Origin of the sequence: Roseococcus pinisoli, from assembly GCF_018413645.1 — a bacterium.
GTDB classification, from domain to species: Bacteria; Pseudomonadota; Alphaproteobacteria; order Acetobacterales; family Acetobacteraceae; genus Roseococcus; species Roseococcus pinisoli.
This window is the reverse complement of record NZ_JAHCDA010000003.1, coordinates 1-56407: the sequence shown is the minus strand read 5'-3', so window position 1 is coordinate 56407 and position 56407 is coordinate 1. Positions and strand designations below refer to the sequence as shown.

The following is a 56407-nucleotide window of genomic DNA, read 5'->3' as shown; positions in this document are numbered from 1 at the left end:
GCATCTTAGCCACGAAGCCTGGGGCATCACCGGTTAGGTGAGACCCATCTTCTAATTTTTGCCCGTCATCCTCGGCAGCACTCGGCCTAATCCCGGATGATCTGTAGACGAGGCGCAGGAGCTGCTCTCCGATACCCTGCCGCGTCCAAGACGGGACAAGGTTGCAATTTGAGATATACAGCTCGCCTGGGCCGTGCCCGCTTTCAATAAAGCGGAAGATTAGGCTTCCGATTCGTTGCCCCTCGCAGGTGAATGCCCGGGCTTCGTAGCATTCCTCGTCGTAGAGGAGTTCGACTTTACGGCCGTCGTGGCAGGTGTAGCTCTCTTGCAAGGTCGTCCCCTGGTCCCTTTCGGGCCCCTATTGCCAGTATAGCCAGGGCGTATAGCCGGCCTCGGTGAGGGGGATGATGGAGCGATACCGATAGGGCTCAGGTATAGCCGGAGGTATAGCCGCCGCTACAAGTGGTTTCCGGGGTATAGCCCAGGAGAGCCTCAATCACGCTGTAAGTCGCAGAAAATAAGGGATGGCGGAGGGGATGGGATTCGAACCCACGAAAGGGATTATCTCCCTTTAACGGTTTAGCAAACCGCCGCCTTCGGCCACTCGGCCACCCCTCCGCAGGGCTTGAAGTTCACACGACGTATGCGAGTGGGTTGATACAGGGGGCGCCTCCTCACGTCAAACGCCCCCTGCCGATTCTTAGCTCAGCGCGACTTCGAAGCCCTTCGCCGTCGCCGGGCGGGCCATCATCCGCGCGTACCAGGCCGCGACATTGGGGAGATCGTCGAAGGGCACCTCGTGCCGCTCGTGCCGCCAAGCCCAGCCCAGGATCGCGAAGTCGGCGATGCTGGGCTCGCCTTCCGTCGCCACGAAATCGCGCCCGGCCAGGCGGCGGTCCAGCACGCCATAGAGACGCTTCGTCTCCTTGTGGTAGCGGTTGAAGCCATAGTCGCGCGCCGGCCCCTCGGGCTGCATCAGGAAGTGGTGCACCTGGCCGGGCATGGGGCCGAAGCCGCCCATCTGCCACATCAGCCACTCCATCACCTGGACCCGCGCGCGCAGGTCCCTCGGCAGGAACTTCCCGGTCTTCTCGGCGAGGTAGTAGAGGATCGCGCCGCTTTCGAAGACGGTGATCATCTTCCCGTCAGGCCCGTCCGGATCCTTGATGGCCGGGATACGGTTGTTGGGCGAGAAGGCGAGGAAGCTCGGCTCGAACTGCTCGTCCTTGCTGATGTTCACGGTTTTCACCGTATAGGGGAGGCCCATTTCCTCGAGCGCCACGCTGATCTTCCGGCCGTTGGGCGTGTTCCAGGTGTGCAGTTCAATCGTCATGGACGTGCCTTTTCGCGAGAAATCGTTTGCCCCACCTTATGACCGGAACGCTTCGCCCGGAAAGCGGGCGCCTGAAGGACGATACGCCCATGACGACACCTGCCGGCCCCTCCGACGACATGATCGCGCGCCTGCGCTACGAGGCGGCGAGCCGATCGGTCGTCGTCGCCTATCTGCTCTGGTTCTTCCTGGGCTATGGCGGCGTGCACCGGATGTACCTGCAGCGCTGGATCTCGGGCCTGCTGATGCTGATGCTCTTCGGCGTCTCGATGCTGCTGACGGTGATCCTGGTGGGCTATCTGGGCCTCGGCCTCATCATCCTGTGGTGGCTGCTCGACGCGCTGCTCATCCCGGGAATGACGGAACGCCACAACGCCCGGCTGATCGACCGCCTCACGCGTTGAATTGTCCCCATCCTGCGATATTTCGGTCATCGTATGTGGGCTAGGTGTGGCCGAACCTACTGGAGGACTTGAACATGTCGGACGTGAAGATCGAAATCGAAGGCGACAGCGATGCCGCCGTGGCCCTGGCGCTGCTGCGCATGATCGCCGTCGCCGAAGGCAAGGAGGAGGAGGGCGATCGCGGCTGGTACCTCGAGACCTATGCCGCCTGCCTCGCCGTCGTGCGCGATGCCGACGTCCTCGAGCTGGATGACGAGGACGACGAGGAAGAGGACGAGGACGAGGCCGACGAAGGCGAGGACGTCCCCGCCAAGGGCTGACCTTCCGTGGGGCGGGGACGGCGCGATGCCGTCCCCTTCCCGTCTCAGCCCAGCCGCTTCTTGAGCACGTCGTTGACCAGGGCCGGATTGCCCTTGCCGGCCATGGCCTTCATCGTCTGGCCGACGAAGAAGCCGAACAGGCCGACCTTGCCGCCCTGATACTGCGCGATCTTGTCGGCATTGGCCGCAAGGACCGCATCCACCGCCGCCTCGATCGCGCCCGTATCCGTCACCTGGCGCAGGCCGCGCTTCTCGACGATCGACGCCGGCGACTCATCGGCCTCCAGCATCGCCTCAAAGACGTCCTTGGCCAGCTTGCCGGACAGCGTGCCGTCGGCGATCAGGTCCAGCAGCCCGCCGAGATTCTCGGCGCTCACCGGGCTGTCGGAGATGTCGCGCTTCAGGCGGTTGAGGGCGGCGAAGTAGTCGCCCGTCACCCAATTGGCCGCGACCTTCGCGTCGCGCCCCTTGGCCACGATCTCGAAGAAGGCCGCGGTCTCCTTCTCGATCGTCAGCACATGCGCATCGTAGGGCGAGAGGCCGAGACCGACGTAGCGGGCGCGCCGGGCATCGGGCAACTCGGGCAGATTGGCCTTGAGCTCATCCACCCAGGACTGCTCCAGCACCAGCGGGGGCAGGTCGGGATCGGGGAAGTAGCGGTAGTCATGCGCATCCTCCTTCGACCGCATGGAGCGCGTGGTGCCGCGCGCCGTGTCGAAGAGCCGCGTCTCCTGCTCCACCGTGCCGCCTGATTCCCAGACCTCGATCTGGCGCCGCGCCTCGGCCTCCACCGCCTGCATGACGAAGCGGACCGAGTTCACGTTCTTGATCTCGCAGCGCGTGCGGAACTCCTCGCCCGACTTGCGGACGGAGACATTCACGTCGGCCCGCATGGAGCCCTCGTCCATGTTGCCGTCGCAGGTGCCGAGGTAGCGCACGATCTGCCGCAGCTTGGAGAGGTAGGCGCCGGCCTCCTCCGGGCTGCGCATGTCGGGCTCGCTCACGATCTCCATGAGCGCGACGCCGCTGCGGTTCAGGTCGATGAAGGACTTGCTGGGATGCTGGTCGTGCACCGACTTGCCCGCATCCTGCTCGAGGTGCAGGCGCGTGACGCCGATGTTCTTCGTGCTGCCGTCGCCCAGCGTGATCTCGATCACGCCGGTCCCGATGATGGGGTGGGCGAACTGGCTGATCTGATAGCCCTGCGGCAGGTCGGCGTAGAAGTAGTTCTTCCGGTCGAAGCGGGACCAGAGGTTGACCTGCGCGTTGAGGCCGAGGCCCGTGCGCACGGCCTGCGCCACGCATTCGGCGTTGATCACCGGCAGCATGCCGGGGAAGCCCGCATCCACGAAGCTCACCTGGCTGTTCGGCTCGGCCCCGAAGGCCGTGGCCGCGCCGGAGAAGAGCTTGGATTCGGACAGCACCTGCGCATGGACCTCGAGGCCCACGACGACTTCCCAGGGGCCCGTATCCCCCTCCAACGTGTAGCTCATGCCATCACCTGCGGCGTTGCGGTGAAATTCGCGGCCCGCTCCAGCGCGCCGCCGACGGCGAAGACCGTCTCCTCGTCGAAGGGCTTGCCGATGACCTGCAGGCCGAGCGGCAGCCCCTGCCCGTCCAGCCCCGCCGGCACCGAGAGGCCCGGAAGCCCGGCGAGATTCGCCGTCACGGTGAAGACGTCGTTGAGGTACATGGTGACCGGATCGTCCTGCCGCTCATCCATCGCGAAGGCCGAGGTCGGCGTGGCGGGCGTCAGGATGGCGTCCACCTTCGCCCAGGCCTCGGCGAAGTCGCGCGCGATGAGGGCGCGGACCTTCTGCGCCTTCAGGTAATAGGCGTCGTAGTAGCCGGCGCTCAGCACATAGGTGCCGATCATGATGCGCCGCCGCACCTCGGCGCCGAAGCCGGCCGCGCGCGTCCGCTCGTAAAGGTCGCGCAGGTCCGAATCGCGCTCCGCGGTGCGCGCGCCGAAGCGCACGCCGTCGTAGCGCGCGAGGTTGGAGGAGGCCTCGGCCGGCGCCACCACGTAATAGGTCGGCAGCGCGTATTTCGCGTGCGGCAGGCTGATCGGCACGATCTCCGCGCCGGCATCCTTCAGCCAGGCGAAGCCCTGCTGCCACAGCGCCTCGATCTCCGGCGCCAGGCCCGGCAGGGTGTATTCCGCCGGCACGCCGATGCGCAGGCCCTTCACGCCGCGCGCGCAGGCGGCGGCGAAGTCGGGCACCGCCACGTTCGCGCTCGTGCTGTCCTTCGGGTCGAAGCCCGCCATACTGCGCAGCAGGATGGCGCAGTCCTCGACATTGCGGGCCACGGGGCCCGCCTGATCGAGCGAGCTCGCATAGGCCACGATGCCCCAGCGCGAGCAGCGGCCGTAGGTCGGCTTGATGCCGGCGATGCCGCAGAAGGCCGCGGGCTGGCGGATGGAGCCGCCCGTGTCCGTCGCCGTCGCGCCCATGGCCAGCCGCGCCGCCACCGCCGCCGCCGAGCCGCCCGAGGAACCGCCCGGCACCAGCCGCTTCGTGGGGTCGTTGGCGCGCGACCAGGGGTTCTCCACCGGCCCGAAGGCGCTGGTGGTATTGGCCGAACCCATGGCGAATTCGTCCAGGTTCAGCTTGCCCAGGAAGACGGCGCCGTCGCGCTTGAGGTTGCCGCTGACGGTGCTCTCATAGGGCGGCACGAAGTCGCCCAGGATCCGACTGGCCGCCGTCGTCCGCGTCCCCGCCGTGCAGAAGAGGTCCTTGATGCCGAGGGGAATGCCCTCCAGCGCCCCGGCCTCGCCCTTCGCGCGACGCGCGTCGGAGGCGCGGGCCTCCGCCAGCGCCTGCTCGCCCGTCACGGTGATATAGGCGTTCAGCCGCGGGTTATGGGCCTCGATGGCCTTCACATAGGCTTCCGTCAGCTCGACGGCGCTGATCTCGCGCTTCTCCAGCGCGCGCAGGCCGCCGGCGATCGTGTAATCGGTCGGGCGCATCATTCCACCACCTTCGGCACGCCGAAATACTCGCCCTCGCGGTCGGGCGCGTTGCGCAGGACGGCGTCGGCCTGGCCGCCATCGGTCACGGCATCCTGCCGCCAGGGCAGCGCCACGGGCACCGGCGAGCCGCCGGCCATGGGCTCGACGCCGTCGGTGTCGACGGTCTGCAATTGCTCGATCCAGCCCAGGATGCCGTTGAGTTCGGTCTGGAGTTTTTCGACTTCGGTCTCATCGAGGCGCAGGCGGGCCAGATTGGCGACGCGGCGCACCGTCGCGGCATCGAGCGACATTACGATCCACTTCCGTTCTTGAAGGGGCCGGACCATAAGGCCGCGCATGCCTCTCTTCAACATGGCCGATCTGCGTGCCGCCCTGCCCCGCCACGCACGGGTGGTCGGGCTCGACCCCGGGAGCAAGATCATCGGGGTCGCGCTCAGCGACGTGACGCTGATGCTGGCCAGCCCCTATGGCAGCCTGAAGCGCGGAAAGCTGAAGGCGAACGCGGCCGAGATCATGGCCATCTGCGCCAAGGAGGGCGCCGGCGGGCTGCTGGTGGGCCTGCCGCTCTCCATGGACGGCTCGCGCGGCCCGGCCGCCCAGGCCGCCAGCGACTGGGCCCTGGCGCTGAGCGAGGCGACCGGCCTGCCGGTGGCCATGTGGGACGAGCGGATGTCCAGCGCCGCCGTGAACCGCGCCATGATCGAGGAGGCCGACCTGACGCGGAAGCGCCGGGCCGCCGCCGTCGACGCCGCTGCCGCGGCCTATACCCTCCAGGCGGCCCTGGACGCCTCGGCCCGGGGGTGATCCCGGCCGGCGCCTCCCCGGGCTGCCGGCAATCCTGTTCTGCGAAGACACGGGTTGGACGCTCGCCGAGGTCGCGGCTATCGTCCGCCCCCGTCACCTGGCCGAGCGACGATGTCCTTTTCCTATCCCATTCTCCCCACCGGCCATCTCCTCGCGATCGAGGGGCTGGAAGCGCCGCACATCTCCGCGCTGCTGGATCTGGCCGAAAGCTATGCGCTGCTGAATCGCCAGGGGAAGACCCAGCGCGACCTGCTGCGCGGCCGGACGCTGATCAACCTCTTCTTCGAGGACAGCACCCGCACCCGCACCAGCTTCGAGCTGGCCGGCAAGCGGCTGGGCGCCGACGTCATCAACATGTCGGTCTCCAACAGCAGCGTGAACAAGGGCGAGACGCTGCTCGACACCGCCTCCACCCTGAACGCCATGCACACCGACCTGCTGGTGATCCGCCACTCGCAGTCCGGCGCGCCGGCCCTGCTGAGCCAGAAGGTGGACGCCGCGGTCATCAATGCGGGCGACGGCCTGCATGAGCACCCCACCCAGGCCCTGCTGGATGCGCTCACCATCCGCCGCCACAAGGGCCGGCTGGACAGCCTCGTCGTCGCCATCTGCGGCGACGTGCTGCATTCCCGCGTGGCCCGCAGCAACATCCACCTGCTCTCGGCCATGGGCGCGCGGGTGCGCGTGGTCGGCCCGCCGACGCTCATCCCCGCCGAATGCGGCCGCCTGGGCGTCGAGGTCTTCCACGACATGCGCGCGGGACTCGACGGCGCGGACGTCGTCATGATGCTGCGCCTGCAGAAGGAGCGCATGAGCGGCGGCCTCGTACCCTCGCCGCGCGAATACTTCCGCTTCTACGGCCTGGACGCGGCCAAGCTGGCCAGCGCCAAGCCCGACGCCATCGTCATGCATCCCGGCCCCATGAACCGCGGCGTCGAGATCGACAGCGCCGTCGCCGACGATCCCGAGCGGAGCGTCATCGGCGAGCAGGTGGAGATGGGCGTCGCCGTCCGCATGGCCGTGCTGGACGTCCTCTCGCGCGACCTGCGGCGCAACGCCTGATGCCGCGCCTCGCGGCTTCCGGCGAGGAAACGGCGCTGCGCGACCTCGTGCGTGCCGCCTACGCGCATTACGTCCCGCGCCTGGGCCGCGAGCCCGCGCCGATGACGGACGACTACGCGGCCCGCATCGCCGCCGGCCAGGCCTGGGTCGAGGAGGCCGACGGCGTGCCCGTCGCCGTCCTCGTCCTGGAGGACCATGAGGACAGCCTGCTGATCGACAACATCGCCGTCGCCGAGGCCGCGCGCGGCCTGGGACTCGGCCGGGCCCTGATGGATTTCGCCGAAGCCGAGGCGCGCCGGCGCCATCACCGCCGGATCTACCTCTATACGAACGAGAAAATGGTCGAGAACATCGCGATCTACACCCGGCTGGGCTATGCCGAGACGCACCGGGCCGAACAAGGCGGGCACCGCCGCGTCTTCATGGAGAAGCACCTGTGAAGCCGATCCTCATCACCAATGCCCGCCTGCTCGACCCCGCCTCGGGCCTCGACACGACGGGCTCCCTCCTGATCCAGGACGGGCGGATCGCGAGCCTCAAGGGCGCGCCGGCCGAGGGCGCCGATACCTTCGACGCCGCCGGCGCCTGCCTCAGCCCGGGCCTCGTGGACATGCGGGCCAGCATCGGCGAGCCCGGCGGCGAGCATCGCGAGACCATCGCCTCCGCCGCCCAGGCCGCGGCGGCCGGCGGGATCACGACCGTGGCCGTGCTGCCCGACACGCAGCCCGCGCTGGATGACCCCGCGCTCGTCGAATTCGTCATCCGCCGCGGTGAGGCGACGGGCAGCCTCACCCTCCTGCCCTTCGCCGCCGCGACCAAGCGCTGCGAGGGCAAGGACCTCTCCGAGTTCGGCCTGCTGCGCGAGGCCGGCGCCGTCGGCTTCAGCGACGGCAGCCATGCCATCGCCAATGCGCGCACCATGCGCCTCGCCCTTTCCTATGCCCGCAACTTCGGCGCCATGGTGGTGCAGCACCCGGAGGAGCCGAGCCTGGCCGGCAACGGCGCCGCCACCGAGGGCGAGCTGGCCACGCGCCTCGGCCTGCCCGCCATCCCGGCCGCGGCGGAGGCCATCCTGGTCGCGCGCGACATCGCGCTGGCCCGGCTCACCTCGGGCCATGTGCATTTCGGCCATGTCAGCACGGCCGCCGCGCTCGACCTCATCCGCGCCGCCAAGGCGGAGGGGCTCAAGGTCACCTGCGACACGGCGCCCCCCTATTTCGACCTGAACGAGACGGCGATCGGCGACTACCGCACCTATGCCAAGCTCTCCCCGCCCCTGCGGCGCGACGAGGACCGGCTGGCGGTGGTCGCGGCGCTGGCGGACGGCACGATCGACGCCATCGCCTCCGACCATCAGCCGCGCGACGCCGACGACAAGCGCCTGCCCTTCGCCCAGGCCGAGGCCGGCGGCGTGGGCCTGGCGACGCTGCTCGGCATCACCCTGGCCCGCGTGCATGGCGAGGACCTGAAGCTGCTCGAGGCCCTGGCCCTGCTGACCCACAAGCCCGCGAAGCTGCTCGGCCTCGAGGCCGGGCGGCTGGCCGAGGGCGCGCCCGCCGATCTCTGCCTCTTCTGGCTCGACCGCGGTTGGCAGGTGAAGGCCGGCGCCCTGGCCGGCAAGGCGCAGAACTCGCCCTTCGACGGCCGCGCGCTGGAAGGCAAGGTCATGGCGACCTTCAAGGCCGGCCGCCGGGTCTTCGCCGCCTGATGGAAGCGACGCTCGCGATCTTCCTGGCGGCGCTGCTGGGCTCCATCCCCTTCGGACTGCTCCTGACCCGGGCTGCCGGGCTGGGCGATATCCGCAGCATCGGCTCAGGCAATATCGGCGCGACCAATGTGCTGCGGACCGGCAACAAGAAGCTGGCGGCGGCGACGCTGCTGCTGGACATGCTGAAGGGCGCCGCCGCCGTCTGGCTGGTCGCCTGGATCGCCCCGACCTACGCGCCCTGGGCGGCCGTCGCGGCCGTGCTTGGCCATTGCTACACGCCCTGGCTCGGCTTCCAGGGCGGCAAGGGCATGGCGACCGCGCTCGGCGTGATGCTGGGCCTGGCCTGGCCGATCTTCGTGGTCTCGAGCCTGACCTGGCTGGCGGTCGCGAAGCTCTCCAAGCGGTCCTCCGCCGGCTCGCTCTCGGCCATCGTCATTGCCCCGCTGGCCGCCCTGATCTTCGCCACGCCGCAGGCGGCGCTGGGACTGCTGCTGCTCGGTGCGGTCGTCGTCTGGCGGCATAAAGGCAATATCCAGCGTCTGCTCGCCGGCACCGAGCCGCGCATCGGCCAGGGCAAGTAGGCCTTGGACGCCCTCGCCCGGCTGCGCCTCGCGCGGACCGAGGGCGTGGGCCGGGTCATGCATCGCCGCCTCCTTTCCCGGCACGGCAGCCCCGAGGCCGCGCTGGAGGCCCTCGGCAGCCGGGCCTGGCCCCGAGACGCCGCCCTGCGGGAGCTGGCGGGGCTGGAGGCCCTGGGGTCACGGCTCCTCTTCCTCGGCGCGCCGGATTACCCGCCGCTTCTCGCCCTGCTGGAGGATGCCCCGCTGGTCCTGGCCGCGCGCGGGGACCTCGCCGCCTTCAACCGGCGCAGCGTGGCCGTGGTCGGCGCCCGCAACGCCAGCGGCATGGGCCGCCGTTTCGCGGAGGATCTCGCGGATGGGCTGGCGGTGCGCGACGTCTGCATCGTCTCGGGCCTGGCCCGCGGCATCGACGCCGCCGCCCATCTCGGCGCCCTCCGCTCCGGCACCACCATCGCGGCGGTCGCCGGCGGTCTCGACCGCCCCTATCCGCGCGAGAACGCGGAGCTCCAGGAGCGCATCGCCGCCGAGGGCGGCCTGGTGCTGAGCGAGGCGCCGCTCGGCACCGCGCCGCTCCCGCGGCATTTCCCCCGCCGGAACCGCATTGTCGCCGGCCTGTCGCTGGGGGTGGTGGTGATCGAGGCCGCGCTGCAATCGGGCACGCTGATCACCGCGCGCCTGGCGGCCGAGGCGGGGCGCGAGCTCTTCGCCGTGCCGGGCCATCCGCTGGATCCCCGCTCGCGCGGCTCCAACGATCTCATCCGCCGGGGCGCCCGGCTGGCGGAGACGGTGGAGGACATCCTGCTCCACCTGCCGGAAGCACCCGCGGAAACCTCCCTTTTCCGGGCCTCCCAACTGGCCGATCTGCCGGAGGAACCCGCCCAGGACGCCCCAGCCCCCTCCGGAGAGGCCGCACAAGTCCTTGATATGATGGGTTCTACTCCCATACCGGTTGACGAGTTGGGGCGGCGCTGCCAGCTATCGGCCCCGAGGCTCTCGGCCCTGCTCCTGGAACTGGAGATGGCCGGACGCGTCGAGACCCTGCCTGGCAACCGGGTGGCACTGGTCTGAGTTACGTGCGAAATCAATTCTCTGGAGCGTCTTCCGTGCGCCGTTGCCACGAAGGCGGTAAGGACAGAACCTGAAGTGACGAACATCGTCGTCGTCGAAAGCCCCGCGAAGGCGAAAACCATCGAGAAGTATCTCGGTGCCGACTTCAAGGTTCTCGCCTCCTTCGGCCATGTGCGCGATCTCCCCGCGAAGGACGGCTCCGTCCGTCCGGACGAGGACTTCGCCATGGACTGGGAGTCCGACGACCGCGGGCAGAAGCAGGTCAAGGCGATCACCCAGGCGCTGCGCGGCGCCAAGCACCTCTATCTCGCAACCGACCCGGATCGCGAGGGCGAGGCCATCTCCTGGCACGTGAAGGACATGCTGGCGAAGGCCGGCGCGCTGAAGGGCGTCGACGTCCAGCGCATCACCTTCAACGAGATCACCAAGCGCGCGGTGCAATACGCCATCGCCCATCCGCGCGAGCTCGACCTGCCGCTGATCGAGGCCTACCTGGCCCGCCGCGCGCTCGACTATCTCGTGGGCTTCACCCTCTCCCCGGTGCTCTGGCGCAAGCTGCCCGGCAGCAAGAGCGCGGGCCGCGTGCAGAGCGTCGCGCTGCGGCTGATCTGCGAACGCGAATCGGAGATCGAGCGCTTCATCGCCCGCGAGTACTGGACCATCCAGGGGCGGTTCATGACCCCGGCCGGTGCCCCCTTCTCCGCCCGGCTGACCCATCACGAAGGCCGCAAGCTCGAGCAGTTCGACCTGCCGAACGAGGCGCTGGCCATGGCGGCCAAGCGCGCCGTCGAGGCCGCGGAGTTCAGCGTCGGCTCGGTCGAGAAGCGCCGCGTCAAGCGCAACCCGCCCGCCCCCTTCCAGACCAGCACCCTGCAGCAGGAGGCCAGCCGCAAGCTGGGCTTCGGTGCCCAGGCGACGATGCGCACAGCGCAGGGCCTCTATGAGGGCGTGGCCATCGGTGGGGAGACCGTCGGCCTCATCACCTATATGCGAACGGACGGCGTGCAGATGGCCCGCGAGGCCGTCGCCGAGCTGCGCAACCACATCAAGTCGGAGTTCGGCGAGGACTACATCCCCGGCGCGCCCCGCGAATATTCCAGCCGGGCGAAGAACGCCCAGGAGGCGCACGAGGCGATCCGGCCCACCGACGTCTCCCGCACGCCGGAGAAGGTCGCGCGCTACCTCAACGACCAGCAGCGCAAGCTCTACGAGCTGATCTGGAAGCGCGCCGTCGCCAGCCAGATGCAGTCGGCCGAGCTGGACCAGACCAGCGTCGAGCTGGTGGAGCCCTCGGGCAAGACCAAGCTGCGCGCCACCGGCAGCGTCATCGCCTTCGACGGCTTCCTCAAGCTCTACCGCGAGGACCAGGACGACGCGCCTGACGATGCCGACGAGGACAGCCGCATCCTGCCCCCCATGCGCGAGCGGGATCCGCTGAAGCGCCAGGGCGTGGAGGCCGCGCAGCACTTCACCCAGCCGCCGCCGCGCTATTCCGAGGCCTCGCTGGTCAAGAAGATGGAGGAGCTCGGCATCGGGCGGCCCTCCACCTATGCCTCCGTGCTGCAGGTCCTGCAGGACCGCGAATACGTGAAGCTCGACAAGCGGCGCTTCACGCCGGAGGACCGCGGGCGGCTGGTGACGGCCTTCCTCGTCGCCTTCTTCGAGAAGTACGTGGACACCGGCTTCACCGCCGGCCTCGAGGAGCAGCTCGACGACATCTCGGGCGGCCGGGCGGAGTGGCGCGAGGTCATGCGGCAGTTCTGGAACGATTTCCGCGACGCGATCGACGCGACCAAGGATCTCAAGATCAGCGATGTCATCGATCGCCTCGATGACGAGCTGGGCTCGCACTTCTTCCCCAAGGCCGATGACGGCAGCGATCCGCGCCTCTGCCCTGCCTGCGGCGCCGGCCGGCTCGGCCTGCGCCTCGGGCGGACGGGAGCCTTCATCGGCTGCTCGAACTACCCCGAATGCCGTTTCACCCGCCCGCTCGCGGTGCCGGGCGCCGAGGGCGAGGGCGGCGGCGCGCTGGCCGACGGCGTGCGCGTGCTGGGCACCGACCCTGAAACCGGGCTGGAGGTCACGCTGCGGCGCGGCCCCTACGGCATCTACGCCCAGCTCGGCGAGGGCGGCACGGATGCCAAGGGCAAGCCCACCAAGCCCAAGCGCGCCAGCCTGACGCGCGGGATGGACCCCGAGGTCATGATGCTGGAGGCGGCGCTGGCGCTGCTCTCCATGCCCCGCGTGGTGGGCTTGCATCCGGAGACGGGTGAGGAGATCACCTCCAACCTCGGCCGCTTCGGCCCCTATCTGAAGATGGGCGCGCTCAGCAAGTCGCTGGATCGTGACGACGATCCGCTGACCATCGGCCTCAACCGCGCCGTGGACCTGATGGCCGGCGCCAAGCCGCGCGGCATCACCCTGGGCGAGCACCCGAAGGGCGGCCCCGTCGAGGTGCGCCGCGGCCGTTTCGGCCCCTTCCTGATGCACGGCAACCGCGTCGCGAATCTGCCGCGCGGGACCGAGATGGAGGCCGTGACCTTCGACGAGGCGGTGACGCTGCTGGCCGAGAAGGGCAAGGAGCTGCCGCCGCGCGGCAAGGGCGGGAAGAAGGCGCCGGCCCGCAAGGCCGCGCCCAAGGCCGGCGCGGCGAAGGCGCCGGCCGAGGCCAAGCCGGTGAAGGCCGCCGCGGCCAAGAAGGCGGCGCCGGCGGCAAAGAAGGCGCCCGCGAAGAAGCCCGCAGCCAAGAAGCCGGCGGCGAAGAAACCCGCAGCAAAGAAAGTCTGACATGCCGCGCATCGGGCCTCCGAAGAAGGGACAGAAGGCCCGCAAGTCGAATGCGAAGCGGCGCGAGGGCGAGGCTCCCGCCGCCGCTGCCCCCAAGCGCGTGAAGGGCGCCCCGCGCGCCAATCCGCGCGCCAAAGTGAAGACCGCCCCCAAAGGGCAGCCCCTGCCCAGCAAGGTGGAGCTGCGGGCCTTCCTCGACAGCGTGCAGGGCCGCGTCGGCAAGACCGAGATCGCGCGGCATTTCGGCCTGGCGACCGAGCTCCGCCCGGCGCTGCGCCAGATGCTCTCCGAAATGCGCTTCGACGGTTCGGCGAAGCCGGTCGGCAAGCGCACCTTCCAGGGCCGTCCGGCGCCCTCCGTCGAGGTCGCGCGCGGGAACGGCAGCGCCACGCCGCCCCGGTCCGCCCCTCCCCGTCGCGTCGAGACGACGGCCGAGGACCTCGCCGCCCTGGAACGGCCGCGCGGCCGCGAGCGCCCCTCCGCGCCCGAACGCCTGCCTGAGACGGCGGTGGTGGAAGTCTTCGGCACGGATCCCGACGGCGATCCGATCGCCCGCCCCGTCAGCTGGGAGGGTACGGGCAAGCCCATCATCTACATGCACCCCGAGCGGCGCGGGCAGACCGCCCTGGCCGCCGGCGAGCGCGTGCTGGCCCGCCTGCGCCACATCTCGGGCGAGAAGTACGAGGGGCGCACCCTGAAGCGCCTCGGCGCCGTCGAGGACCGCCGCCGCATCCTCGGCGTCTTCGAGAATGGCCGCATCATCCCCACCGACCGGCGCCAAAAGGCGGAATGGACGGTGCCGCCCGGCCAGACAGGGGGCGCCCAGGCCGGCGAAATCGTGCTTGCCGAGGCCCTGCCCTCCACCGGCTTCGGCCTGCGCCCGGCGAAGATCGTCGAGCGGCTGGGGATGATGGGGGAGCCGCGCTCGGTCTCGCTCATCTGCATCCATGCCCACGGCATCCCGGACGTCTTCCCGCCCGAGGCCGTGCAGCAGGCCGAGCATGCCCGCGGCACGCCGCTGGGCAAGCGGACGGACCTTCGCGAGATCCCCCTGGTCACCATCGACGGCGACGACGCGCGCGACTTCGACGATGCCGTCTTCGCCGAGCCTGAGGGGGAGGGCTGGAAGATCCTCGTCGCCATCGCCGACGTGGCCCATTACGTGACGCCCAACTCGGCCCTGGACCGCGAGGCCTGGACGCGGGGCAATTCCTGCTACTTCCCCGACCGCGTGGTGCCCATGCTGCCGGAGGCCCTCTCCAACGGCTGGTGCAGCCTCAGGCCGCAGGAGGATCGGGGCTGCCTCTTCGTCGAGATGCATTTCGACAAGTCGGGCCTCAAGACCGGGCATAAGTTCGGACGCGGGCTGATGCGCAGCGTCGCCCGGCTCACCTATGAGCAGGTGCAGGCGGCCGCCGATGCCGGCGAGGATCCGGAAGGCCTGGCCGAGGGCCATGTCGGCCGTCTCTACGGCGCCTTCCGTGCCCTTCTCGCCGCCCGCGAGCGCCGCGGCACGCTGGACCTCGACCTGCCGGAGCGCCGCGTCATCCTGAATGACGAGGGCCAGGTGACGGCCGTCATCCCCCGCCCGCGCCTCGACAGCCATCGCCTCATCGAGGAGTTCATGGTGGCGGCCAATGTCTGCGCCGCAGAGGAGCTGGAGCGGCTGGGCCAGCCCTGCATGTACCGCGTACACGCCCCGCCCTCCGAGGAGAAGCTCGCCTCGCTGAAGGAGTTCCTGGGCACGCTGGGGCTTTCCATCAACCCGGTCGGCCAGCTCCAGCCGCGCGACTTCGCGACGCTGCTCGAGAAGGTGAAGGACACGGCCGAGGCACGGATGGTCAACGAGACCGTGCTGCGCAGCCAGTCCCAGGCGGCCTACGACCCCGACAATATCGGCCATTTCGGCCTGGCCCTGGCGCGCTACGCGCATTTCACCTCGCCGATCCGCCGCTATGCTGACCTGCTGGTACACCGGGCGCTGATCCGCGGGCTCAAGCTCGGCACGGACGGCATCGTCGAGACGGAGCTGGCCCGATTCCCGGAAACGGCCGAGCACATCACCGCCACCGAGCGCCGGGCCGCCATGGCCGAGCGCGACGCCGTGGACCGCTACCTGGCGGCCTATCTGGCGGACCGGGTGGGCGCGCAATTCGCGGCCCGGATCTCCGGCATCCACCCCTTCGGCGTCTTCGTACAGCTCAGCGAGACGGGCGCCTCGGGCTTCGTGCCCATGAAGGCGCTGCCGAACGACCACTGGATCGTCTCCGACGACAAGCGCAGCGTGGTCGGCCGGCATTCCCGGCAGGTGCTGCGCCTGGGCGACGAGGTGGAGGCTCGCCTGCGCGAGGCCAATGCCCAGACGGGCAGCCTGGTCTTCGAGCTGATGATGGGTGGTGCCCCGGCGCGGCTGCGCGGCGGCCGGGATCGGAAGCGCCGATAGCCTGCGCGGCCAAAAGACTTGACCCGGCGGCCTGGGTCGCTAGAACACGCCTTCCTTTCCGGCGCCTGCGCGCCCTTCGCGTACACAGAGCAAAGCAGAGACCATGGCCAAGGCCAACACGATCCTTATCAAGCTGATCAGCAGCGCCGACACGGGCCACTTCTACGTCACGAAGAAGAACACCCGCACGGCCACGGGCAAGCTCGAGCTGATGAAGTACGACCCCAAGGTGCGCAAGCACGTCGTCTACCGCGAAGGCAAGATCAAGTAATTCACTTGAGGCGCGGGAACCGCGAGGTTCCCGCCCGGCTGCCCGCCCAGCGGTGACAGCCACGGGAAGTGCCCCCTGCTGGTTCGGAGATGCGCCTTTCAGGCGCTTTTTCTGCTGACGCCATGAACCTGGCCCGGCGGAAGTCCCGCTGGCGCCACGGTCTGGCACACCCTCTGCCTGAGACGCGGTACGTCCCCTGAGGGGCGACGTACAGGATGCCCTGCATCCATATCGGCCCGTTTATGGATTTCGGCGCGCGCATGGCGCAGACGCCGTTCGTTGACAGGCAATTGACGCCAGCCGCTTCGCAATCGAAGCCAGCGCGATCAGCCGTTCACCCCTAGCGAATCCGTCGAACAGACCCGCCCTCGGGACAGCCGCGCCTGCAGGATACGGCTCGGCCTCGGTCTGCCGGACCGGCTAGGCGGTGGACTTGTCCAGCGCCGGATCGGCCAGATAGGCCCGATTCCGCCCGTCCCGCTTCGCGCGGTACAGCGCCTCGTCCGCCGAGCCGATGAGCTGGTCGGAGGTGATGCCCGGCCCGCCCACGGCGACTCCGATGCTCATCGTGATGGGCACGGCCAGGCCGCCCGTCTCCATCGGCTCGGCCTCGATGGCCTCGCGCAGCCGGTCGGCCACGGCCAGCGCATAGCCGCTGGGCGCACCCGTCAGCACCGCCAGGAACTCCTCGCCGCCATAGCGGGCCACGACATCTGCGGCGCGCAGCTGGATGCGCAGCCGCTCGGCGATGTTGCGCAGCGCGGCATCGCCCACATTGTGGCCGTGCGTGTCGTTGATCGACTTGAACTTGTCGATATCCATCAGCAGGACGGCCGCCTCTTCGGTGCGCAGGAGCCCGTCGAGGTGGCGGCGCACATAGCGGCGGTTGCGCAGGCCGGTGAGTTGGTCGGTGACGGCCATCTCCAGCGAGCGATCGAGCTCCTGCCGCAGCCGCTCCTGATAGCGCCGGCGGCGGATCTGGTTGCGCGCCCGCGCCCGCAGCTCGTTGGGGTCGAGCGGGCGGAAGGCATGGTCATTGGCGCCGAGGTCGAAGCCCCGCAGCACCTGCATCTTCTGCCCGGGATCGGCCAGCAGCAGCAGCGGCAGGTCGCGCGTCGTATTCTGGGCACGGAGCCGCGAGGCCAGCCGCAGCACCTCCACCGCGTCCTGAGGCAGCGCCAGCAGGGCAAGGTCGTGGTCGCCCTTGGCGAGCTGCTTCTGCGCCTCCTCGATGCTCGAGACGGTGACGACGTCGATGGCGTCGGCCTCCAGCGCCTCCCGCACCTGCTGCACCTCCTCCGGGCGGTCGCCCATCATGAGGGCGCGGGCACCGGCGACGGAGATCATCGGGTCGGGCGGGGAATCGATGCCGAGGTCGCGCGCCGTCTCGGAGCGCAGGCGCCAGGCGTCCTGCACCTGCTTCACGCGGAGCAGGGCGCGGAGCCGGGCGAAAAGGGTCGCGTCGTCCACCGGCTTGGAGAGGAAGTCGTCGGCACCCGCCTCCAGCCCACGGACTCGCTCCGTGCTGTCGGTCAGGGCCGTGATCATGACGACAGGAATGTGCTGGGTCTGTGCATCGGCCTTGAGCGCCCTGCACACCTCGTAGCCATCCATTCCCGGCATCATGACATCGAGAAGAATGACGTCGGGCAATTGCGTGAAAGCTGTCGTCAGCGCTTCCGGACCGCTGGAGGCCAGGAGCACTTCGTAATACTCGGCCTGAAGCTTGGCCTCGAGCAGGCGGAGATTGGCCGCGATGTCATCCACCGCGAGAATGCGGGCGGTCATCAGACAGGAATTCCTCTCAGGCCAGACGAGAACGGCAATAGGAGCATGACGTGTCTGAAATGACCTTCCAACCGGAAGCGCAGGCCAACAAAAGCCTCTTCTTTCGCCGCTGGCTGCGCAACCCCCTGCAAATGGGGTCTATCATTCCGTCCTCGCAGGCGCTGTGCCGCAAGATCGCCTCGGTGGTCGAACGGGGCCGCGACGAATACGTCCTGGAGCTCGGCGCGGGCACGGGCGTCATCTCCCGCGCCCTGCTCGCGGCGGGGGTGCCGGCGAACAAGCTCATCGTCGTCGAGATCGTGCCGGAGATGGCCCAATTCCTGCGGGAGAGCCTGCCCGGCGTGAACGTGATCTGCGGCGATGCCTTCGACCTCAAGAATACGCTGCCGGCCTCCATGCATCACCGCATCGGCACGGCCATCTGCGGCATTCCGCTGGTGCTGCTGCCCTTCGAGCGTCAGGAGGCCTTCCGAGACGCGGTGGAAGCCGTGGCGCCGGGCAAGGGCTACCTTCTCTACACCTACTGCGCGACCTCGCCGCTGCCCTACCGGAAGCTGCGGATGACGGGCCGGCGGCTGGCCTTCACCCTCGCCAACTTCCCGCCGGCGAGCGTCTGGCGTTACCGTCCCATGGATCGTCCCTGAGTTCAGCCGCTTCGCGCCGTTTGACATGCTTCGCCCTTAGCATGACGGCTTCCTGCCGAGGAGGGGTTGCCCCTCCTCGGCGACTTGGAGGCTAGGCTCAGCGTCCCAAAACTTTACCCGCTGGTGAGGGTGACTTCCGCGCCCTCCTTGGTGGCGAGGCGCGCAACCAGGCGGGGATGCGAGCCGTGCCGGACTTCCAGCGCGTCGCCGAGGCCCCGGTCGCGCAGGGCCATCCGCAGGGCATCGACATCGGGATGCTCCGCCTCCAGCGCCACGAGCCGCAAGTGGCTGTCGTGCAGGCGCTTTCCGGCACGCTCCCCCCTCCACTCGATCAGGCAGGGGATGAGGTTGTCCATGTCCTGGCGCTGCGGCGGCTGGGCGAAGCGCCAGGAGAGCTCGCCCCGGTGCATCTCGCGGATGGTGCCGCCGCGGGGGCCAAGGCGCGCCATCACCGGGTCCATGGTGCTGGTGCGCGCCACCCAGGTCAGCAGGCGTGGGCCGGAATCCAGCATGGTGCGGGTCGCGGGGTCGTCGAGGTCGAAGAGGCGCGGCTGCGCGGGCTCCGGCTGGGCGGGATCGGGGGCGATCACCTCCAGATAGGCGTCGGGGCCGAGGCCCAGCAGCAGGTTATGCGTGCCTGCGCCCTCATGCGTGCCGCCCTTCTGCGGCTTCACGCCGAGCTCCCGCTCCACGAAGGCCGCGCCCTCCTCGAGGGTGCGCGCGCCGATGACGATGTGGTCGATCTCGGCCATGGTTCAGCGGCCCGCGCGGCGAAGGCTGCCGCCTGCCGGGGGCCGAAGATGAAACTGCATGCTGAACGTCCTCCTGCGATGGAGGAAACGATGACGACGCGGCGGCAGCCATGCAAGGAGAACCGCGCCGCCCCGGGTCAGGCCGTGGCGCGCTCCACCAGCGGGCCCGGCGGCGGCGCGGAGGCCACCTCGCGGATGATCTTGCGCCGCACCGCCTGCTCGAAGCTCTCGAAGCCCTCGGCCACCATGAGGAAGGCGCCCGGGCCGCCGATCACCCGCTCCTGGTAGTATTCGTCCAGCGGCTGCATGGCGCCGAGGCCCGGGGGCGGCGGCGTGCGGTCGATCACGGCGAGGCCGTTCACCACCACGCCCTGGTTCAGCAGATCCTGCCGGGCGGCGCCGATGTCGCGGCCGGAATTGTTGATCCCGTCGCCCGAGATGTCGATGACGCGGCGCGTGCCCTCGTAGCCCTGGCCGTAGAGGCCGGCGGCGAAGTCCATGGCGCCGGAAATGGAGGTGTAGAGATGCGTCCGCCGCGGCGCGGCGTCGATCGCGCGGGCGAAGCGCTCGGCGGATTCCGGGCCGTCTAGCCTCATCCAGGGGACCAGATGCTCCTGGATGTTCCAGTCGGACCAGGTGAAGAAGGTGCAGGCGATGGAGCCGATCGGCCCGCGCATCATCGCGTCGATGAGACGCGCGTCGCGGAAGGCGGCGGCATAGCCGTTGAACTGCATCTCCTGCTCCTCGGCATCGACCGAGCGCGAGACATCGACGGCGAGAACGAGTTCCACATCCACGGGCTCGAGGGCCCTGGCGGAGCGGGATCCCAGAATGGCCGGTACAGCGAGGCCGGCGGCAAGAAACGATCTGCGGTGCATGCGTGCCCCCTCTGAATCAGGAGCCGTGCAGCGATTTACTCCCAAGTCCGACCCTGATTTGGGTCCAGATCGGACAGGGGTCAACACCTATTTGGTGCGATGCAGCATATCCACGATCGACATCCGGGCATTAGGCCGAGGGCCTCGTCGCGGAACCTGCGTTTCCCGGCACGATCCAGGCGATTTTTCAGCGAGTTATGGCGGCGCGCCGATGGTTTGGCCTTCGCAACGGAAGGTATTGCCGGCCATCCGTTGCAAACCGGCCCTGATCCTGGCGCGGATCAGAAGCCCGCGCCCGGCTGGGCGAGATAGGCCAGCTCCGCCGCCGTGCTCTCCCGCCCGAGAACCGCGTTGCGATGGGGAAAGCGCCCGAAGCGCCGGACGACCTGCCAATGGCGCCAGGCAAACTCGATCACCCCACCGGGCGCCGCGCTGGCCGGGTCGTCGCGCAGCCCCTCGAAGGCAGCGACCGACTGGTTCTGCGCCGTCATGGATTCCGCATGCTCCAAGGGCAGGTAGAGGAAGACCCGCTCCACCGGCGTCATGCCGAGATCCCTCCGCTCCAGGACCAGGCGGCGCGCCAGGGCGAGCGCGGCCTCATCGCTCGCGAAGGCCTCGGGCGAGCCGCGGAAGAGGTTCCGCGGGAACTGGTCCAGCACGAGGGTCAGTGCCAGCGCACCCTCCCCGGTCGCGGCCCATCCGTCCAGCGCCCCCTCGCGCGCCGGGACGACGAGCTCGCCGAAGCGGGCGCGGATCGTCGCGTCGAAGGCGTCGTCGCGCTTGAACCAGGCCGGGCGCGTGCTGTTCCGGCCTTCGGCGAACCAGAAGTCGAGGACCTCGTGGATCACAGCGCGCGATCCAGCAGGCGGATCGAGTGGATCGCCTCGCGGCCCGAGAGGTCCTGGATCTGATGACGGCAGGAGGTACCGTCCGCGACGATCACATCCCCCGCCCCGGCCGCCCGCACCGCCGGCAGCAGGGAGAGCTCCGCCATGGCGACGGAGGTCTCGAAGTTCTTGGCCTCATAGCCGAAGGCGCCGGCCATGCCGCAGCAGCTCGATTGGATGGGCTTCACCTCCATACCGGGCACGCGCTTCAGCGCCTTCACGGCTGCCGGGAAGGCACCGAAGGCCTTTTGGTGGCAATGGCCGTGGATATGCGCCGCGCCGGAGACGGGCTTCAGCGCCGGCAGCGCGTCCTTCGCCTCCAGGAATTCGGTGATGAGGAAGGCCCGCTTCGAAAGGGCCTCGGCCTCCTTGCCGGGCAGCAGGGCGGCGAATTCGTCGCGCAGCGTCATGAGGCAGGAGGGCTCCAGCCCCAGCACCGGCGCATCGGATTTCGACAGCGCCTCCAGCGTGCGCCGTGCCTCGGCCCGGGCCTGATCCACCATGCCTGCGGCGAGATAGGTGCGGCCGCAGCAAAGCGGCCGGCCCTCAGCCTTCGGCGCGGTGACGCGATAGCCGGAGGCCGAGAGCACGCGCACCGCCGCGCGCAGATTCTCGGGCTCGAAGTAGCGGTTGAAGGTGTCGCCGAAGAGGATGACCTCGCCCTTCCAGCCATCGCCACGCGCCTCCTCGTCCCGGAAGACGTCACGGCGGAAGCGCGGCAGGCTGCGCTTGGCCGACAGGCCCAGGAAACGCTCGGACAACCGGGCCAGCAACGGCACGCTGTCGCAGATATTCGCGAGCCATGGCGCGAAACGGGCGTAACGCGCCATGGTCGGGAGCGCCGCCACCAGCCGGTCCTTCAGCGGGATGCCGTGCTTGGCGTTGCGCGCGGCGAGATGCTCGATCTTCATCTTCGCCATGTCGACGCCGGTCGGGCATTCGCGCTTGCAGCCCTTGCAGGAGACGCAGAGCGACATGGCCTCGCCCACCTGCGGGCTCGCCAGGGCATCCGGCCCGAGCTGCCCACTGAGCGCCAGGCGCAACGTATTCGCGCGGCCGCGGGTGAGGTGCTGCTCGTCGCGCGTCACGCGATAGCTCGGGCACATCACATTCGCGTCGAACTTCCGACAGGTGCCGTTGTTGTTGCACATCTCGACGGCGCTCAGCAGGCCGCCCTGCGGGCCGGGCCAGGCGGACCAGTCGAGCACGGGCTTCACCGAGACGTCCGCCTGATACTCCGGCGCGTAGCGGAACAGCGAGCGGTCATCCATCTTCGGCGGGCGCACGACGCGGCCGGGATTGAGCAGCGCGTTGGGGTCGAACTCGTCCTTCACCGCCTCGAAGGCGCGGGCGATCTTGGAGCCGAACATGGGCTCGTTGAACTCGGAACGGACGATGCCGTCGCCATGCTCGCCGGAATGCGAGCCCTTGTACTCCCGCACGAGCTCGAAGCATTCTTCCGCGATCTCGCGCATCTTCCGCACGTCCTCGCCGTCCTTCATGTTCAGGACGGGGCGGACGTGCAGGCAGCCCACCGAGGCATGCGCGTACCAGGTGCCCTTCGTGCCATGCTTCGCGAAAACGTCGTTCAGCCGCTCGGTATAGTCGGCGAGGTCGTCGAGGCCGACGGCGCAATCCTCGATGAAGGAGACCGGCTTTCCGTCGCCCTTCATGGACATCATGATGTTGAGCCCGGCCTCGCGCACCTCCGCGATCGCGGCCTGGAAGCCGCCATCCACCGCGCGCACCACCTGCCCCGGCAGGCCGAGATCGCCCATCATCTCCTCCAGCCGGTCGAGCTGCTGCAGCAGCGGCCCGTCCTCCTGCCCGTGGAACTCGACGATGAGCAGGCTGTCCGGCTCGCCGATCACCATCTGGTCGATGGTCGCGCGGTAGATCGGGATGGAGCGGCCGAGGTCGATCATGGTGCGATCGACCAGTTCCACCGCCTCGGGATCCAGCGTGACGAGGTGGCGCGAGGCCTCCATCGCGCGCCGGAAGGTCGGGAACTGGCAGATGCCCACGACCTTGCGCGGCTTGATCGGCCAGAGCTTCAGGTCCAGCGCGGCGGAGAAGGCCAGCGTGCCCTCTGAGCCCACCAGCAGGCGCGAGAGATTGCCGCGCCCATTCGCGCGCGCATCCGGCGTCAGCGCGTCGAGATTGTAGCCGCCCACCCGGCGGAGCTGATGCGGGAATTTCTCCGCGATTTCCGCCGCCTCGCGCTCGCCCAGCGCATGCAGCCGTGCCACGAGATCCGTGTTCGGCGCGTTCTCGCCGAAGATATGGCGCGAGCCATCGGCCAGGATCGCGTCGATGGCGCGCACGTTGTCGGCCATCAGCCCGTAGCGGATCGACTTGCCGCCGCAGGAATTATTCCCCGCCATGCCGCCGATGGTGCAGCGCTGCCAGGTGCTGGGGTCCACCGGGAAGAACTGCTTCGTGCCCTTGATGGCCTCGTTCAGCGCGCCGAGCGTGATACCGGGCTCCACGCGGGCCGTATCGCCCTCCACGCTGAGCACGCGGCGCAGATACTTCGAGCAGTCCAGCACCAGCGCCCGGTTCACCGTCTGGCCGCACTGGCTGGTGCCGCCGCCGCGCGCGAGGATGGGGATGCCCTCCTCGCGGCAAATGGCCATCGCCGCCTCCACATCGGCCGCCGTCTTCGGCACCAGCACGCCCACCGGCTCGATCTGGTAGATGCTCGCATCGGTCGAGTAGCGGCCGCGATCCGGCGCGGAGAACAGCACCTCCCCTTCCGTCTCGCGCGAGAGACGCGCGGCAAGCCGGGAGTCGCCGATTTTGCTTTTGGGAATCGTGATGGCGTTCATGCCGCTATCTAATCCCGGGACCCGCGCGCCGTCAGATGGATAATCCTCATGGGGCGCACGAGCCGAACTCATTGGCGCCTTTCCGACAGACGGGGCATAGCTCCCGGAGCAAGAGGAGCCCGCCATGGCCTATTTCACCACCAAGACCACGCCCGGACGCCATTTCCTGCAAATCCCAGGGCCCTCCAACGTGCCGGACCGGGTGCTGCGCGCGCTCGACAACCCCACGATGGATCATCGCGGCCCGGATTTCGGCAAGCTCGGCGGCGCGATCCTCGAGAAGATCAAGGCCATCTTCCAGACCAAGAGCCATGTGGTCATCTTCCCCGCCTCGGGCACCGGGGCCTGGGAGGCGGCGCTGGTCAACACGCTCAGCCCCGGCGACCGCGTGGTGATGTGCGAGACCGGCCACTTCGCCAGCCTCTGGTGCGAGATGGCCGAGCGCCTCGCGATCCGCCCCGAGGTTCTCAAGGGCGACTGGCGCCGCGGCGCCGATCCCGCGCAGATCGAGGCCCATCTGCGGGCCGACAAGGCGCATGAGATCAAGGCCGTCTGCGTCGTCCACAACGAGACCAGCACCGGCAGCACCAGCCGCATCGCCGAGGTCCGCCGCGCGATCGACGCCGCCGGCCACCCTGCCCTGCTGCTGGTGGACACCATCAGCGGCCTCGCCTCAATGGAGTTCAAGCACGACGAATGGGGTGTGGACGTCACCGTCTCCGGCTCGCAGAAGGGGCTGATGCTGCCGCCGGGCCTGTCCTTCAACGCGGTCAGCGCCAAGGCGCTGAAGGCCAACGAAGCGGCGAAGACGACGCGCAGCTTCTGGGACTGGAAGCCGATGATCGCCTCCAACGCGACCGGCTATTTCCCCTACACCCCGGCCACCAACATGCTCTACGCGCTGGATACCGCGCTCGACATGATCTTCGAAGAGGGGCTGGAGAACGTCTTCGCCCGCCACGACCGCATGGCCGAGGCGACGCGCCGGGCCGTTCGCGCCTGGGGCCTGGAAATCCAATGCGACGAGCCGCGGCATTACTCCTCGGTGCTGACGGCGGTGCGCGTGCCGGAGGGCCACAGCGCCAACGGGCTGCGCGGCACGATCCTGGAGAAGTTCAACATGTCGCTCGGCAACGGGCTCGGCCAGCTGAACGACAAGGTCTTCCGCATCGGCCATCTGGGCGACATCAGCGAGCTGCAGCTGGTCGGTACGCTCTCGGGCGTGGAGATGGGGCTGCGCGCGGCCGGCATCCCGCACAAGCCCGAGGGCGTGAAGGCGGCGATGGACTACATCGCGGGCAATAACTGAGGCCCTGCGAGACCACTCCGGAGCGCTTCCCGCGCCCCGGAGTGCCGTGGTTAGCCCGGCAAAGGCGCCAGGTGGCGCCCTTGCAATCCGCGCGTGCTTGGGCAGTCTGCGCGCCATCGGGGCCCGCTGACGCGGCCGCCCCCTGACATCGACACAACAGCCGGCGAGGCCGGCGCTTGAGGGCGGGAACAATGCCGAAATTCGCCGCGAACATTTCCATGATGTTCAACGAGGTCCCCTTCCTCGACCGCTTCGCCGCCGCCCGCGCGGCCGGCTTCGAGGCGGTGGAATTCCTCTTCCCCTATGAGCATCCCGCGGCCGAGATCGCCCGGCGGCTGGAGGATAACGGCCTCCAGAACGTGCTGTTCAACGCCCCTCCCGGCGACTGGAACAATGGCGAGCGCGGCACGGCCTCCCTGCCCGACCGCCGCGCCGAGTTCCGCGAAAGCATCAAGCACGCCCTCGAATACAGCGTCGCCCTGAAGTGCCCCCGCCTGCACGTGATGGCGGGCCTGGTCCCCGCCGGCGTGCCGCGCGACACGCTGCTCGCCACCTATGCCGCCAACCTCGACTTCGCGGCCGAGGAATGCGCCAAGGCCGGCGTGAAGCCGGTGATCGAGCCGATCAACCACCGCGACATCCTGGGCTTCTTCCTCAACACGACGACGGAGGCCACGCGCATCATCGACGCGATCGGACCCGAGCGGCTTGGCCTGCAGTTCGACCTTTACCACTGCCAGATCACCGAGGGCGACGTGACGCGCAAGGCGCAGGAGCTGCTGCCCTATATCGCGCACATGCAGGTCGCCGACACACCCGGCCGGAATGAGCCCGGCACGGGTGAGGTGAACTGGCCCTTCGTCTTCGACGCCATCGACGCCAGCGGCTATCGCGGCTGGATCGGCTGCGAGTACCGCCCCAAGGGCGAGACCCTGGCCGGCCTCGGCTGGTTCGCGAAGTACCGCGCGGGCTGATCCCGCGCTGGCCGGCCGGGCCGGGCCCCTCGGGGACCCGCCCGCCGGCAGGCGATTTCCGGCCGGCCGATCCGGTCCCCGGCGCCCCTGGCGCTCCCGGCATCGGCCAGCCCCTCACTTCGTAAGGAAGAAGCACACATGAAGATCGGATTCATCGGCCTCGGCATCATGGGCCTGCCCATGGCCCAGAACCTCGCCAAGGGCGGCCACGAGGTCATCGTGCCGGAGCGCGCCTCGCTCTCGGCCGAGAGCCGCGCCGCCTTCCAGGTCGTGGCCGACGGCACCGCCGTGGCGAAGGCCGCCGAGATCATCATCCTGATGGTGCCCGACACCCCCGACGTGGAGCGCGTGCTCTTCGGCGAGAACGGCGTCGCGGCCGGCCTCAGCAAGGGCAAGCTCGTCATCGACATGAGCTCGATCAGCCCGACCGCCACCAAGGATTTCGCGGCGAAGGTCAACGCGCTCGGCGCCGACTACATCGACGCGCCCGTCTCGGGCGGCGAGGTCGGCGCGAAGAACGCCGCGCTGACCATCATGATCGGCGCCAGCCAGGCCGCCTTCGACCGCGCGCTGCCGCTGTTCCAGCTGATGGGCAAGAACATCACGCTCGTCGGCGAGAACGGCGCGGGCCAGGTCACCAAGGTTGCGAACCAGATCATCGTGGCGCTGAACATCGAGGCGGTGTCCGAGGCGCTGGTCTTCGCCAGCAAGGCGGGCGCCGATCCGGCCAAGGTTCGCGCGGCGCTGATGGGCGGCTTCGCCAATTCGCGCATCCTGGAAGTCCATGCCGAGCGCATGATCAACCGGACCTTCAACCCGGGCTTCCGCATCGAGCTGCACCAGAAGGACCTCAACCTGGCGCTGCAATCGGCCAAGGAGCTCGGCGTGGCCCTGCCGAACACGGCCTCCGCCCAGCAGCTCTTCTCCGCCTGCGCGGCGATGGGCGGCAAGGGCTGGGACCATTCCGGCCTGATCCAGGCCCTGGAGAAGCTGGCCGACCACAAGATCGGCTAAGCAGCCCTCGCATATCCCATATCCCGGCGGTGAATACACAATTCACCGTCGGGGCATTTGCATCCCTTGCCCCTGGCGCTATATGTCCTCAGTCATACGATTGGAGGACGTAATATGCCCGATAGCCTGATCCAGCGCGACGCTGCCTATTGGCGCGACCACGGCATCAAGCGCGTAAAATCCGAGGAACGGAGCGGCGAGACGCCCGAGACCGAGGGCATGGGCCGTCTGGTCGCCATCAGCGGCAAGCGCAGCGGCTCCTCCCATCTCTGGGCCGGCACCAACCTGATCAAGCCGGGCGCCAAGACCGGCCCGCATCATCACGGCGACCTCGAGAGCATCATCTACATCGTTCGCGGCCATGCGCTGATGCGCTGGGGCGAGCGGCTGGAATTCATCACCAAGGCCGGCCCCGGCGACTTCTTCCTGGTGCCCCCCTACGTCCCCCACCAGGAGCTGAACGCCTCTGACACGGAGGAGCTGCATTGCGTCCTTGTGCGCAGCGGCGTCGAGGAAGTGGTGGTGAACATCAAGGTCGACGCCGTCGCCGAGCCGGAATGGGTCTGACCGTCTATTCACTTTTAATGACGGTGGAACAAGCTCCTCCCGTTCCACCTTTGCCCGGGCGTAGCACCGCCCGGGCATTTTACACGGCAGCTCAGCTCGGCTGCAGCCCGATCTCCCGCGCGAGGCGCGAGAGGCTGGTGATCTCGTTCTGCAGGAAGTCGCGCCACTGCTCCGGCGTCATGGCGCGCGGCACGTAGCCCAGCCGTGCCAGCCGCTCGCGCGCCTCGGCCTGCCCCAGCACAACCCTCAGCGCCTGGTTGAAGCGGGCCACCACCGGGGCCGGCGTTCCCCCGGGCGCCGCCAGGCCGAACCACACGTTCAGCTCGTAGCCCGGCACCGTCGCCGCGATGGGCGGGATGTCCGGCGCCAGCGGGAAGGCGGCCGGTGAGGTCACACCCAGCGCCCGCACCCGCCCTTCCCGCACCTGGGCCAGACCGGCCGCAAAGTCGGTCAGGGTGCTGTCGATCCGGCCCGCCAGGACCTCGGTCAGCGCCTCCGGCCCGCCGCGGCTGGGCACGGCCAGCATGCGCGTCCCGGTCATGCGGCACAGGCGCTCGCTGCCGATCAGCGAGCTGAAGTTACCATGGCTGAAGGTCAGCTCGCCGGGGCGGCGCTTCGCCAGCTCGATGAACTCCGCCACGTTCTGCGCGGGCGAGCTGTTGGGCACCACCAGCAGGTAGGAGGTCTCCGCCAGGAAGCCCGTATGCGCGAAATCCTGGATCGGATCATAGGGCAGGTTGCGCACGAGATAGGTGTTCAGCGCCCCGTTGGTCACGCTGAGCACGGCCTGGGTATAGCCGTCGGGCGCCGCGGTCTTCACCGCCATGGTGCCGACCACGCCATTGCCGCCTGGCCGGTTGTCGATGATCACCGTCTGGCCGAGCTCGCGCGTGAGCGGCTCGATCAGGTTGCGCACCAGAGTGTCCGTCACGCTGCCAGCCGGGAAGCCGATGATGATGCGGATGGTGCGATCGGGCCAGGCCGGCTGCGACAGGGCGGCCGCGGGCGCGAGCAGCGCCGGCGCGGCCAGCAGGTGGCGGCGGTGAAGCATGATGGAAGTCCCCCATTTGTTGTTGCCGCAGGCTTGCCGATGCCGGGGCGCCCGGCAAGCCCACCGCCTCACACCTGGACGGGACGCTCCTTCAGGAAACGATGGATTTCGGTGTTGTCGGCCTTGGGGCCGAAGGCCGACAGCGCCTCCGTCCAGGTCTCGCGGCAGAGCTGGAGCAGTTCCGCCGGCAGGCCGGTCTGCTCCGCGATGCTGCCCGCCGTCTCCAGGTCCTTGCGCATCAGCCCCAGCTGGAAGCCGCCGGCATAGCGGCCGGAGGTGATCTCCTGCGCCAGCTTCGTCTCGGAGGCGATGTTCCGGCCGGAGCTCGCATTCAGCACGGCGGCGAAGATGCCGAGGTCGAGCCCCTGGGCCTCCGCCATCTGCGCGGCCTCCGACACCGCCAGCAGCCCGGCCGCATAGACGTAGTTGTTGAGCGCCTTCATGGCATGCGCGCTGCCGACGGCGCCGGTGCGGATCAGCTTCTCGCCCATGGCCTTCAGCACCGGCTCGGCCCGCGCGTAATCCGCATCCTCGCCGCCCACCATGATGGCGAGCGTGCCGGCGCTGGCCTTGGGCACCGAGCCCGAGACCGGTGCGTCGAGCAGGCCGCAGCCCTTCGCCTTCAGCGCGGCCGCCCAGCGCCGCGTCTCGCCCGGCTCGCTGCTGCCCATGTCGACCACCAGCGAGCCCGGCTGCAGCGCCGGCACCAGCTTCTCCATCACCGCGGCCACGATCCGGCTGTCCGGCAGCATGAGGATGATGAGCGTCGCGGCCTTCGCCAGCGCCGCGGCGTCCTCCACCGCCGTCGCGCCGGGGACGGTGACGCCCGCGGCGTCGAAGGTCGTCAGCGGCACGCCCTTGGAGACGAGGTTGTGCGCCATCGGCGCCCCCATCATGCCGAGCCCGACAAATCCCACCTGTTGCACGATCAATTCCTCCCAACTGTTGCAGGCATGTTCCGATGGCGCCCGGGGCGCTGTCCAGGCCACCCCCCGGCCAGATGCGGCTTCCAGCTGCCCGCTGGCGACTGATAGGCTCGGCGGGCGCGGCGCCCTTCCCTCACGAGGCGCCCTTCGGGGAGACAAGACGTGAATCGCAAGGACCTCGCACCCGGCGTCGCCTCGCGCCGCCATGCCATGCTCGGGACCGGCGTGCTGGCGGCCGCGGCGGGGCCAGCCGCCGCCCAGGTGCCCGCCGCTCCGGCCCCGCTGCGGGTCGCCTCCATCGGTGGCTTCCATGTGGGCGGCGAGGTGCGCACGCTCACCGGCCTGCCGCCTCGCGAGGTGCGCCTGACGGCAACCGGCCCCGTCCGACGCATCGAGGTCAACGGCGACTACATGGTCGGCCAGATGTACGTGCAGTACGTCAAGCTCGCCGCGCCCAGCGCCCGCCATCCCCTGATGCTGTGGCACGGCGGCGGCCTCTCCGGCGCCTGTTGGGAGGACACGCCCGACGGCCGCCCGGGCTGGCAGTCCTTCTTCCTTCGCGCCGGCCACGACGTCTATGTCAGCGACGCCTTCGAGCGCGGTCGCGCCTCCTGGCCGCGCTATCCCGAGATCCTGCCGGACGAGCCGGTCTTCCGCAGCCTCTTCGAGGCGTGGCGCACCTTCCGCTTCGGCCCGCCCGACGGCTTCAACCTCGATCCCGCCAAGCGTCGTCCCTATCCCGAGGCCCGCTTCCCGGTGGCGGCGCTGGAAAATCTGGGCCGCGGCGCGATCCCGCGCTGGGCCAGCTCGGACGCCTTCACCCAGCGCGCCTATGCCGCCTATCTCGCGCGGATGACCGAGCCCTCGGTGATCGTGGTGCATAGCCAGGGCGTGGCCTTCGCGCTGCGCGCCGCGCTGGAGGCGCCGGAGAAGGTGGCGGCGATCGTCGCCGTGGAAGGCTCCGGCGCACCAGACCCGGCGACGGTGGACATGGCGCGGATGCGCAACATCCCGCTGCTCATGGTCTGGGGCGACTTCATCGACCAGGATCCCTGGCCGGCCTATCGCCGGGCGGTCGACCGCTTCGCCGCGGCCCTGACAGCGGCCGGTGGCAAGGTCGACCTCATGGAGCTGCCGGCCCGCGGCATCCGGGGCAACACCCACATGATCATGCACGACGACAATTCGGAGGAGATCGCCGGGCTGATCCAGGGCTGGATCGCGGCTCAGGGCCTGATGAAGGGCTGAGGCGCGCCCTCCCGGCAGCATCCGAGCTTGCAGCGCGCGCGGAAGACCATAGCTCTGCGTCAGGACAACCGCGCGCCGGAGAACCGATGACCGCATCTCTCGAATTTGGCCTGGACACCTTCGGTGACGTCACCTCGGGGCCGGACGGCGCGCTGCTGCCGCATGCCCAGGTGATCCGCGACGTCATCGCCGAGGCGCGGCTGGCGGATCAGCTCGGCATCGACTTCTTCGGCGTCGGCGAGCATCACCGGGAGGATTTCGCGGTCTCGGCGCCCGAGGTCGTGCTGGCGGCCATCGCCGGCTGCACGAAGCGCATCCTCCTGGGCTCGGCGGTCACGGTGCTGAGCTCGGACGATCCCATCCGCGTCTTCCAGCGCTTCTCGACGCTCGACGCAGCCTCGAGCGGGCGCGCGGAGGTCATCCTCGGCCGCGGCTCCTTCACCGAATCCTTCCCGCTCTTCGGCTACGAGCTCGACCAATACGAGGTCCTGTTCGAGGAGAAGCTGGACCTCTTCACGAAGCTGCTGCCGCAGGGCCCGGTCGACTGGAACGGCATGACGCGGCCGGCACTCAAGAACCAGCGCGTCTTCCCGCCGGTGGAGAACCCGCCGCTGAAAGCCTGGATCGGCGTGGGCGGAAGCCCGGACTCCGTGGTCCGCGCGGCGCGCCACGGCCTGCCGCTGATGCTCGCCATCATCGGCGGCGATCCGAAGCGCTTCGTGCCCTATGCCGATCTCTACCGGCAGGCCTGCGACAAGCTGCAGAAGCCCCTGCGCCCGATCGGCGTGCATTCGCCGGGCTACATCGCCGACACCGACGCCCAGGCGCGCGAGGAGCTCTGGCCCGACTACAAGCGCATGCGCGACCGCATCGGGGCCGAGCGCGGCTGGGGGCCGATGAACCGCGCGGAATACGACCGTGAGGCCGACCACGGCTCCCTCTATGTCGGATCGCCGGAAACGGTCGCGCGCAAGATCGCCGCGACGGTGCAGGCGCTGGGCGTGCAGCGCTTCCAGCTGAAATACAGCGCCGGCGCGCTGCCGCATGAGAAGCTGATGCGGAGCATCGAGCTCTACGGGACGAAGGTGATCCCCCTCGTCCGCGAGCTGCTGGCCTGAGAGGGCGGGGCGCTGGCGCCCCGCCCCTATTCAGCCGCCCGAGCGCACCGCCTCGGCCAGGCCGCGCACCTGGTCGAGGACCAGACGCACGCTGTCGGGCCGCGCGCGGCCCTGCTCGTCCAGCGACTTGTGCAGCGTGTCGACCAGCGCGCTTCCCACGACGGCGCCGTCGGCGATGCGCGAGGCCTCGCCCGCCTGCTCCGGGGTGCGGATGCCGAAGCCGATGGCGATCGGCAGGTCGGTGTGCTGGCGGACGCGCGGGATGGCCTTGCGCAGCGCTTCGGGATCGGCGCTGCGCGTGCCGGTGATGCCCGCGAGCGCCACGTAGTAAACGAAGCCCGAGGAAGCCTTCAGCACCAGCGGCAGCCGCTCGTCATCCGTGGTCGGCGCGACCAGGCGGATGATGTCGAGCCCGGCGGCCAGGGCCGTCGGCGCCAGCACCTCCGCCTCCTCCGGCGGCATGTCCACGACGATCAGCCCATCCACGCCGCTCGCCTGCGCATCGGTGACGAAGCGTTCGGCGCCGTAGGAGAGGATGGGGTTGAGGTAGCCCATCAGGATGATCGGCGTCGTCGTGTCCTCGGTGCGGAAATCCCGCACCATGGCCAGCACGCCGGCCATGGTCGCGCCCGCCTTCAGCGCGCGCTGGCTGGCGAGCTGGATGATCGGGCCATCGGCCATCGGGTCGGTGAAGGGCACGCCGATCTCGATGAGGTCGGCGCCGGCGCCCGGCAGGCCGCGCAGCAGGGCCATGCTGGTCGCCGGATCGGGGTCGTAGGCTTCCAGGAAGGGAATCAGCGCCCCCCTGCCCTGCTTCTTCAGCTCCGCGAAGCGGGCAGCAATCCGGCTCATATGCTCACCCCCAGATGGTCGGCGACGGTGAAGATGTCCTTGTCGCCACGCCCGGACATGCACATCACGATGATCTTGTCCGCCGGCAGCGTCGGCGCGAGGCGCAGCACATGGGCTAGCGCATGCGCGGGCTCCAGGGCCGGGATGATGCCCTCCAGCTTCGTGCAAAGCTGGAAGGCATCCAGCGCCTCCTTGTCGGTCGCGTTCTCGTATTTCACGCGGCCCATCTCGTGCAGCCAGGAATGCTCGGGCCCGATACCGGGATAGTCGAGCCCGGCGCTGATCGAGTGGCCCTCCAGGATCTGGCCGTGCTCGTCCTGCAGCAGGTAGGTGCGGTTGCCGTGCAGCACACCCGGGCGGCCGCCGGTGAGGCTCGCCGCATGCTCGGGCGTGTCGACGCCATGGCCGCCGGCCTCGACGCCATAGATCTCGACCGAGGGGTCGTCGAGGAAGGGGTAGAACAGCCCCAGCGCGTTGGAGCCGCCGCCGATGGCCGCCGACAGCACGTCGGGCAGGCGGCCCTCGCCCTCGAACTCGGCCAACTGCCAGCGCACTTCCTCGCCGATGACCGACTGGAAGTCGCGCACCATCACCGGATAGGGGTGCGGGCCCGCGACGGTGCCGATGCAGTAGTAGGTATCGTCGACATTCGAGACCCAGTGGCGCAGCGCCTCGTTCATCGCGTCCTTCAGCGTGGCCGCGCCGGACGTCACGGGAACGACCTCCGCGCCCAGCAGCTTCATGCGGAAGACGTTGGGCTTCTGCCGCTCCACGTCGGTCGCGCCCATGAAGACGGTGCAGGGCAGGCCGAAGAGCGCGCAGGCCGTGGCCGTCGCGACGCCGTGCTGGCCCGCGCCCGTCTCGGCGATGACGCGCTTCTTGCCCATGCGCCGGGCCAGGAGGATCTGGCCGAGCACCGCGTTGATCTTATGGGCGCCGGTGTGGTTCAGGTCCTCGCGCTTAAAATAGATCTTCGCGCCGTCACCGCGGCGCGGCGCCAGGGAAGCGCAATGCTCCGTGAGCCGCTCCGCGAGCCAGAGCGGGCTGGGCCGGCCCACATAGTCCTTGAGTAAGCGTCGCCATTCCTTGTCGAAGCCCGGATCCTTCTTCGCAGCGGCATAAGCGGCCTCCACCTCGAGGATGAGCGGCATCAGCGTCTCGGCGACGTACCGGCCGCCGAAGCCGCCGAAACGTCCCGCGGAATCGGGACCGCTCTTGAAGGTGTTGGGCCGCACGGGCGGCGTCACGGGCTTGTTCACTTGTGCTCCCGGGTCTGGCAGTGAAGCGGGATTGATAGCGAAAGCCCGGGCTTTCCCCAACCCCGAGCCTCACATTCGGCGCACGGCCTCGACGAAGTCGCGGATCAGGCCCGCATCCTTCACGCCGCGGGAGCTCTCCACGCCCGAGGAGACGTCCACGCCCGGCGCACCGCTGACGGCGATCGCCTCGGCCACATTGGCCGGCGTGAGCCCGCCTGCGAGCAGCCAGGGGACGGGAATCCGCGCGAGCCGCGCCAGGCGCCATTCGAAGGCCTGCGCATTGCCGCCGGGGCGCGTCGCCTCGGGCGGCGCCTTGGCGTCGAGCAGGAGCCAGTCGGCCACGCCCGCGAAATCGTCGATGGCGGCGAGGTCCGCCTCGGTACCGATGCCCAGCGCCTTCATGACCGGCCGGCCGAAGCGCCCCTGGATCGCGGCGACCCGCGAGGGCGTCTCGCCGCCGTGGAGCTGGATCATGTCGAGCGGCGCCGCGGCCAGCGTGGCCTCCAGCAGCTCGTCCGTCGGATCGACGAAGAGGCCCACGCGCCGCGGCCCACCCTCCAGCGAGGCGGAGAGCGCGCCGGCCTGGGCGGGGGTGACCGCCCGCGGCGAAGGCGGAAAGAAGACGAAGCCCACAAGATCCGCACCCGCCTCGGCCGCGACCCGCAGGGCCTCGGGCGTCGAGATGCCGCAGATCTTGACCTCGGTCATCGCGCGATCACCGCGTCAGGCTGGCGACGATGGCACGAGCGGCGGCCGCGGGGTCCGCCGCGCCGGTGATGGGCCGGCCGACCACAATCCAGTCGGCGCCGTCGGCCACGGCCTCGGCCGGGGTCGCCACGCGGACCTGATCGCCGATGTCACTGCCAGCCGGGCGGATGCCGGGCACCACGAGCCGGGGGCCCTCGCCCAGCGCGGCGCGAATGGGCGCGACCTCGCGGGGGGAACAGACCAGGCCGTCGGCTCCCGCTTCGAGGGCCATCCGGGCCAGGCGTACCACCTGCTCGACCGGATCGGCCTCCACGCCGATGGCGCGCAGCGTCCCGGCGTCGATGCTGGTGAGCACGGTCACCGCCAGGATCATGGGACGGTCGCCGCCCGCTGCCTCGGCCGCGCGACGGGCGGCGGCGATCATCGCCGGGCCGCCGGCGGCATGGATCGTGACCATCGCCGGGCGGAGCGGCGCCAGCGACCCGAGGGCCCCCGCCACCGTATTGGGGATGTCGTGCAGCTTCAGGTCGAGGAAGACCGGCGCCAGCTGGCGCAGCGGCGCAAGGGCGGAGGGGCCTGCGGCGCAGAAGAGCTCGAGGCCGAGCTTGAGCAGGCCGACCTCGGGCGCCACCTGCGCGGCCAGGGTCTCGGCACGCGGAAGCGTGGGCGTGTCGATGGCGACGATCAGCCGGCCCCTGGGACCGTCCGGACGCGACAGCATGGGCGGGGTACTTTCAGTTCAGCTTGGCGACGGCCGCATCGCGCGCGGCCAGCTCGGCGTCAAGGCGCTTCGCGGTCCGGCGGAGGCGCCGGTTGCTCCATTTCTGGGGCAGGTGCGAGAACCACACGAGCAGGGCGCCCGCCAGGAAGGCGATGAGGCAGGGGCCAAGCACGGCCTGCCAGAGCGCCAGCTCCACCGTCCAGCCGCCCGGCCAGAGCGCGATCGAGACTAGATGCCCGTTGCCGACGGCGAAGAGGCCGAGGAGCAGGGCGACCAGGATCGCGGGAAGCAGGCGGATCATTCGCCTTCCCCGGGATCCTGCCCGCCATTGACGCGGGCGCGCAGCTCCTTGCCGGGGCGGAAATGCGGCATCCCCTTGCCGGCGACGGCCACGGCCTCGCCGGTCCGGGGGTTACGGCCCTGGCGCGGATCGCGCCGCCGCGTGGTGAAGGCACCGAAGCCGCGCAGCTCCACCCGGTCCCCACGGGCCAGGGCGGCGCTCACCTCCTCGAAGATGGTGCCGACCACGAGCTCGATATCCGGTTGCCGCAGGTGCGGGTTCTGGGCGGCGAGATGCGCGATGAGCTCGCTTTTTGTCATGCAGGTCCCCAAGGCGTCCCAGGATGATAGCAGAGTGTAGCAGGGAAATTTGCAAGTCCGGAGTTTGCAAATCCGGGAATGTTCCTCAACGCGGAAGAATCGTCCCGGGCCACCACCCCTCGGCACGGAAGGCCGCGACGCCGCCCCGCCAGAAGCTGGAGGAGGCCATCGACAAGGCCCGCTCGCTAAGGCTGCGGAAGTCGATGTCCCGCGCCGGAAGCTCCGCTGCCACCCCCCGATTCGCCGCCAGCCAGTTCCGGGCCTCGTTCTCGCCGCCGATCTCGTCGACCAGACCGGCCGCCACCGCCTGGCGCCCCGTCATGACGCGCCCATCCGCGAGGGAGAGGACGCGCTCCTCCGGCATCTGGCGATTCGCGACCACCATCGCGACGAACTGGCGATACATGTCGTCCACTACGCCGGCCAGGGAGGTCCGCCCCTCCTCGCTCAGGGGGCGGAAGGGGCTCGGCTGGTCCTTGAGGGGGCCGGAGGTCAGCGTCTCCATCCGCACGCCCAGGCGGGAGACCAGCTCCGAAACCTCGACGGATTGCAGCAGCACGCCGATCGAGCCCGTCAGCGTCGCCTCGCGGGAAAAGATCCGCTCGGCCGGCAGTGCGACCATATAGCCCGCGGAGGCGGCCGTGCCGCGCATGACCGCGACGACCGGCTTGCCCGATTCGCGCAGCGCCCGCAGGGCCCGGTAGATCCCCTCCCCGCCGGCCACGGTGCCGCCGGGGCTGTCGATCATGACCAGGACGGCGCGGGTGTGCGAATCGCGTCGGATCCGGTCGATCTCGCGCAGCAGCTTGGGGTCGTCGGTGATGGTGCCCTCGATGGGCAGGCGGGCGACGTGGTCCCCGGCCAGGGCATCCGGGAGGCCACGGCCCAGCCAGAGGCCGCCGAGCACCACCACGCCCAGCACCAGGGCGCCGCGCCAGAAGCCCAGCTGCCGCTTGAGGCGGCGACGGTCGAGGAGGAGATCAGACTCCAGGGTCATGGTTTTCCGGCCTAGTTCCTGAGGGGTGCCGGCCAGGACATAGGGCGCATGCGTCGCCGTGCGAAGGCGTGGAGTTGCAAGGTGCTCGATGTGGCGCTATTCACCCGCCGCGTGAGCATGCCGACTTAGCTCAGGGGTAGAGCAACTGATTCGTAATCAGTAGGTCCGGGGTTCAATTCCCCGAGTCGGCACCATACCCAAGCACTCACATAGCGCTTGCGATCACCACATCGCGGCTTGGTTGGCGAAGCACCGTGGCGACGTCCGTAATCGCGCCGTCACTGGTCAGCCCGCTCCGTTCTCCATCTCGGCATTGACGGTCCACATACCGTCCCTCTTAACGCGCAGCGGAGCCTCGTCGCCGTCCTGCCGGCAGCCCAAATCGCGGTGTTCGGCCGGCACCGGTAGTTCGTTCGCCAGAAGCCCTTCCTGAACTTTGCGTCGGTCAGAAATCCGGAAGCATCGCCCCCTCTCAATGGGATGGAGCCGGCTGCTTGCTGGCGGGGCGTGCCGCATCGAACAAGGCCTCCAGGTGCGCAAGTCGCCGCTCAGCCTCCTCCGATGGCGCGCCCTGGGCCTCCACCACACGCCGGATGATGTCCATCAGGCGACGGCGGATCTGCGCGTCCGGTGGCAGCAGCTGCGGGATCGCCGCAACGGCGCGTTCCTCGTCGAGGCAGAGCGTCAGCGCCTGCTCGCGAAGCACCTGGCGGAAGCGCTCGCGTGGGATATGTCGCTCGGCCGGCTGCGCGGCGCGCAGCGTCTCCAGCAGGGCGGCTGCGCGCTCGTCCATCCGCCTATCGGCGCGCAGAACGTGGAACAAGCCGCGCACGCCTGCCTCCAGCGGGCCGCCATGCTCCATGTTGCGTTCCAGCTCTGCCCTCAGGCCATGCGCGGCCCTTTCGCGCGCCAGATCCCGCATCCCCCGCGCTCCCTCGTGGACACGCGACGGGTCCAGCCCAACCACCGCCTGCAGGAGGGGCGAGCCATAGATGCCGAGAAACAGGCTTTCGGCCATGGCATCGCGCGCCTTGCCGAAAGCTTCGAGGCTGCCGGCGACGGCCTGCGACATCATCCGTTCCATCGCCAGCAAGGGATTGTCCGGGCCGACCGGCTGCCGATGCCGGCGTGCCAGCCCCGCCAGGCCCGGGACGGCGGTGAGGAAGGGGTTGAGCGAGGAGAAGGCCTCGAAGCGCAGTCGGTGCGGGTGCAGGCGCCGCAGCTGCTCCGCTGCGGCATCGTTGGCCAGGGCGCGGACTGCGGGCGCCATGGTCTGCTCGTAGAGCGCGCGGTTGACCTCGGACACCTTGGCTGCCGTCTCGAAGCAGCGCTCGTCCTCGGGGCCGTTGACGCCGAGGGCGCGGATGTCGTCGAGCCGCCGCCCCTCAAGGCGGAAGAGGTATTCGCCCCGGATGAGCCCGGGGTTCGCCGTGCCCTCGTCAATGTCGGCGAAGGTCGCCTCGTAGAGGCCGGGAGGAAGCATGTCGATGAGGTCCATCGCATTGGCAAAGCCGGCATGCTCCTTCGTGGCGACCTTGCCGGAGACGAAGATGCCGAGATGCCCAATCGACTGGTGCACCGTGTAGACGACGGTCTGCCCGGAGGCCGCGAGCTCTTCATCCGTGTCGTAGAGATCCAACAGCCAGCCGAGCGCCTGCGGCGGCGGCGTGATGTCGTCGCCCCAGGAGCAGAAGACAATGATGGGCGAGCGGATGTTGCGAAGATCCACCCGCACGCCCTCGCTGCTCGCGATGCCGCCCGAGGCGAGCTTGTTGCCGATGAACAGCTCGTCGACGATGAACTGGATCTCCTCCCCGTTCAGCGTCACGGGGCTGCCCCACCAGGTCTCGAAATCCAGGAAGCGCTCCGCCTCCGTGTCGACCTTCGAGTAGACGTTGTAGGCCTTCTGCCAATAGGTGTTGGCGGGGTTCATGCCCTCGAAATTGGCGATGAGATGCGCGCCGTCGAAGATGCCGCGGCCCAGGTCGCTCGTCAGCGCGGTGAGCCAGCTTCCGCCGAGCAGCCCGCCGGAGTAGCGCATGGAGCCCATGCCGCGTTTGCCTGCCCAGTAGGAGAGCGGCGCGCCCGCGACCATGATGGGCCCGGGCAGGTCCGGCCGCATCGCGCACATCATCATGATCTGCCAGCCAGCCTGGCAATTGCCGATGAGGCAGGGTTTGTCCTCGGCCTCGGGGTGAAGGGCGATCACACGCTCGAGGAAATGCACCTCCGCGCGGCAGACATCCTCGATGGTCTGGCCCGGGACCGGATCGGTCATGAAGCCGACGAAGTAGCAGGGGTGGCCCGCGCGCAGCGCGACGCCGATCTCGCTATCCTGCTTCATGCCGCCGATGCCCGGCCCGTGTCCGGCGCGCGGATCGAAGACGACGAAGGGACGCTTGCGCGGGTCGGTCACCACGCCCTCGGGAGCGGTGATGCGGAGCAAGGCGTAGTTCACCGGACGCGGCAGCGTTCGGCCATCCACCAGCACCTCCCGCTCGAAGGTCAGCACATGGGGCGCGAGCCTCTCCGCACGCTCAATCTGCGTATCTCCGCGCTGGCGCAGGGCGTCGAGCACCAGGACGGTTCGCTGCATGGCGTCCACCCAGTACTCATGCACGAAGTCGAAGGGAGAGGGAAAAGCCCCCGCGCTTCGGGGCTGTGCCATCGAGACGGTCGGAGGAGCGGAGGCAGGTGCATTGGGGGGCGATACGTTCATGGCATCCTCACCATATGGTCTGGTAGCGGAAGCTGAATCGAAGAACGTCGGAAGCGGCGCAGAACCGGGGGGCACGGGATCGCGCGATCCCGCGGGCTATCGTGTCCTTCGCCCCCCGATCCTACCGCGATCCGGACCGGAACTGGAAGCGATGTCGAGCGAGAGTGGCTGACGACCGACGCTATTTCGGCAGTTCCTCCCAAGCGAGAAAGAACCCGACATCGCCGGGAATCCCTTCCTTGTAGGTGACGATGCGGGGCCGCAGCACGAAGCCACGCGGCGCCAGCTCCTTCTCGAAGAAGGCGTAGGCGCGGCTGGCGGCTCCCGTGAGCTGCTGGGTCCAATCGCCGTATTGCGAGGTGATGGACCGGCCGTCGTCCTTCATGAAATCGCTGGGGAACTGGAAGACCTGGGCCTCCTTCTGCCCGTTCCGGATGGCGCGCTCGACCATGGCGATGACGCGGGCCATCGCGTCGGGAGGGAGCTGTTGCGCCTCGAAGGCTTCGCGCAGCGCCGTCTGCTCCGCCGCATGGGCGGTACGCTGCGCCTCTTCCGCCACCAGCTTGGCCTCGCGCGCCTTTTGCAGACGCGCCCGGATCCCGGCTGCGCTGAAATCGTTGGAGTCCATTCTCGCCTCCTCCTTCGGGTGCCTCAAGGTGAAGATCGTTGCAGTACCTGGGCCGTGTGCCGCGCGATCATCGTCTCTTCGTCCGTCGGAACGACCCAAGCCGCGACGGCGGAGCTATCGGCCGAGATGCATCCGCCCCCGGTGTGATTGCGGCCCTCGTCCAGCGCGAGGCCGAGCCAGGCGCAGCCCGCCGCCACCTCGGCGCGCGTGGCCACGTCGTTCTCGCCAATGCCGCCTGTGAAAATGAGGGCGTCGATGCCGCCGAGCGCGGCCACCATCGAGCCGATCTCCCGGATGATGCGGTAGGTGAACAGCGACGTCGCCTCAGCTGCGCGGGGATCCTTCGACCCGCGCAGCGTCCGCATGTCAGAGGAGATTCCCGACACGCCGAGCAGCCCGGACTCCCGGTAGAGCATTCGCTCGAGCGCCCGCGCGTCCATGCCTTGCGTGTCCATCAGATGGATCAGCACGCCAGGGTCGATGGCGCCGGCGCGCGTTCCCATCATCAACCCGTCCAGCGCGGTGAAGCCCATGGTGCTGGCGACGCTCCGGCCGCCCTGCATGGCGCAGAGGCTAGCGCCATTGCCCAGATGCGCGACGACGACGCGCTGCGACACCAACCGGGCATCGAGCGCCGGCAGGCGGGAGGCGATGAACTCATAGGACAGGCCATGGAAGCCGTAGCGGCGGATGCCCATCGCACTCAGCGCGCGTGGCAGCGCGAAGGCCTGCGCGATCTCGGCCTGGCTGCGATGGAAGGCGGTGTCGAAGCAGGCGACCTGCGGGAGGCCGGGCCGCAATTCCGCGACCGCTCGGATCGGGGCAAGGTTGTGAGGCTGGTGGAGCGGCGCCAGCGGCTGGAGAGCCTCCAGCGCCTCCACGACGGAGAAATCGACGAGGACGGGGACCGTGAAGCGCATGCCCCCATGAACGACGCGATGGCCGATCGCGCGCGGCTCCAGCTCCACCATGAACTCGGGACCGAGCGCCATGATCGCCTGCATGCCGGCGGCATGGCCGAAGCCCTCCGACGGGAAGTCGCGCTCCACCAGCGTTTGCCCCGCAGGGTCGCGCAGCCGCAGGCGCGGCGCGGTGCCGATGCCCTCGATCAGGCCGCGCAGAAGCACGCCGAAGGGCGCCGCCGCCTCATGAATGGCGAACTTGATGCTGGAGGAGCCCGCATTCACGATGATGAGGCAATCCGCCATGGCTCAGCCGCCTGCCGCCGCGGCGGCGGGATTGCCGCGCCGCGCGGCCGCGACGAGGGCCGCGACGGCGCAGGAGGCGACGCGCGTCTTCAGGCTGTCGGCACGGCTGGTCAGGATGATGGGTACACGAGCCCCGAGCACGATGCCCGCGGCGGTGGCGCCCGCCAGGAAGGTCAGGCTCTTGGCCAGCATGTTGCCGGCCTCGAGGTCCGGGACGATCAGCACATTGGCCCTTCCGGCCACGGGCGAGACGATGCGCTTGGTCGTCGCCGCCGCGAGGTTGATGGCGTTGTCGAGGGCGAGCGGTCCGTCCAACAGGGCGCCCGTGATCTGTCCGCGATCGGCCATCTTGCAGAGCGCGGCTGCCTCCAGCGTGCTGGGCACGTTGGGATTGACCGTCTCCATCGCCGAGAGGATGGCGACGCGCACCTCCGCGAGACCGAGCGCATGGGCGAGGTCGATGGCATTCTGGGTGATGTGCATTTTCTCCGCGAGGGTCGGCGCGATGTTGATGGCCGCATCGCTGATGATGAGCGGGACGTCGTGGCCCGGAACATCCAGGATGAAGCAGTGGCTGATGCGCCGTCCGGTCCGCAGCCCGTCCTTGGCCACGACAGGGCGAAGCAGCTCGTCGGTGTGCAGGCTGCCCTTCATCAGCGCCTCGCAAGCCCCGCTGCGGACCAGCGCGACACTGGCCTCGGCTGCCGCGTCGCTATGGGGGAAGTCCTCGATCGGGAGTCCGGCAATGTCCAGTCCGGCCTTCTCCGCCGCGGCCAGAATCTTCGCTCTGGGTCCCACCAAGACCGGCTCGACGATGCCGAGGCGGCGCGCCTCGAGCATGCCTTCCAGTGAGCTCTCGTCGCAGGGATGGACGACCGCGACGGAGGTAGGCGGATAGGCGCGACAGGCCGCGATGAGGTGATCGTATCGGGGACGGCTCTCCGGCTCGGCCATGGGACTCGCTCCGAATTCAGGCGACGATGTTCGCGCCGCCGTCGACATAGATCGTGCCGCCGGTGACGCGCCGGGCGTAAGGCGTGGCGAGGTAGGCGCAGGTGAAGCCGACATCCATGATGTCGGCGAGCTCGCCCAGCGGCGCGCGTTGCGCGGCCTCGACCAGCAGCAGGTCGAAATCCTTGAGCCCCGAGGCCGCGCGGGTCTTCAGCGGCCCCGGCGAGATGGCGTGGACGCGGATTCCGTTTGGCCCGAGCTCGTGCGCCAGATAGCGGCAGGAGGCCTCAAGGGCGGCCTTCACCGGGCCCATCACGCTGTAGTTGGGCACGACGCGCATGGCGCCATAATAGCTCATGGCGAACATGCTCCCGCCCTCGGTCATGAGCGGCGCGGCCAGCTTCGCCATCCGCACGAAGGAGTGGCAGGAGACGTCCATGGCCTTGGCGAAGCCTTCAGCCGAGCAGTTCAGCAGGCCGCCCTGCAGGTCTTCCTTCGGCGCGAAGGCAATGGAATGAACCAGCATGTCCAGTCGGCCCCATCTCCCGCGGATGGCGTCGAACACGGCCTCCAGCTCGCCGGGAACCGAGACGTCGAGCGGCGCGAGGATGTCGGCTCCCAGCTCCGTCGCCAGCGGTTCGACGAAGCGCCTAGCCTTCTCGTTCAGATGAGTCAGCGCAAGGCTGGCGCCGAGCTCACGAAAGGCCTTGGCGCAGCCATAGGCGATCGAACTGTCGTTCGCGATGCCGACCACCAAAGCGCGCTTGCCGGCCAGCACGGGGTTCCTGGCTTCCATCGATCTGCCTTCCCGTTGCCCTAAACCGACCGCGCGGGAGGCCAACCAGCCGGTGGGCAGGAGACGAAGCGCCGGGAGACCGATGGCGTCATGGCTTTCTCGCAATCAACGATACGTTGATGGATCGCTCAAATTTTCCGCGCCTCGCAGGAGCCTATACGCAGTCCCGCATTCCATTCCACTGAATTGTTCCTGGGTCCGGATGCGGATAAACGGAAGCGCTATTCGGCGAGTGCGTCCTCGATGGATCGATGCGGCGAAAGTTCAGCCGCCTCCTCCGAAAAGCCCGCATCCATCAGCGTCCGGGCCACTCCGTCGCGCAGCTCGGCGAGCACCAGCTTGCGCCCGCCGGCATGAAGCATCTCCTGTAGCTCGATCATCATCTCGGCCCCGGCCAGGTCGATCCTGTTCACGCCGCCCATCGCAAGCACGACGCGTCCTCCGCTGACCGGAAGGCCGGCCATCCGCGCGACCACCGCGTCCAGGACATGCTCCGCGTTCATGTAGAGAATGGCGCTGCGGCAGGCGATGACGACGGCCTCCGGCCATGGTGAGGCCTCGGGGTATCTCGACCGGTCGACGATGGGCCCCTCGGGCAGCTGGCCCAGCTCCACGACCTGTGGGGCAAGGGCGGCCCGCAGGATCAGGACAAGCGACAAGGCGGCACCGAGCAGGACGCCCTGGAGCAGGCCCGCGGCCAGCACGCCTGCAAGTGAAGCGATCGCGACCATCCCCTCGGACCGGCGGAACCGCCAGGCTCGCCGGAACGCCGCGACATCAACGAGCCCGGTTACCGCAGCCAGCACGATCGCCGCCAGCACCGGCTGCGGCAGCGGCGCGAGCAGGCCGGTCAGGAAGAGCGCGACGACCACCAGCGTGAGCGCGCCGAACAGCCCGGAGAGCGGCGTGCGCGCCCCTGCCCCGTCATTGACGACCGACTGCGATCCACCGCCACCCACGGCAAAGCCCCGCCCCAGCCCGGCCGCCAGGTTGGCCGCGGCGAGCGCCAGCATGTCGCGTCCCGCCTCGTGGCGGCGCCCGTCGCGCCGGGCGAACATGCGCCCGATGGCGGAGGTCTCGACGATCGCGAGCAGAAAGCAGGCAAGGCCGATCGGCAACATCGCCCGGACCTCCTCTCGCGAGACGGAGGGAAGCCCCGGCATCGGCAGACCCTGCGGCACCTCGCCCACCACCGCGACGCCGTGGGCGCCCACGTCCAGTAGTGCGCCGAGGCCGATCCCGAGAACGATCACCAGCAGGGCCATGGGGACCTTAGGAGCGAGGGCCTTTCCGGTCAGGAGCAGTGCCAGGGCCGCGAGACCCAGGAGAAAGGCCCAAGGCTGGGTGTCGCCCAGATGGGTCAGCAGATGGGTGATCCGGTCGAAGAAATCCTCGCCATGACCGCGGAAGCCCAGCAGCTTCGGGAGTTGCGCCGCCGCCAGATGCAGGGCCAGGCCGGCCTTGAAGCCGATCATCACGGTTTCCGGGACGAACCGTGCCAGCGCGCCGGCGCCGAGCGCCCAGGCCGCCCCGGCGAAGACCGCGGCCCATAGCGTGGCCGTAGCGATCAGCGCGGCATGCCGGGCCGGATCGCCGCCGGAAATTTCGCCCACGGTCTGACCGAGCAGGAGGGACAGGCCGGTGGTGACCGTGACGACCGTTCGCCCCGGCCCGCTGAAGAGCCAAAACACGAGACCGGCGAAGATGCAGGCGTTCAGGCCTGCCTGCGGAGGCAACCCCACCAGAGCCGCATCGGCCAGAGCCGCCGGCACCATATAGGCTGCCAGCATGAGCCCGGCGACGAGGTCAGCCCGAAGCGTCCGCGCCGACACGTCCCCCAGCCAGCTGAGAGAATTCAGCTTCATGAGCTTCTCAGGGTTATGCTTCTTCTCGACATTCCATCAGCGTCCACACCACGTCATCGGTGACGATCTCCCACCGGGCGCCTGGGCCATCGTGCCGGCGGAGCCGTGGAGGCGCAGTTGGTCGGCCTGCGTCGCGCAACTGGAGAAACAGGCGTCAGTCGCTGCTATGCGTTCGACTGCGCGCCATGGACGAGTTCCGCGTCAAATTTCGACCGACGCCTTAACCACAACCCACCTAATATGCGCGTGTAGTACCTCATCTTCGTAGCCCAAAACCGCGCGCTCACGACGAAAGATTTCTGGCTATTCGGCGGCCACCCGCGCTTAAATGAAACTGGTCGAAGCCGCCCAGGAACAAGAATATGCGATCTCACCGCATACGAGCTTCTTCGCCTCGGAACCCTATCGATACACGCCGCGCAGCCTTCCTGATGCTCGCACTCTCCTTCGGAGGTGCGACTCTGGGCATGGGCTCGCCTCCTTCTGCCTTCGGGCAGGGGCCGCCCGCAGCGGCACCGATCGCCAACAATCCGCAACAGGACCGCCTGACGCAGGCGCAGCTCGAGCAGTTGCTGGCGCCGATAGCGCTCTACCCAGACGAATTGCTGATGCAGATGCTGATGGCCTCCACCTACCCGCTTGAAGTGGTGCAGGCGTATCGCTGGCTTAGCCAGGGACAGAACGCGCAATTGCGCGGCGACGCTCTGGTGCAGGCGCTGAGCACGCAATCCTGGGATCCTTCGGTTAAGTCGCTTGTGCCTTTTCCCGACCTGCTGAAACTGATGAACGACCAACTGGAATGGACCCAGCAGGTTGGCGATGCCGTGCTGGCTCAGCAGCAGGACGTACTCAACGCCATGCAGGTGCTGCGCGGCCGTGCCCAGGCCAACGGTGCGTTGCGATCCGGCCCCCAGCAGACCGTGAACGTGGTGCAGAACACCAATGCGGCTGCCCCGGCCCAGGGTTCAGTGGTTACGCCGCCCTCGCAGATCATCACCATCGCGCCGACTCAACCGGAAACTGTCTACGTGCCCGCCTACGACCCAAATGTGGTCTATGGCGCCTGGCCCTATCCGCAGAGTCCGCCGGCCTATTACCCGCCGCCGGCTAGCTGGGGCGTCGGCAGTGCGCTGCTGACCGGAATGGCCTTCGCTGGCGGGGTGGCGATCATCGGCTCGCTCGCGGGCTGGTCGAGCGCCGGTTGGGGCGGTGGCGACATCAACGTCAACGCGAGCCGCTATAACAACATCAATGCCAACCGGAATCAGATCAGCGGGAATCAATGGCGGCACGATACGACGCACCGGCAAGGCGTAGCCTATCGCAGTGACGATGTCCGCAACCGGGTGAATGCGAACCGCCCCGATGGTGCCCGCGCCGGCGCCGCTGATCGCGAACGTGCGCAGTCGCGGGATCAATTCCGTGGTCGGATGGATCAGACGCAGCGCGGGCAAGGCCTCGCCGATCGTGGTGGCGTGGGTGATCGTGGAAGCCCTGGCAACCGCGCTAGCGTGGGCGATCGCGGTGGCCAGGGCGGGCGCGGTGACGCCCAGAGGCCTGCCGTTCAGCACAACTCCACTCGACCGCAGGCACAAGGGCGGGGACGGCAGAATGCGGGGCCGCAAGGCTTTCAGGGCATGGGGGATGGCGGTCGGGAACGCGCTGCCGCAAATCGCGGCGCGATGAGCCGCGAGGGTCAGCCCGCCGCCAGGGCTCAGGCACAAAACCGCGCATCTGCCCGGCCGGCCGGCGGCGGCGCGTCATTCGCAGGCGGCGGCGCGCGGGCTGGCGGTGCCCGTGCGGCCGGTGGTGGCGGCGGAGGCGGCGCCCGAGCCGCTGGCGGTGGTGGCCGTGGTGGCGGCGGCGGTGGCGGTCGCGGCGGCCGGCGATGAGGAACCGGATCATGCTTCGGACAACGATCCTCGGGGGCCTCGCCGCCCTGTTGCTTCACGTGGACGCTTTCGCCCAGGCTCCGGCGCCTGTGCCCGAGCGGCCGGAAGCTTCGCGCCCCGTCCCGCCGCAGTCCTTCCCGACGCCCGAGCAGGGCTTCACCGCCCTCGTCGCCGCGTTACGGGCGCGGAACACGGCAGGGACGATACGCGTCCTCGGCAGCGTTGGCGCCGGCTTCATCCGTTCCGGTGATTCCGTGGCGGACCGAAATGCGCGAACTCGCTTTCTATCGGCCTATGACATGAAGAACGAAATCCTTCACCCCGGCCCCGGCCGCGCTGTGCTGCAGGTGGGTGAGGACGGTTGGACCTTGCCAATCCCGATGCTTCAAACCGGAAGCGGCTGGCGCTTCGATGCTGCCGCGGGCGGCCAGGAGATCGCCGACCGCCGGATCGGGCGCAATGAGCTCGACGTCATCGAGACGCTTCGCGCCATCGCCGACGCTCAAGCCGAGTACGCCCGCACGGCGGGGAGGCAGGGTGCATTGCAGGCCTATGCCCGACGCTTCTTCTCCTCCCCCGCCCGGCAGGACGGCCTCTATTGGCCGACGAGGGAGGGTGAAGCGCCGAGTCCGCTGGGTCCCTTCGTCGCGGCGGCGAGCGCGGAAGGCTATTCCCGGCGCAATGGCGAGCCGCCGCAGCCTTATCACGGATATCTCTTCCGCATGTTGGAATCGCAGGGGCCGCACGCGGTTGGAGGCACAGCGGATTTCGTCGTGACTGGACGGATGATCGGAGGCTTCGGCGTCATCGCTGTTCCGGCACGCTACGGCGTCTCGGGCATCAAGACCTTCATGATCAGTCATGACGGCGTGGTCTACGAGAAGGACCTCGGCCCCGACACGGCACGGGAAGCACGAATGATCAGGACCTTCGATCCCGGCCCTGGCTGGACGAGGACGGAGGAATAGGGCCACTCCGCCACACAACTCGACAGGCGCCCGCTTGCGCCCAAGGGCTGGGTTCCCGGGAACATCTCGCCTGCCCTACTGCAGGGCGCGCAGTGCATCCGTGGCTCCGATCAGCATGATCTCCACGCCGACACAAAGCAGTAGGAAGGCCGAAAGCCGCGTCACCACCCGGGTGCCTTCCGCGCCGACGACACGCGCCATGAAGCTCGCGCCGCCATAGGCATTGAGGATTGTCAGCGCGATCGCCACTGCCACGAAGAGCGACACAATCGAGGATAGCACGAAGGATTCTATCTCACTGGATCGCCCGGCGCCGAGAGCGATTGCCGCGGCAATCGTGCCGGGCCCGGTGGTAAGCGGGATGGTGAGCGGGAAGAAGGCCACCAGCCGCGCACTCTCGTAGTCGCCCGTCGCGCGGGCGCCGCGTTCATTCCCATGCGACGCCTCGTTGAGCATGGTCCAGCCGGCATGCGCGACGACGAGACCTCCCGCAATTCGCAGCGCCGGCAGCGATATCCCGAAGAATCTCAGAATCGCCGAGCCTACGAACAGGGAGGCCAGCAGGACGATCAGCGCATTGGTCGCGATGCGCTTGGCGATGCGTCGACGCTCCGCCTCCGACAGTCCCATCGTCCGATCGAGAAAGACGAAAGCAAGGCCGTAGGGGTTGATGATCGCGAACAGCGTGCCGAAGCCGAAGATGAAGTCGCCCACCATGCGCGAGAGTACCAAGCCGTCCATTGTTACCTCCGCCGCCAGGCGTTATCCGGCAATCACCCCCACAATGACCGTGCCCCAGGTGGTAAGAAGGATATGGCCGATTGGGACAGCTGGCGTGTAACCCAACACCGCCACTGGGCTGCCGGATCGGTCTTGCACGGCGGCCATCGCGGCAGTCATGGTCTGTGCGCCGGCAAGGCCGCCCAGGAGCAGGATCGGGTTCATGCGCAGCACGTAGCGGCCGAAATAGAGCCCCACGATCAACGGCATCAGCGTGACGATCATACCGCCGACGAGCAGGCCGATGCCCGCCTCCGCCAGGGCAGAGAAGAAAATTGGTCCTGCGTGCAATCCCGTCATCCCGACGAAGGCCGCGAGGCCGAGGGCCGTCATCAAGGCCACGGCGCCATCTGGAATCCTTCCGAACAGAGGGTGCCTCGTGCGCATATGCCCCACGACCAGACCGGCCAAAAGTGTGCCGACGCTGGTGCTCAACGAAATCCTCATATCCCCGACCGGGAAGGTGATGAGCACGCCAGCCAGGCCACCGAGGAAGATGGCAAGGCCCAGGACGACAAAGTCCGTGGTCGCCGTGGGCGCGACGATCGTGCCGATCTGACTTGCGGCGCGCGCGACGACTGGCTCTGGTCCCACCAGGCGCAGCACGTCGCCGCGTTCCAGCACAAGTTCGGGACTGAGCGGCAACTCCAGGCCGCCGCGACTGACTTCACGGAGATAGAGGCTGCGTGCCCACTCCATCTCGCTCGCTTCTTTAACCCGGCGCCCGGCGAACTCCCGGCTGGTCAGCAGCACGTCCACAAGACTCACCGGAATGTCGAGAAGTTCGCGATCCTCGACTTCCTCGGCATGAGCACCGATGAGATCCACCAGGAGATCCCGCCGCCCCGCGAGCACGACGACGTCGCCCGCCGCCATTACGAAATTCGGCGCGGATTCCAGGATATCTCCACCGCGCCGGACACGCAGGATGAAAAGGCGGTGCTCCGCGAAGCTCGCTTCGGCGGCCGCGACGCTGAGGCCGATATAGGGGGAGTTGTTCCGGAGACGATAGGCGCGCCCCTCGAAGCGCCGCCATACCGAAACTGTCCCCGGAGCCTTCCTGACGATGCCGAGCTCACGTTCCAGCGCCAGGGCTTCGGCCCGCAGGTCGACATCCAAGAGCCTCGGGCCCACGAGACTGCAAAACAGGATCACTCCCAGCGCGCCGAAAATGTAACAGACGGCATCCGCCACCGCGATATGGGCCACGAGGCGTGCTCGCTCGACCTCCGGCAGGGGCAGCGCGTTGATGGCTTCCGTGGCGGTGCCCATGGCCGGGCTTTCGGTGAGCGCCCCCGATACGAGGCCGGCCGCGAAACCCGCATCGAGGTCCAGCGTCTTGGACACCAGAATCGCGGTCAGCAAGCCTGTAACGCAGCAGGTGATCGCGAGCAGCACCGGCTTCAGCCCGTCCCGCTTTAGCGCCTGCATGAATTGCGGCCCGACCGAATAGCCGATGCCGAACAGGAACAGCAGGAACAGGAAGGACTTGGCCATGCCCGAAACCGGCACATGGGCAAACTGCCCGATCAGGATGCCCGCGAAGAGCGAGCCGGTCACCGGCCCAAGGCCGAAGCCTCCGATCTTCACCCTGCCGATCGCGTATCCGATGCTGATGACCAGGAACAATGCGAGTTCGGGGTACCTGACGAGAAACGCCTCAAACCACAACATTCCTGGCCTCCCTTCTGCCCGGACTACTGCGCGAGCAGCATCGCGAAGTAGCCGAACACCGTCAGCAGGATGCCGGAGACGGCGTAGGCCACCGGAAAGCCGATCCACGGCACGTTGGACTGAATTTCCACGGCGGCCTCACGGCACGGACCGCTATGGCTCCGGGCACCGGCCACGCCGCCCATCAGCACCGCCGGGTTCATCTTGAATACATGGTAGCCGATGGCCCAGACGATGATCGGCGGGATGGAGCAGGCAATGAAGCCCACGACGAAGATCTTGAGCGCCAGAATGCCGGTGAGCTGAGCCAGCAGGGAATTGCCGGCGTTGATGCCCACGATGGCCACGAAGACGATCAGCCCCAGATCCTCCAGCACGTTGCGGGCTGCCGCGGGTGTATTGCCAAAGAAGCGCAGGCGGGAGGACAGCGACGACACGATCACGCCCGCGACCAGCAGCCCGCCTGCATTGCCCAAGCCGACCTTGGCGCCGAAGGCCGGGAAGTCGATCCGACCGATCAGGAAACCCAGGATCATGCCGAGCGAGAGCGTCAGCAGGTCCGTCGCGGTGGACGGGCGGATCACCCGGCCGAAGGCCGCGCCGATCTGGCTCACCGCGCTCTTCAGTCCGACGACGGTGACGATGTCCATGCGCTGCAGCTTGGTGTTGTCGCCGATGGGGATCGGCACGCCCGAGCGTTCGAGCGACACGACCTGGACGTGATCGGCCCCCGGCAGCGCGCGCCATTCCTCGCGCGTCTGCTTCAGGAGGGCGCCGTTTGTCACGAGCACCTCGGCACGATCGAGCGGGAGGTCCAGCGCACTGCGTTCGGAAACCTCCGGACCGATCAGCCCCATGTTCTCGGTCATGATCTCGCGGCGGCCGCCGAGCGCAATGACGTCGCCGAGTTGCAGCGGAACATCCTCGTTTGCGCCCAGGACCTCGTCCTTCCGCACGAGGTTGACGAAGCGGTACTCGGGGAATTGCCGTAGCATCTCGCCCATGGTGCGGCCCTGCCAGTCCACGTTCTCCAGCCGATAGGAGCGCAGCCCGCCCGCCGTCCAACCCGAGAGCGCCGGCACGTCGCCGGAGGCCACGCCGTGCTCCTTCTCGTAGTCCCGGGCGGCCGCGCGGGCATCGATACCCCACCATTTCGGCAGGTACTTCGTGATGAGGATGATGCCGACCGTGCCCCAGATGTAGGTGATGCCGTAGGAGAGCGCGATCATCGCGCTCACCTGCTCCTGCGTGGAGCCCGGCGGCAGGGCGACCGCACCTGCCAGCACCGCCTGTTCGGCGGAGCCGATGGCGGCCGACATGGTCTGCGAGCCCGCGAGCATGCCGCCCGCCGCGCCCATTGGCAGGTCGAAGAACTTCGCGCCGAGCACGACGAGGGTGAGCCCGACGATGCAGGAGACGAAGGCCAGGAAGGTGAACTTGATGCCGTCGCCGCCCAGACTGTTCACGAAGGACGGGCCGACGCGCAGCCCGACCCCGTACATGAAGAGGTAGTAGAAGAGGCTCTTCGTGAAGTTGTTGAGCTCGAGCTTCTCCCCATAGGCCGAGGCCCAGACGGAGAGGCCGCAGCCCACGATGATGGCCGCGGCCACCATGCCGAGCCCATATCCAGCGACCGATTGGCGACCCAGCCAGACGGCGAGGCCCACGGTGAGGAACAGCAGGATGAAGGGGTTGGTGGCCAGGAAGTGGAAGAAGACTTGCATGACGCGGGCTCCTTCGCCGACAGCTAACGCTTGGCCCGGGCGGCAATCGCCTCTGGCTTCAACAGCTTCAGGCCTCGCGCCTTCTCGTAGCCGTGGATCTCCTTCACATCGAGCTTGCGCATGAAGTCGATCGTCTCCTGCGTCAGCACCTGGCCGGGCACCATGATGGGAAAGCCTGGCGGATAGGGGATGACGAAGTTTGCCGAGACCATCTCCGGCCCTTCGCGCAGCCGTCGGTCGCATTCGGCGCCGATCAATGGAACGTATTCGCAGAGCTCCGGATGATAGGCGCCGAAGAAGGCGCTACGCATGTCGCCCTCCGGCGTCATGCGCCCGGCATCGCCGCGGAACACCTCATGGAAGTGGCTGAAGTTCGGCAGGTCTGGCACGTCGGTCATCAGCGACTTGACCCGCGCGGCAAAGGTCGCCGCGACCTCCGCGCCGCCGTCGGCAAGGCGTTTCTCGATGCTGCGGCAGATCTCCACCATCACGCGGATGAGGAGCGCCACGTCGCTGCGGGTGTTGTTGATGTTGGATTGGAGCAGCACGCTGTTGCGTGAGGTCTTGTTCAGCTGGATGTTGTAGCGGCTGGCCAGCAGCCCCTTGAACTCCGTGCCGTCGAAGCCGGCTGTGCCACAGACGAGCGTCATGCGCGTGGGGTCGAGATAGAACTCGTCCTCCCGCATGGCCTTGACCAGCGTGCCCCAGTTGACGCCTGGCCCGAAGAAATCCGCGAAGCCGGATTGGCGGTATTCCGCGGGGATCATGCGATCCGCCCCCAGCATCCGAAAGTATTTCGAGATCAGCGGATGCTCGTTCACGGCGCGGCGGATCCGCAGCGCGATCTCGATGGCGTTCATCACGAGGCCGTAGCCCTCGAGCTCCATCTGCCGCCTGGCGACATCGAGGCTCGCGATCAGCTGCTGATTGGGGCTCGTCGAGGCATGGGTGAAGACCGCCTCGTGGAACTGGGCTTCGACGGTGTGGAAATCGACGTCCTTGACCAGCAGCATGGAGCCCTGGCGGATGGCGGACATCGACTTGTGGGTGGAGTTCGTCTGATAGACCCGCAGCCGCACCTTGCGCGGATCGGGGATGAGCCGCGTGGCCAGTAGGGTCTCGTCTGAAGGGGCCTCGCCGAGTTCCGCTCGCTGGGCATCATAGGCGGTGACGGAAGCCGGATCACGCAGCCATTGCTCGATATCGGCGGCGGCACCCATCCCCGTGCGTGGGCGCAGGAAGGGAGAAAAGCGCGCAAAGCCGGACCAGGCCTCATCCCAGAGGAAGATGAGGTCGGGCTTGATGGCGAGGCACTCCTCCATCACCCGGCGCACATTGTACATATGGCCGTCGAAGGTGCAGTTCGTCAGATCGAGCATCTTCAGCCGATCCAGCCGCCCTTCGCGGCGCAGAGCCAGCAGCGCGCCCTTGATGGTGGCGAGCGGCACCGCCCCGTACATCGAGTACTCCGTCATCGGGAAGGCTTCGACGTAGTAGGGCTGCGCCCCTGTCAGCACCATGCCGTAATGGTGCGACTTATGGCAGTTGCGATCGACCACGACGATGTCGCCCGGCGCGGTCAGCGCCTGCACCGCCATCTTGTTGGAGGTGGATGTGCCGTTGGTCACGAAGAAGACGTGATCGGCCCCGAAGGCCCGCGCCGCCATCTCCTGCGCGCGCTTGATGTTGCCGGTGGGCTCCAGCAGGCTGTCCAGCCCGCCCGTCGTGGCGCTGCTCTCCGCAAGGAAGAGGTTAATGCCGTAGAACTCGCCCATGTCGCGGATCCAGTCGGAGTTGAAAACCGACTTGCCGCGCGCGATGGGCAGGGCATGGAAGGTGCCGATGGGCCTTCGCGCATACTTCTTCAGATTATCGAAGAAGGGTGTCTCGAAGCGAGCCTGCACGCCTTCGAGGATCGCCAGATGCGTCTCCAGCGGTTCCTCCACCTGGTAGAAGATACGCCGCATCGCATCCGCGGCGGGGTCACCGGCGAGCGCCTCCACGTCGTGGTCCGACAGGAGATAGAGATCGAGCTCGGGCCTGATGCGCTTCAGAACCTGGCCCAGGCGCAAGGCGGAGATATCCGGTGCGTCCGGCTCTCCGAGGGGATCGAGCAGGCTGCGCAGGATCGGCACGTCATAGCGCGAACGATAGGGGAAGCCCTCGGCGAGCACGGCTGCGATGATGTCGGGATTGCTGGCCACCGCGCAGACGGCATCCTCGAAGGAACCGACGAAGACAGGTTCGTAGACGAAGTCGTCCTCCGGTCGGCGCAGTCGGCGCAATTCCGCAGCGAGCGCCGGCCAATGCGATGCCGGCTGGCTGTTGACGAAAAGCACCTCGAAATACGGGCGCCGTGCGCCCCTCTCCCCCATCGTTGGGGGTAGCACTTCGGCCGTTTCGGCGGCGCTCTTGTCGTCAGTGTCCCAATCGGCGGGACGCTCTCGGTAGGAGTGTGTCAGCAGGGCGTTGGAAATCCGCCGCGCGAGGAGTGCGGCACCGGCCGCATCACTGGCTGCGCATTTCTCTCCGAGGGCACCGAACAGCACTGGGCCAGGATAGGCGTGGTAGCCTTCGCCGGCCTCCATACCGGCCAGCTTGGCCTCAATGTCACCTCGCTTGGCGGAGCCCTGAGCCCAGCCATCGGTGAGATGTGTCAGGTCACGCCAGGAATCGGGGCGGCTGGAGTGGATCAGGAGGAATTCGTCGACCTGAGACGATGTGCTGGCCATGAAACATCTCCCATTTCAGAAATTGCTCTGATCATCCGGCACGGGTAGCGCGCTGCGCCGCCCCCGGATCGTCCACGCGGTGGACAATTCATCCACAGAGGGCGCGGGCGCCCACGCCTTCTGTGCCAAAGCCGAACCGACGACGGAGAGGCGAGACAGGATCGCGTCCGCCAAAACCAGGGGCTGCAATTTTCCGGATCGAGTCATGAGGTTCCCCCCCGTCGTGATCACTGCAGACTTGATTTCACGAACGATGCGGCACGTCGGGAAGGCGCAACAACGCTTCGACGAGGTATTCGATGTCATTCACGGTGACGTTCGCCTGTGCCTGCGGCGCTGAATTCAGGCGGATTTCAAGAAGAACTGCGCGATCTCCGCTTCCAGAGAAGCGATCAGCGATCGGTATTCCTCGATCTCCGATGCGTGTGCCACGCCGCCCAGCCCCTCGAACCTGGCGAGACACATGCAGGCGAGCCCGTACTCCTCGCAAAGGCTCCGGAACCGGGGATCGGACAGACAGAGCAGGCGGATCAGCAGACCGTGTTCGGGAAACCGGGCGATGACGGCGTCCAGGCTGAGTGAAGGATCGACCACGGTGGTTCCGTCCCACGGATGAGCGGGCATCCGATCGGCTGCGTTCATTTGATCGAAAGACAGCAAGGCGACGATCGACAACCGTGCCGCCGTCCAAGACGGATCTTGGCCACGGGGAGGTATCGCCTCACGTACGTAACAGTTAGCGCAAGGGCCACCCGTGTGGCCTGACCGATCCGCCCACGGTCTTCAGGTCGCAGATCCCCTCCAAAATCATTGCGCCTCCGTCTTATTTTGCGCCAAAACCCTCCTGCTGTCGGACAGCGCCCAAGACACCAGGAAGTACGGGGGCAAATATGCCCCGTTCAGGGGGGCCGGATGGGCGACGATCATAATAATGACGTGCCGCCAGATGCTGTCCGAGAACAGCTTCGCCGGATCCTGGACTCCCCCGGTTTCGATGCATCCGAGCGGAACCGGAATTTCCTGGCCTATGTCGTCGAGGAGGCCCTGGAAGGTCGATCGGCCCGCGTCAAAGCCTATACGATCGCCACCACCGTCTTTCGTCGCGATGCGAGCTTTGACCCGCAGCTGGATTCAATCGTACGGATCGAGGCCGGCCGGATCCGCCGCTCCCTGGAGCACTACTACCTGACGGCTGGTGTGCGAGACCCGGTCGTGATCACACTCCCGCGCGGTTCCTACGTGCCGGTCTTCGAGGTAACGGCTTCGGTGACGACGGCCCATGCGCCGCCAGAAGTGCCCGCGCGCGCCAATCGCCCCTCGGGTTGCACCATCCTGGTGGCGGCCTTCGACGAGGACGGCGCATCGTCGACCTTCCCGAACTTCGCGCGCGGCTTCACGCGCCAGGTGACTGTCGCCCTGACCCGCTTCACGGATCTTTCCGTTCTCGCTGCCGACGGTCGGATCGACCCTGAGAACAATATGATTTCAGGAGAATATCTTGCGAAACTTGGCGTCGATTTTGTCCTGACAGGCGGCACGACCGTCTCCGAGGAGAGTTTCGCCATCGAGGTCATGCTCCTGGAAGCTCGAACCC

At 68.4% G+C, this 56407-nt stretch carries 50 protein-coding genes and 2 tRNA genes; 22 read left to right on the top strand and 30 right to left on the bottom strand.

The window, feature by feature from the left end:
- Positions 1–525 precede the first annotated feature (525 nt).
- Both KHU32_RS15055 and KHU32_RS15050 read right to left on the bottom strand, forming a co-directional pair.
- Positions 526–618 (bottom strand) — tRNA-Ser (locus tag KHU32_RS15055).
- Positions 619–700: 82 nt separating this feature from the next.
- Positions 701–1333: a glutathione S-transferase family protein gene (locus tag KHU32_RS15050; protein ID WP_213670975.1), complete on the bottom strand. Its 633-nt coding sequence runs from the start codon at positions 1331–1333 to the stop codon at positions 701–703.
- An 89-nt stretch (positions 1334–1422) separates the two neighbouring features.
- Between KHU32_RS15050 and KHU32_RS15045 the strand changes: the two genes are divergently transcribed.
- Together KHU32_RS15045 and KHU32_RS15040 are read left to right on the top strand one after the other, a co-directional pair.
- On the top strand, positions 1423–1737 hold the full coding sequence (locus KHU32_RS15045) for a TM2 domain-containing protein (RefSeq protein WP_213670974.1): 315 nt from the start codon (positions 1423–1425) through the stop codon (positions 1735–1737).
- Between the two features lie 74 nt (positions 1738–1811).
- Positions 1812–2057: a hypothetical protein gene (locus KHU32_RS15040; protein WP_213670973.1), complete on the top strand. Its 246-nt coding sequence runs from the start codon at positions 1812–1814 to the stop codon at positions 2055–2057.
- Between the two features lie 44 nt (positions 2058–2101).
- On the opposite strand, the gene gatB is transcribed toward KHU32_RS15040, so the two are convergent.
- The 3 genes from gatB to gatC are packed head-to-tail and all read right to left on the bottom strand — an operon-like array spanning position 2102 to position 5321.
- Positions 2102–3550, bottom strand: coding sequence for an Asp-tRNA(Asn)/Glu-tRNA(Gln) amidotransferase subunit GatB (gene gatB, locus KHU32_RS15035; RefSeq protein ID WP_213670972.1), 1449 nt, complete (start codon positions 3548–3550; stop codon positions 2102–2104).
- Positions 3547–5028: an Asp-tRNA(Asn)/Glu-tRNA(Gln) amidotransferase subunit GatA gene (gatA, locus tag KHU32_RS15030; protein ID WP_213671563.1), complete on the bottom strand. Its 1482-nt coding sequence runs from the start codon at positions 5026–5028 to the stop codon at positions 3547–3549. Before gatA ends, gatB begins: the two co-directional genes overlap by 4 nt.
- A complete protein-coding gene (gene gatC / locus KHU32_RS15025; protein ID WP_213670971.1) occupies positions 5028–5321 on the bottom strand; it encodes an Asp-tRNA(Asn)/Glu-tRNA(Gln) amidotransferase subunit GatC in 294 nt (97 codons plus the stop codon). The genes gatA and gatC overlap by 1 nt, the downstream gene beginning before the upstream one ends.
- A 46-nt stretch (positions 5322–5367) precedes the next feature.
- Between gatC and ruvX the strand changes: the two genes are divergently transcribed.
- From ruvX to rpmG, 9 genes are all read left to right on the top strand, one after another.
- Positions 5368–5835, top strand: coding sequence for a Holliday junction resolvase RuvX (gene ruvX / locus KHU32_RS15020; protein WP_213670970.1), 468 nt, complete (start codon positions 5368–5370; stop codon positions 5833–5835).
- A gap of 111 nt (positions 5836–5946) precedes the next feature.
- Entirely contained in the window at positions 5947–6897 is a 951-nt protein-coding gene (locus tag KHU32_RS15015; RefSeq protein WP_213670969.1) for an aspartate carbamoyltransferase catalytic subunit, read from the top strand.
- Entirely contained in the window at positions 6897–7337 is a 441-nt protein-coding gene (locus tag KHU32_RS15010) for a GNAT family N-acetyltransferase (protein WP_213670968.1), read from the top strand. The genes KHU32_RS15015 and KHU32_RS15010 overlap by 1 nt, the downstream gene beginning before the upstream one ends.
- Complete coding sequence (pyrC, locus tag KHU32_RS15005) at positions 7334–8605, top strand: dihydroorotase (RefSeq protein ID WP_213670967.1); 1272 nt, start codon at positions 7334–7336, stop codon at positions 8603–8605. Before KHU32_RS15010 ends, pyrC begins: the two co-directional genes overlap by 4 nt.
- The gene (gene plsY / locus KHU32_RS15000) at positions 8605–9186 is read left to right on the top strand and encodes a glycerol-3-phosphate 1-O-acyltransferase PlsY (RefSeq protein ID WP_213670966.1); all 582 of its coding nucleotides are present in this window, start codon (positions 8605–8607) and stop codon (positions 9184–9186) included. Before pyrC ends, plsY begins: the two co-directional genes overlap by 1 nt.
- Before the next feature lie 3 nt (positions 9187–9189).
- Positions 9190–10254: a DNA-processing protein DprA gene (gene dprA / locus KHU32_RS14995; RefSeq protein WP_347265561.1), complete on the top strand. Its 1065-nt coding sequence runs from the start codon at positions 9190–9192 to the stop codon at positions 10252–10254.
- A gap of 75 nt (positions 10255–10329) precedes the next feature.
- Positions 10330–13041 carry a type I DNA topoisomerase gene (gene topA, locus KHU32_RS14990; RefSeq protein WP_213670965.1) on the top strand — a complete coding sequence of 904 codons (2712 nt, stop codon included), beginning with the start codon at positions 10330–10332 and terminating at the stop codon, positions 13039–13041.
- A 1-nt stretch (position 13042) separates the two neighbouring features.
- The gene (rnr, locus tag KHU32_RS14985; RefSeq protein WP_213670964.1) at positions 13043–15484 is read left to right on the top strand and encodes a ribonuclease R; all 2442 of its coding nucleotides are present in this window, start codon (positions 13043–13045) and stop codon (positions 15482–15484) included.
- A gap of 103 nt (positions 15485–15587) precedes the next feature.
- Positions 15588–15755, top strand: a complete 168-nt coding sequence (gene rpmG, locus KHU32_RS14980) for a 50S ribosomal protein L33 (RefSeq protein ID WP_213670963.1) — start codon at positions 15588–15590, stop codon at positions 15753–15755.
- Between the two features lie 420 nt (positions 15756–16175).
- Here the strand turns inward: rpmG and KHU32_RS14975 are convergent, their stop codons facing one another.
- Positions 16176–17543, bottom strand: a complete 1368-nt coding sequence (locus KHU32_RS14975) for a PleD family two-component system response regulator (protein WP_213670962.1) — start codon at positions 17541–17543, stop codon at positions 16176–16178.
- A gap of 59 nt (positions 17544–17602) precedes the next feature.
- Here KHU32_RS14975 and KHU32_RS14970 point away from each other — a divergent pair, with 59 nt between their 5' ends.
- Positions 17603–18187 (top strand): class I SAM-dependent methyltransferase, encoded by a 585-nt coding sequence (locus KHU32_RS14970; protein ID WP_213671561.1) that lies wholly within the window; start codon positions 17603–17605, stop codon positions 18185–18187.
- A gap of 113 nt (positions 18188–18300) precedes the next feature.
- Here the strand turns inward: KHU32_RS14970 and KHU32_RS14965 are convergent, their stop codons facing one another.
- The 4 genes from KHU32_RS14965 to KHU32_RS14950 all read right to left on the bottom strand — a co-directional run bounded on the left by KHU32_RS14965 (position 18301) and on the right by KHU32_RS14950 (position 23532).
- Entirely contained in the window at positions 18301–18939 is a 639-nt protein-coding gene (locus KHU32_RS14965) for a VOC family protein (protein WP_213670961.1), read from the bottom strand.
- A gap of 137 nt (positions 18940–19076) precedes the next feature.
- A complete protein-coding gene (locus KHU32_RS14960) occupies positions 19077–19730 on the bottom strand; it encodes a DUF1194 domain-containing protein (RefSeq protein WP_347265560.1) in 654 nt (217 codons plus the stop codon).
- Positions 19731–20098: 368 nt separating this feature from the next.
- Positions 20099–20665, bottom strand: coding sequence for a DUF924 family protein (locus tag KHU32_RS14955; RefSeq protein WP_213670959.1), 567 nt, complete (start codon positions 20663–20665; stop codon positions 20099–20101).
- Positions 20662–23532 carry an FAD-binding and (Fe-S)-binding domain-containing protein gene (locus KHU32_RS14950; protein ID WP_213670958.1) on the bottom strand — a complete coding sequence of 957 codons (2871 nt, stop codon included), beginning with the start codon at positions 23530–23532 and terminating at the stop codon, positions 20662–20664. Before KHU32_RS14950 ends, KHU32_RS14955 begins: the two co-directional genes overlap by 4 nt.
- Before the next feature lie 124 nt (positions 23533–23656).
- Here KHU32_RS14950 and KHU32_RS14945 point away from each other — a divergent pair, with 124 nt between their 5' ends.
- From KHU32_RS14945 to KHU32_RS14930, 4 genes are all read left to right on the top strand, one after another.
- Positions 23657–24841, top strand: a complete 1185-nt coding sequence (locus KHU32_RS14945) for a pyridoxal-phosphate-dependent aminotransferase family protein (RefSeq protein ID WP_213670957.1) — start codon at positions 23657–23659, stop codon at positions 24839–24841.
- Between the two features lie 191 nt (positions 24842–25032).
- Positions 25033–25815, top strand: coding sequence for a 2-oxo-tetronate isomerase (gene otnI / locus KHU32_RS14940; protein WP_213670956.1), 783 nt, complete (start codon positions 25033–25035; stop codon positions 25813–25815).
- 138 nt (positions 25816–25953) lie between these two features.
- A complete protein-coding gene (locus KHU32_RS14935) occupies positions 25954–26829 on the top strand; it encodes a 2-hydroxy-3-oxopropionate reductase (RefSeq protein ID WP_213670955.1) in 876 nt (291 codons plus the stop codon).
- Between the two features lie 114 nt (positions 26830–26943).
- Positions 26944–27396 (top strand): cupin domain-containing protein, encoded by a 453-nt coding sequence (locus KHU32_RS14930; RefSeq protein WP_213670954.1) that lies wholly within the window; start codon positions 26944–26946, stop codon positions 27394–27396.
- 91 nt (positions 27397–27487) lie between these two features.
- Here KHU32_RS14930 and KHU32_RS14925 read toward each other — a convergent pair whose 3' ends face one another.
- Positions 27488–28447, bottom strand: a complete 960-nt coding sequence (locus tag KHU32_RS14925) for a Bug family tripartite tricarboxylate transporter substrate binding protein (protein WP_213670953.1) — start codon at positions 28445–28447, stop codon at positions 27488–27490.
- Positions 28448–28515: 68 nt separating this feature from the next.
- Positions 28516–29373 carry an NAD(P)-dependent oxidoreductase gene (locus tag KHU32_RS14920; RefSeq protein ID WP_213670952.1) on the bottom strand — a complete coding sequence of 286 codons (858 nt, stop codon included), beginning with the start codon at positions 29371–29373 and terminating at the stop codon, positions 28516–28518.
- A gap of 162 nt (positions 29374–29535) precedes the next feature.
- On the opposite strand from KHU32_RS14920, the gene KHU32_RS14915 reads away from it, so the two are divergent.
- Both KHU32_RS14915 and KHU32_RS14910 read left to right on the top strand, forming a co-directional pair.
- Entirely contained in the window at positions 29536–30621 is a 1086-nt protein-coding gene (locus KHU32_RS14915; RefSeq protein ID WP_213670951.1) for an alpha/beta hydrolase family protein, read from the top strand.
- An 86-nt stretch (positions 30622–30707) separates the two neighbouring features.
- Positions 30708–31739, top strand: a complete 1032-nt coding sequence (locus KHU32_RS14910; protein WP_213670950.1) for an LLM class flavin-dependent oxidoreductase — start codon at positions 30708–30710, stop codon at positions 31737–31739.
- 30 nt (positions 31740–31769) lie between these two features.
- Here KHU32_RS14910 and trpA read toward each other — a convergent pair whose 3' ends face one another.
- The 7 genes from trpA to sppA form a co-directional block, all read right to left on the bottom strand.
- Positions 31770–32591, bottom strand: a complete 822-nt coding sequence (gene trpA / locus KHU32_RS14905) for a tryptophan synthase subunit alpha (protein ID WP_213670949.1) — start codon at positions 32589–32591, stop codon at positions 31770–31772.
- On the bottom strand, positions 32588–33838 hold the full coding sequence (trpB, locus tag KHU32_RS14900; protein WP_456315950.1) for a tryptophan synthase subunit beta: 1251 nt from the start codon (positions 33836–33838) through the stop codon (positions 32588–32590). Before trpB ends, trpA begins: the two co-directional genes overlap by 4 nt.
- Before the next feature lie 81 nt (positions 33839–33919).
- Positions 33920–34558 carry a phosphoribosylanthranilate isomerase gene (locus tag KHU32_RS14895; protein WP_213670947.1) on the bottom strand — a complete coding sequence of 213 codons (639 nt, stop codon included), beginning with the start codon at positions 34556–34558 and terminating at the stop codon, positions 33920–33922.
- 7 nt (positions 34559–34565) lie between these two features.
- Positions 34566–35279 carry an orotidine-5'-phosphate decarboxylase gene (gene pyrF, locus KHU32_RS14890; RefSeq protein ID WP_213670946.1) on the bottom strand — a complete coding sequence of 238 codons (714 nt, stop codon included), beginning with the start codon at positions 35277–35279 and terminating at the stop codon, positions 34566–34568.
- A gap of 13 nt (positions 35280–35292) precedes the next feature.
- Entirely contained in the window at positions 35293–35580 is a 288-nt protein-coding gene (locus tag KHU32_RS14885; protein ID WP_213670945.1) for a lipopolysaccharide assembly protein LapA domain-containing protein, read from the bottom strand.
- Positions 35577–35879 carry an integration host factor subunit beta gene (gene ihfB / locus KHU32_RS14880; RefSeq protein WP_213670944.1) on the bottom strand — a complete coding sequence of 101 codons (303 nt, stop codon included), beginning with the start codon at positions 35877–35879 and terminating at the stop codon, positions 35577–35579. Before ihfB ends, KHU32_RS14885 begins: the two co-directional genes overlap by 4 nt.
- Positions 35880–35964: 85 nt before the next feature.
- The gene (gene sppA, locus KHU32_RS14875; protein WP_213670943.1) at positions 35965–36876 is read right to left on the bottom strand and encodes a signal peptide peptidase SppA; all 912 of its coding nucleotides are present in this window, start codon (positions 36874–36876) and stop codon (positions 35965–35967) included.
- A 119-nt stretch (positions 36877–36995) separates the two neighbouring features.
- Between sppA and KHU32_RS14870 the strand changes: the two genes are divergently transcribed.
- A tRNA-Thr gene (locus tag KHU32_RS14870) sits at positions 36996–37070 on the top strand.
- Between the two features lie 278 nt (positions 37071–37348).
- Here KHU32_RS14870 and KHU32_RS14865 read toward each other — a convergent pair.
- The 6 genes from KHU32_RS14865 to KHU32_RS14840 form a co-directional block, all read right to left on the bottom strand.
- A complete protein-coding gene (locus KHU32_RS14865) occupies positions 37349–39544 on the bottom strand; it encodes a DUF3141 domain-containing protein (protein ID WP_213670942.1) in 2196 nt (731 codons plus the stop codon).
- 232 nt (positions 39545–39776) lie between these two features.
- The gene (locus KHU32_RS14860) at positions 39777–40223 is read right to left on the bottom strand and encodes a hypothetical protein (RefSeq protein WP_213670941.1); all 447 of its coding nucleotides are present in this window, start codon (positions 40221–40223) and stop codon (positions 39777–39779) included.
- A 23-nt stretch (positions 40224–40246) separates the two neighbouring features.
- A complete protein-coding gene (locus KHU32_RS14855; RefSeq protein WP_213670940.1) occupies positions 40247–41431 on the bottom strand; it encodes an acetate/propionate family kinase in 1185 nt (394 codons plus the stop codon).
- Between the two features lie 3 nt (positions 41432–41434).
- On the bottom strand, positions 41435–42385 hold the full coding sequence (locus KHU32_RS14850) for a phosphate acetyltransferase (protein WP_283771076.1): 951 nt from the start codon (positions 42383–42385) through the stop codon (positions 41435–41437).
- A 16-nt stretch (positions 42386–42401) separates the two neighbouring features.
- Entirely contained in the window at positions 42402–43178 is a 777-nt protein-coding gene (gene fabI, locus KHU32_RS14845; RefSeq protein WP_213670938.1) for an enoyl-ACP reductase FabI, read from the bottom strand.
- A gap of 221 nt (positions 43179–43399) precedes the next feature.
- Positions 43400–45043: a SulP family inorganic anion transporter gene (locus KHU32_RS14840; RefSeq protein ID WP_213670937.1), complete on the bottom strand. Its 1644-nt coding sequence runs from the start codon at positions 45041–45043 to the stop codon at positions 43400–43402.
- Positions 45044–45474: 431 nt separating this feature from the next.
- On the opposite strand from KHU32_RS14840, the gene KHU32_RS14835 reads away from it, so the two are divergent.
- On the top strand, positions 45475–46935 hold the full coding sequence (locus tag KHU32_RS14835; protein WP_213670936.1) for a DUF3300 domain-containing protein: 1461 nt from the start codon (positions 45475–45477) through the stop codon (positions 46933–46935).
- 11 nt (positions 46936–46946) lie between these two features.
- Positions 46947–47903 (top strand): DUF2950 domain-containing protein, encoded by a 957-nt coding sequence (locus KHU32_RS14830; RefSeq protein ID WP_213670935.1) that lies wholly within the window; start codon positions 46947–46949, stop codon positions 47901–47903.
- Positions 47904–47978: 75 nt separating this feature from the next.
- Here KHU32_RS14830 and KHU32_RS14825 read toward each other — a convergent pair whose 3' ends face one another.
- The 5 genes from KHU32_RS14825 to KHU32_RS14805 all read right to left on the bottom strand — a co-directional run bounded on the left by KHU32_RS14825 (position 47979) and on the right by KHU32_RS14805 (position 55488).
- The gene (locus KHU32_RS14825; RefSeq protein ID WP_213670934.1) at positions 47979–48644 is read right to left on the bottom strand and encodes a MarC family protein; all 666 of its coding nucleotides are present in this window, start codon (positions 48642–48644) and stop codon (positions 47979–47981) included.
- Between the two features lie 21 nt (positions 48645–48665).
- Positions 48666–50357 carry an aspartate-alanine antiporter gene (gene aspT, locus KHU32_RS14820; protein ID WP_213670933.1) on the bottom strand — a complete coding sequence of 564 codons (1692 nt, stop codon included), beginning with the start codon at positions 50355–50357 and terminating at the stop codon, positions 48666–48668.
- A 23-nt stretch (positions 50358–50380) separates the two neighbouring features.
- A complete protein-coding gene (locus tag KHU32_RS14815) occupies positions 50381–52081 on the bottom strand; it encodes an aspartate:alanine exchanger family transporter (protein WP_213670932.1) in 1701 nt (566 codons plus the stop codon).
- 23 nt (positions 52082–52104) lie between these two features.
- Entirely contained in the window at positions 52105–54813 is a 2709-nt protein-coding gene (locus tag KHU32_RS14810; protein WP_213670931.1) for an aminotransferase class I/II-fold pyridoxal phosphate-dependent enzyme, read from the bottom strand.
- 342 nt (positions 54814–55155) lie between these two features.
- A complete protein-coding gene (locus KHU32_RS14805) occupies positions 55156–55488 on the bottom strand; it encodes a hypothetical protein (protein ID WP_213670930.1) in 333 nt (110 codons plus the stop codon).
- A gap of 237 nt (positions 55489–55725) precedes the next feature.
- Between KHU32_RS14805 and KHU32_RS14800 the strand changes: the two genes are divergently transcribed.
- Positions 55726–56407: hypothetical protein (locus KHU32_RS14800; RefSeq protein WP_456315947.1), on the top strand; the 682-nt coding region annotated here is incomplete at its 3' end.

What these genes read in the sequence shown, in the direction of transcription:
- KHU32_RS15015 (WP_213670969.1), top strand. Translation starts at nt 5,947, where the DNA reads ATGTCCTTTTCCTATCCCATTCTCCCCACCGGCCATCTCCTCGCGATC.
- trpA (WP_213670949.1), bottom strand. Translation starts at nt 32,591, where the DNA reads ATGAGCCGGATTGCTGCCCGCTTCGCGGAGCTGAAGAAGCAGGGCAGG.
- gatC (WP_213670971.1), bottom strand. Translation starts at nt 5,321, where the DNA reads ATGTCGCTCGATGCCGCGACGGTGCGCCGCGTCGCCAATCTGGCCCGC.
- KHU32_RS15040 (WP_213670973.1), top strand. Translation starts at nt 1,812, where the DNA reads ATGTCGGACGTGAAGATCGAAATCGAAGGCGACAGCGATGCCGCCGTG.
- gatB (WP_213670972.1), bottom strand. Translation starts at nt 3,550, where the DNA reads ATGAGCTACACGTTGGAGGGGGATACGGGCCCCTGGGAAGTCGTCGTG.
- KHU32_RS15045 (WP_213670974.1), top strand. Translation starts at nt 1,423, where the DNA reads ATGACGACACCTGCCGGCCCCTCCGACGACATGATCGCGCGCCTGCGC.
- KHU32_RS14930 (WP_213670954.1), top strand. Translation starts at nt 26,944, where the DNA reads ATGCCCGATAGCCTGATCCAGCGCGACGCTGCCTATTGGCGCGACCAC.
- pyrF (WP_213670946.1), bottom strand. Translation starts at nt 35,279, where the DNA reads ATGCTGTCGCGTCCGGACGGTCCCAGGGGCCGGCTGATCGTCGCCATC.
- KHU32_RS14950 (WP_213670958.1), bottom strand. Translation starts at nt 23,532, where the DNA reads ATGAACGCCATCACGATTCCCAAAAGCAAAATCGGCGACTCCCGGCTT.
- KHU32_RS14810 (WP_213670931.1), bottom strand. Translation starts at nt 54,813, where the DNA reads ATGGCCAGCACATCGTCTCAGGTCGACGAATTCCTCCTGATCCACTCC.
- rnr (WP_213670964.1), top strand. Translation starts at nt 13,043, where the DNA reads ATGCCGCGCATCGGGCCTCCGAAGAAGGGACAGAAGGCCCGCAAGTCG.
- KHU32_RS14815 (WP_213670932.1), bottom strand. Translation starts at nt 52,081, where the DNA reads ATGCAAGTCTTCTTCCACTTCCTGGCCACCAACCCCTTCATCCTGCTG.
- KHU32_RS14840 (WP_213670937.1), bottom strand. Translation starts at nt 45,043, where the DNA reads ATGAAGCTGAATTCTCTCAGCTGGCTGGGGGACGTGTCGGCGCGGACG.
- otnI (WP_213670956.1), top strand. Translation starts at nt 25,033, where the DNA reads ATGCCGAAATTCGCCGCGAACATTTCCATGATGTTCAACGAGGTCCCC.
- KHU32_RS14925 (WP_213670953.1), bottom strand. Translation starts at nt 28,447, where the DNA reads ATGCTTCACCGCCGCCACCTGCTGGCCGCGCCGGCGCTGCTCGCGCCC.
- KHU32_RS14910 (WP_213670950.1), top strand. Translation starts at nt 30,708, where the DNA reads ATGACCGCATCTCTCGAATTTGGCCTGGACACCTTCGGTGACGTCACC.
- KHU32_RS14860 (WP_213670941.1), bottom strand. Translation starts at nt 40,223, where the DNA reads ATGGACTCCAACGATTTCAGCGCAGCCGGGATCCGGGCGCGTCTGCAA.
- KHU32_RS14830 (WP_213670935.1), top strand. Translation starts at nt 46,947, where the DNA reads ATGCTTCGGACAACGATCCTCGGGGGCCTCGCCGCCCTGTTGCTTCAC.
- rpmG (WP_213670963.1), top strand. Translation starts at nt 15,588, where the DNA reads ATGGCCAAGGCCAACACGATCCTTATCAAGCTGATCAGCAGCGCCGAC.
- KHU32_RS14855 (WP_213670940.1), bottom strand. Translation starts at nt 41,431, where the DNA reads ATGGCGGATTGCCTCATCATCGTGAATGCGGGCTCCTCCAGCATCAAG.
- KHU32_RS14885 (WP_213670945.1), bottom strand. Translation starts at nt 35,580, where the DNA reads ATGATCCGCCTGCTTCCCGCGATCCTGGTCGCCCTGCTCCTCGGCCTC.
- plsY (WP_213670966.1), top strand. Translation starts at nt 8,605, where the DNA reads ATGGAAGCGACGCTCGCGATCTTCCTGGCGGCGCTGCTGGGCTCCATC.
- KHU32_RS14945 (WP_213670957.1), top strand. Translation starts at nt 23,657, where the DNA reads ATGGCCTATTTCACCACCAAGACCACGCCCGGACGCCATTTCCTGCAA.
- KHU32_RS14895 (WP_213670947.1), bottom strand. Translation starts at nt 34,558, where the DNA reads ATGACCGAGGTCAAGATCTGCGGCATCTCGACGCCCGAGGCCCTGCGG.
- ihfB (WP_213670944.1), bottom strand. Translation starts at nt 35,879, where the DNA reads ATGACAAAAAGCGAGCTCATCGCGCATCTCGCCGCCCAGAACCCGCAC.
- KHU32_RS15050 (WP_213670975.1), bottom strand. Translation starts at nt 1,333, where the DNA reads ATGACGATTGAACTGCACACCTGGAACACGCCCAACGGCCGGAAGATC.
- KHU32_RS15010 (WP_213670968.1), top strand. Translation starts at nt 6,897, where the DNA reads ATGCCGCGCCTCGCGGCTTCCGGCGAGGAAACGGCGCTGCGCGACCTC.
- gatA (WP_213671563.1), bottom strand. Translation starts at nt 5,028, where the DNA reads ATGCGCCCGACCGATTACACGATCGCCGGCGGCCTGCGCGCGCTGGAG.
- KHU32_RS14825 (WP_213670934.1), bottom strand. Translation starts at nt 48,644, where the DNA reads ATGGACGGCTTGGTACTCTCGCGCATGGTGGGCGACTTCATCTTCGGC.
- KHU32_RS14865 (WP_213670942.1), bottom strand. Translation starts at nt 39,544, where the DNA reads ATGGCACAGCCCCGAAGCGCGGGGGCTTTTCCCTCTCCCTTCGACTTC.
- aspT (WP_213670933.1), bottom strand. Translation starts at nt 50,357, where the DNA reads ATGTTGTGGTTTGAGGCGTTTCTCGTCAGGTACCCCGAACTCGCATTG.
- KHU32_RS14935 (WP_213670955.1), top strand. Translation starts at nt 25,954, where the DNA reads ATGAAGATCGGATTCATCGGCCTCGGCATCATGGGCCTGCCCATGGCC.
- KHU32_RS14835 (WP_213670936.1), top strand. Translation starts at nt 45,475, where the DNA reads ATGCTCGCACTCTCCTTCGGAGGTGCGACTCTGGGCATGGGCTCGCCT.
- KHU32_RS14850 (WP_283771076.1), bottom strand. Translation starts at nt 42,385, where the DNA reads ATGGCCGAGCCGGAGAGCCGTCCCCGATACGATCACCTCATCGCGGCC.
- KHU32_RS14975 (WP_213670962.1), bottom strand. Translation starts at nt 17,543, where the DNA reads ATGACCGCCCGCATTCTCGCGGTGGATGACATCGCGGCCAATCTCCGC.
- fabI (WP_213670938.1), bottom strand. Translation starts at nt 43,178, where the DNA reads ATGGAAGCCAGGAACCCCGTGCTGGCCGGCAAGCGCGCTTTGGTGGTC.
- KHU32_RS14965 (WP_213670961.1), bottom strand. Translation starts at nt 18,939, where the DNA reads ATGGCCGAGATCGACCACATCGTCATCGGCGCGCGCACCCTCGAGGAG.
- sppA (WP_213670943.1), bottom strand. Translation starts at nt 36,876, where the DNA reads ATGACCCTGGAGTCTGATCTCCTCCTCGACCGTCGCCGCCTCAAGCGG.
- ruvX (WP_213670970.1), top strand. Translation starts at nt 5,368, where the DNA reads ATGCCTCTCTTCAACATGGCCGATCTGCGTGCCGCCCTGCCCCGCCAC.
- KHU32_RS14970 (WP_213671561.1), top strand. Translation starts at nt 17,603, where the DNA reads ATGACCTTCCAACCGGAAGCGCAGGCCAACAAAAGCCTCTTCTTTCGC.